Annotated in this window: 48 protein-coding genes (1 of these 48 running past the window's edge); 23 read left to right on the top strand and 25 right to left on the bottom strand. The window is 60.4% G+C overall.

Annotated elements, in window-relative coordinates; genetic code table 11:
• The 3 genes in view from YA0848_RS28265 to YA0848_RS28255 are tightly spaced (at most 53 nt apart) and all read right to left on the bottom strand, a layout consistent with a single transcriptional unit that may run on beyond the window.
• Positions 1–259: the beginning of a hypothetical protein gene (locus YA0848_RS28265; RefSeq protein ID WP_034100866.1), read on the bottom strand. The gene continues 722 nt to the left of window position 1, outside the view; only the first 259 of its 981 coding nucleotides appear in the window; it begins with the start codon at positions 257–259; the stop codon falls past the left edge of the window.
• Positions 260–1,144: a KPN_02809 family neutral zinc metallopeptidase gene (gene ypfJ, locus YA0848_RS28260; RefSeq protein ID WP_198712318.1), complete on the bottom strand. Its 885-nt coding sequence runs from the start codon at positions 1,142–1,144 to the stop codon at positions 260–262.
• 53 nt (positions 1,145–1,197) lie between these two features.
• Positions 1,198–1,614, bottom strand: coding sequence for a lipoprotein (locus YA0848_RS28255; RefSeq protein WP_040265505.1), 417 nt, complete (start codon positions 1,612–1,614; stop codon positions 1,198–1,200).
• Between the two features lie 198 nt (positions 1,615–1,812).
• On the opposite strand from YA0848_RS28255, the gene YA0848_RS28250 reads away from it, so the two are divergent.
• Positions 1,813–2,691 (top strand): DMT family transporter, encoded by an 879-nt coding sequence (locus tag YA0848_RS28250; RefSeq protein WP_169868437.1) that lies wholly within the window; start codon positions 1,813–1,815, stop codon positions 2,689–2,691.
• 1 nt (position 2,692) lies between these two features.
• Here YA0848_RS28250 and YA0848_RS28245 read toward each other — a convergent pair whose 3' ends face one another.
• Entirely contained in the window at positions 2,693–4,027 is a 1,335-nt protein-coding gene (locus tag YA0848_RS28245; RefSeq protein WP_040265504.1) for an MFS transporter, read from the bottom strand.
• Positions 4,028–4,250: 223 nt separating this feature from the next.
• On the opposite strand from YA0848_RS28245, the gene quiC reads away from it, so the two are divergent.
• Both quiC and YA0848_RS28235 read left to right on the top strand, forming a co-directional pair.
• Positions 4,251–6,152 (top strand): 3-dehydroshikimate dehydratase QuiC, encoded by a 1,902-nt coding sequence (quiC, locus tag YA0848_RS28240; protein ID WP_169903490.1) that lies wholly within the window; start codon positions 4,251–4,253, stop codon positions 6,150–6,152.
• A gap of 78 nt (positions 6,153–6,230) precedes the next feature.
• On the top strand, positions 6,231–6,896 hold the full coding sequence (locus YA0848_RS28235) for a TetR/AcrR family transcriptional regulator (RefSeq protein ID WP_034100949.1): 666 nt from the start codon (positions 6,231–6,233) through the stop codon (positions 6,894–6,896).
• Between the two features lie 133 nt (positions 6,897–7,029).
• Here the strand turns inward: YA0848_RS28235 and YA0848_RS28230 are convergent, their stop codons facing one another.
• The 4 genes from YA0848_RS28230 to YA0848_RS28215 all read right to left on the bottom strand — a co-directional run bounded on the left by YA0848_RS28230 (position 7,030) and on the right by YA0848_RS28215 (position 10,880).
• Entirely contained in the window at positions 7,030–7,878 is an 849-nt protein-coding gene (locus YA0848_RS28230) for a shikimate dehydrogenase (RefSeq protein ID WP_376784411.1), read from the bottom strand.
• Positions 7,878–8,324 (bottom strand): type II 3-dehydroquinate dehydratase, encoded by a 447-nt coding sequence (gene aroQ / locus YA0848_RS28225; RefSeq protein WP_169903489.1) that lies wholly within the window; start codon positions 8,322–8,324, stop codon positions 7,878–7,880. The genes YA0848_RS28230 and aroQ overlap by 1 nt, the downstream gene beginning before the upstream one ends.
• Before the next feature lie 184 nt (positions 8,325–8,508).
• Entirely contained in the window at positions 8,509–9,588 is a 1,080-nt protein-coding gene (gene trmA, locus YA0848_RS28220; RefSeq protein ID WP_034100858.1) for a tRNA (uridine(54)-C5)-methyltransferase TrmA, read from the bottom strand.
• Positions 9,585–10,880 (bottom strand): NCS2 family permease, encoded by a 1,296-nt coding sequence (locus YA0848_RS28215; RefSeq protein WP_034100857.1) that lies wholly within the window; start codon positions 10,878–10,880, stop codon positions 9,585–9,587. Before YA0848_RS28215 ends, trmA begins: the two co-directional genes overlap by 4 nt.
• Before the next feature lie 188 nt (positions 10,881–11,068).
• On the opposite strand from YA0848_RS28215, the gene YA0848_RS28210 reads away from it, so the two are divergent.
• The 4 genes from YA0848_RS28210 to YA0848_RS28195 all read left to right on the top strand — a co-directional run bounded on the left by YA0848_RS28210 (position 11,069) and on the right by YA0848_RS28195 (position 15,302).
• The gene (locus tag YA0848_RS28210; protein WP_034100948.1) at positions 11,069–11,515 is read left to right on the top strand and encodes a DUF4879 domain-containing protein; all 447 of its coding nucleotides are present in this window, start codon (positions 11,069–11,071) and stop codon (positions 11,513–11,515) included.
• Between the two features lie 96 nt (positions 11,516–11,611).
• Positions 11,612–12,136 carry a (2Fe-2S)-binding protein gene (locus tag YA0848_RS28205; protein WP_034115179.1) on the top strand — a complete coding sequence of 175 codons (525 nt, stop codon included), beginning with the start codon at positions 11,612–11,614 and terminating at the stop codon, positions 12,134–12,136.
• Positions 12,133–13,122: an FAD binding domain-containing protein gene (locus YA0848_RS28200; RefSeq protein ID WP_169903488.1), complete on the top strand. Its 990-nt coding sequence runs from the start codon at positions 12,133–12,135 to the stop codon at positions 13,120–13,122. Before YA0848_RS28205 ends, YA0848_RS28200 begins: the two co-directional genes overlap by 4 nt.
• Positions 13,119–15,302: a xanthine dehydrogenase family protein molybdopterin-binding subunit gene (locus YA0848_RS28195; RefSeq protein WP_040265499.1), complete on the top strand. Its 2,184-nt coding sequence runs from the start codon at positions 13,119–13,121 to the stop codon at positions 15,300–15,302. Before YA0848_RS28200 ends, YA0848_RS28195 begins: the two co-directional genes overlap by 4 nt.
• Before the next feature lie 109 nt (positions 15,303–15,411).
• On the opposite strand, the gene YA0848_RS28190 is transcribed toward YA0848_RS28195, so the two are convergent.
• Positions 15,412–16,656, bottom strand: coding sequence for an MFS transporter (locus tag YA0848_RS28190; protein ID WP_034100853.1), 1,245 nt, complete (start codon positions 16,654–16,656; stop codon positions 15,412–15,414).
• 319 nt (positions 16,657–16,975) lie between these two features.
• Between YA0848_RS28190 and YA0848_RS28185 the strand changes: the two genes are divergently transcribed.
• From YA0848_RS28185 to YA0848_RS28175, 3 genes are read left to right on the top strand one after another with little or no spacing between them, the layout of a single operon-like run.
• On the top strand, positions 16,976–18,415 hold the full coding sequence (locus tag YA0848_RS28185; protein ID WP_034115175.1) for a cytochrome ubiquinol oxidase subunit I: 1,440 nt from the start codon (positions 16,976–16,978) through the stop codon (positions 18,413–18,415).
• 1 nt (position 18,416) lies between these two features.
• Positions 18,417–19,424, top strand: coding sequence for a cytochrome d ubiquinol oxidase subunit II (gene cydB, locus YA0848_RS28180; protein WP_034100851.1), 1,008 nt, complete (start codon positions 18,417–18,419; stop codon positions 19,422–19,424).
• 12 nt (positions 19,425–19,436) lie between these two features.
• Positions 19,437–19,604: a DUF2474 domain-containing protein gene (locus YA0848_RS28175; protein ID WP_080758794.1), complete on the top strand. Its 168-nt coding sequence runs from the start codon at positions 19,437–19,439 to the stop codon at positions 19,602–19,604.
• Positions 19,605–19,676: 72 nt separating this feature from the next.
• Here the strand turns inward: YA0848_RS28175 and YA0848_RS28170 are convergent, their stop codons facing one another.
• Both YA0848_RS28170 and YA0848_RS28165 read right to left on the bottom strand, forming a co-directional pair.
• The gene (locus tag YA0848_RS28170) at positions 19,677–20,801 is read right to left on the bottom strand and encodes a methyltransferase (protein WP_047882028.1); all 1,125 of its coding nucleotides are present in this window, start codon (positions 20,799–20,801) and stop codon (positions 19,677–19,679) included.
• A gap of 124 nt (positions 20,802–20,925) precedes the next feature.
• The gene (locus YA0848_RS28165; RefSeq protein WP_034100847.1) at positions 20,926–21,636 is read right to left on the bottom strand and encodes a helix-turn-helix transcriptional regulator; all 711 of its coding nucleotides are present in this window, start codon (positions 21,634–21,636) and stop codon (positions 20,926–20,928) included.
• 458 nt (positions 21,637–22,094) lie between these two features.
• On the opposite strand from YA0848_RS28165, the gene YA0848_RS28160 reads away from it, so the two are divergent.
• On the top strand, positions 22,095–22,871 hold the full coding sequence (locus YA0848_RS28160; protein ID WP_034100845.1) for a ferredoxin--NADP reductase: 777 nt from the start codon (positions 22,095–22,097) through the stop codon (positions 22,869–22,871).
• A 46-nt stretch (positions 22,872–22,917) separates the two neighbouring features.
• Here the strand turns inward: YA0848_RS28160 and mscL are convergent, their stop codons facing one another.
• Positions 22,918–23,334, bottom strand: a complete 417-nt coding sequence (gene mscL, locus YA0848_RS28155; protein ID WP_034100843.1) for a large-conductance mechanosensitive channel protein MscL — start codon at positions 23,332–23,334, stop codon at positions 22,918–22,920.
• A 287-nt stretch (positions 23,335–23,621) separates the two neighbouring features.
• Here mscL and katB point away from each other — a divergent pair, with 287 nt between their 5' ends.
• Genes katB through YA0848_RS28135 form a run of 4 tightly spaced genes read left to right on the top strand, consistent with a single transcriptional unit; the run spans position 23,622 to position 27,908 of the window.
• Positions 23,622–25,163 (top strand): catalase KatB, encoded by a 1,542-nt coding sequence (gene katB, locus YA0848_RS28150; RefSeq protein WP_169903487.1) that lies wholly within the window; start codon positions 23,622–23,624, stop codon positions 25,161–25,163.
• 57 nt (positions 25,164–25,220) lie between these two features.
• On the top strand, positions 25,221–25,760 hold the full coding sequence (locus YA0848_RS28145) for an ankyrin repeat domain-containing protein (RefSeq protein ID WP_169903486.1): 540 nt from the start codon (positions 25,221–25,223) through the stop codon (positions 25,758–25,760).
• Between the two features lie 35 nt (positions 25,761–25,795).
• A complete protein-coding gene (gene radA / locus YA0848_RS28140; protein ID WP_017528869.1) occupies positions 25,796–27,163 on the top strand; it encodes a DNA repair protein RadA in 1,368 nt (455 codons plus the stop codon).
• A 16-nt stretch (positions 27,164–27,179) separates the two neighbouring features.
• Complete coding sequence (locus tag YA0848_RS28135) at positions 27,180–27,908, top strand: hypothetical protein (protein ID WP_169903485.1); 729 nt, start codon at positions 27,180–27,182, stop codon at positions 27,906–27,908.
• A 2-nt stretch (positions 27,909–27,910) separates the two neighbouring features.
• On the opposite strand, the gene YA0848_RS28130 is transcribed toward YA0848_RS28135, so the two are convergent.
• Positions 27,911–28,279: a PilZ domain-containing protein gene (locus YA0848_RS28130; RefSeq protein WP_040265486.1), complete on the bottom strand. Its 369-nt coding sequence runs from the start codon at positions 28,277–28,279 to the stop codon at positions 27,911–27,913.
• 174 nt (positions 28,280–28,453) lie between these two features.
• Here YA0848_RS28130 and YA0848_RS28125 point away from each other — a divergent pair, with 174 nt between their 5' ends.
• The 3 genes from YA0848_RS28125 to yjiA all read left to right on the top strand — a co-directional run bounded on the left by YA0848_RS28125 (position 28,454) and on the right by yjiA (position 31,844).
• Positions 28,454–30,520: a carbon starvation CstA family protein gene (locus YA0848_RS28125; RefSeq protein WP_034100834.1), complete on the top strand. Its 2,067-nt coding sequence runs from the start codon at positions 28,454–28,456 to the stop codon at positions 30,518–30,520.
• A gap of 15 nt (positions 30,521–30,535) precedes the next feature.
• Positions 30,536–30,733 (top strand): YbdD/YjiX family protein, encoded by a 198-nt coding sequence (locus YA0848_RS28120; protein ID WP_003194308.1) that lies wholly within the window; start codon positions 30,536–30,538, stop codon positions 30,731–30,733.
• A 151-nt stretch (positions 30,734–30,884) separates the two neighbouring features.
• Complete coding sequence (gene yjiA, locus YA0848_RS28115; RefSeq protein ID WP_034100832.1) at positions 30,885–31,844, top strand: GTPase; 960 nt, start codon at positions 30,885–30,887, stop codon at positions 31,842–31,844.
• A 113-nt stretch (positions 31,845–31,957) separates the two neighbouring features.
• Here yjiA and glyA read toward each other — a convergent pair whose 3' ends face one another.
• Both glyA and YA0848_RS28105 read right to left on the bottom strand, forming a co-directional pair.
• The gene (gene glyA / locus YA0848_RS28110; protein ID WP_034100831.1) at positions 31,958–33,211 is read right to left on the bottom strand and encodes a serine hydroxymethyltransferase; all 1,254 of its coding nucleotides are present in this window, start codon (positions 33,209–33,211) and stop codon (positions 31,958–31,960) included.
• Positions 33,212–33,420: 209 nt separating this feature from the next.
• A complete protein-coding gene (locus YA0848_RS28105; protein ID WP_034100829.1) occupies positions 33,421–37,272 on the bottom strand; it encodes a bifunctional diguanylate cyclase/phosphodiesterase in 3,852 nt (1,283 codons plus the stop codon).
• A gap of 285 nt (positions 37,273–37,557) precedes the next feature.
• Here YA0848_RS28105 and ettA point away from each other — a divergent pair, with 285 nt between their 5' ends.
• Together ettA and gdhA are read left to right on the top strand one after the other, a co-directional pair.
• Complete coding sequence (gene ettA / locus YA0848_RS28100; protein ID WP_034100827.1) at positions 37,558–39,222, top strand: energy-dependent translational throttle protein EttA; 1,665 nt, start codon at positions 37,558–37,560, stop codon at positions 39,220–39,222.
• Positions 39,223–39,520: 298 nt separating this feature from the next.
• Positions 39,521–40,858: an NADP-specific glutamate dehydrogenase gene (gene gdhA, locus YA0848_RS28095; RefSeq protein ID WP_169903484.1), complete on the top strand. Its 1,338-nt coding sequence runs from the start codon at positions 39,521–39,523 to the stop codon at positions 40,856–40,858.
• On the opposite strand, the gene YA0848_RS28090 is transcribed toward gdhA, so the two are convergent.
• The 5 genes from YA0848_RS28090 to YA0848_RS28070 all read right to left on the bottom strand — a co-directional run bounded on the left by YA0848_RS28090 (position 40,855) and on the right by YA0848_RS28070 (position 44,745).
• A complete protein-coding gene (locus YA0848_RS28090; protein ID WP_034100823.1) occupies positions 40,855–41,352 on the bottom strand; it encodes a GreA/GreB family elongation factor in 498 nt (165 codons plus the stop codon). The genes gdhA and YA0848_RS28090 overlap by 4 nt on opposite strands.
• Before the next feature lie 70 nt (positions 41,353–41,422).
• Positions 41,423–41,779, bottom strand: coding sequence for a hypothetical protein (locus YA0848_RS28085; protein ID WP_169903483.1), 357 nt, complete (start codon positions 41,777–41,779; stop codon positions 41,423–41,425).
• Positions 41,780–41,914: 135 nt separating this feature from the next.
• The gene (locus YA0848_RS28080; RefSeq protein ID WP_034100819.1) at positions 41,915–42,220 is read right to left on the bottom strand and encodes a chorismate mutase; all 306 of its coding nucleotides are present in this window, start codon (positions 42,218–42,220) and stop codon (positions 41,915–41,917) included.
• Positions 42,221–42,311: 91 nt separating this feature from the next.
• On the bottom strand, positions 42,312–44,165 hold the full coding sequence (locus YA0848_RS28075) for an Lnb N-terminal periplasmic domain-containing protein (protein ID WP_047882034.1): 1,854 nt from the start codon (positions 44,163–44,165) through the stop codon (positions 42,312–42,314).
• A 91-nt stretch (positions 44,166–44,256) separates the two neighbouring features.
• Positions 44,257–44,745: a DUF3015 domain-containing protein gene (locus YA0848_RS28070; RefSeq protein WP_016973832.1), complete on the bottom strand. Its 489-nt coding sequence runs from the start codon at positions 44,743–44,745 to the stop codon at positions 44,257–44,259.
• Between the two features lie 267 nt (positions 44,746–45,012).
• On the opposite strand from YA0848_RS28070, the gene YA0848_RS28065 reads away from it, so the two are divergent.
• Positions 45,013–47,454 carry a Lon protease family protein gene (locus YA0848_RS28065; RefSeq protein WP_034115167.1) on the top strand — a complete coding sequence of 814 codons (2,442 nt, stop codon included), beginning with the start codon at positions 45,013–45,015 and terminating at the stop codon, positions 47,452–47,454.
• 937 nt (positions 47,455–48,391) lie between these two features.
• Complete coding sequence (locus tag YA0848_RS28060) at positions 48,392–48,709, top strand: PA4575 family protein (RefSeq protein ID WP_034100813.1); 318 nt, start codon at positions 48,392–48,394, stop codon at positions 48,707–48,709.
• A 5-nt stretch (positions 48,710–48,714) separates the two neighbouring features.
• Here YA0848_RS28060 and YA0848_RS28055 read toward each other — a convergent pair whose 3' ends face one another.
• On the bottom strand, positions 48,715–50,538 hold the full coding sequence (locus tag YA0848_RS28055) for a hypothetical protein (RefSeq protein WP_169868429.1): 1,824 nt from the start codon (positions 50,536–50,538) through the stop codon (positions 48,715–48,717).
• A 164-nt stretch (positions 50,539–50,702) separates the two neighbouring features.
• Here YA0848_RS28055 and YA0848_RS28050 point away from each other — a divergent pair, with 164 nt between their 5' ends.
• Positions 50,703–51,191 (top strand): TIGR00645 family protein, encoded by a 489-nt coding sequence (locus YA0848_RS28050; protein ID WP_034100811.1) that lies wholly within the window; start codon positions 50,703–50,705, stop codon positions 51,189–51,191.
• Positions 51,192–51,206: 15 nt separating this feature from the next.
• On the opposite strand, the gene YA0848_RS28045 is transcribed toward YA0848_RS28050, so the two are convergent.
• From YA0848_RS28045 to YA0848_RS28030, 4 genes are all read right to left on the bottom strand, one after another.
• Entirely contained in the window at positions 51,207–52,640 is a 1,434-nt protein-coding gene (locus tag YA0848_RS28045) for an ArnT family glycosyltransferase (RefSeq protein ID WP_198731460.1), read from the bottom strand.
• A gap of 151 nt (positions 52,641–52,791) precedes the next feature.
• Positions 52,792–54,954, bottom strand: coding sequence for a methyl-accepting chemotaxis protein (locus YA0848_RS28040; RefSeq protein WP_034100807.1), 2,163 nt, complete (start codon positions 54,952–54,954; stop codon positions 52,792–52,794).
• 159 nt (positions 54,955–55,113) lie between these two features.
• The gene (locus tag YA0848_RS28035; RefSeq protein ID WP_169903482.1) at positions 55,114–56,217 is read right to left on the bottom strand and encodes an HD-GYP domain-containing protein; all 1,104 of its coding nucleotides are present in this window, start codon (positions 56,215–56,217) and stop codon (positions 55,114–55,116) included.
• A 79-nt stretch (positions 56,218–56,296) separates the two neighbouring features.
• Positions 56,297–57,229 carry a chemotaxis protein CheV gene (locus YA0848_RS28030; RefSeq protein WP_034115155.1) on the bottom strand — a complete coding sequence of 311 codons (933 nt, stop codon included), beginning with the start codon at positions 57,227–57,229 and terminating at the stop codon, positions 56,297–56,299.
• Positions 57,230–57,671: the final 442 nt, after the last annotated feature.

Below are 57,671 nucleotides of genomic sequence, written 5' to 3'. Positions count from 1 at the left end.
CGGCCTGGCCCGCCTGTTCGGCGGCGGCTTCGGCACTGTGCAGGTAGGTCTGCGCATTGCGCAGGCGACCGTGCACGACGATCAGCACGCGGGTGACATGGGGCAGCGGCTGGCCCCAGTCCTGGCTTACACCCAGGCTTAAGGCGCCGGCCTCCAGCTGGAAACGCTCAGGGCTGACTACCTTGACCCCATGCTCGACGGCCCCGGCGGTAGAGCAGGCCAGGTACATACCCAGCAGCAATCCCGAGCGTTTATGCATTTACAGGCTCTTGGCGTTCAAGGTGTCGCACTGGCTGATCTGGCCTTGGGCGAAGCCGGCCTTGAACCAGCGCACCCGCTGCGCGGAGGTGCCATGGGTGAACGAATCCGGCACCACGCGACCCTGGCCTTGCTGCTGCAAACGGTCATCGCCGATGGCGTTGGCTGCGTTCAGGGCTTCTTCGATGTCCCCCGGTTCCAGCCAGTTCAGGCGTTTTTGTGCGCGGTTGGCCCACACGCCGGCAAAGCAGTCGGCTTGCAGTTCCTGACGCACCAACAGCCCTCCGTCGCCCTGCATTTGCAGGCCTTGCTGGCGCGCGGCCTGGATCTTCGCCGAGATGCCGAGCAAGGTCTGCACGTGGTGCCCGACTTCATGGGCGATCACGTAAGCCTGAGCGAAGTCGCCAGCGGCCTGGAAGCGTTGGGACATTTCTCGGAAGAAGTCCAGGTCCAGGTACACCTGCTGGTCAGCCGGGCAATAAAACGGACCGCTCGCCGAAGTGGCGCCACCGCAGGCGGAATTGACCCGGCCACGGAACAGAATCAGCTTGGGGTTCTGGTAGGTTTTGCCGTTCTCCTTGAACACCTGGCCCCAGGTGTCCTCGGTGTCGCCCAGCACTGCGCGGACGAAATCGGCCTGCTCATCGTTGGCCGGTGGCGCCTGGCGCGTCTGGGTGCTGACCGACGGCGCCTGCTCCATCTGACCGGTCAACTGGCCGAGGATCTGCATCGGGTCCTGGCCGGTCAACCAGCCGATACCGACAATCAGCACAATGGCCGTGAGGCTCAGGCCCTTACCGCCACCGAAGCGCATCCCGCCGCCACCGCCACTGTCATTGCGGGCATCCACCACGTTGTCGCTGCGTCGGCCTTTTTTCCATAGCATGGGGCAATCCTCTTGATGAACGGTCCTACAAAATATTGAGATGAGTATGGCCGTTAATCGCGGCAATACCCTTCGCCGGTCACCACAACCAGGCAGTCTTTCTTGTCCGCCAGCCATTTGAGGCCGGTCGCCGCGCCATCACCGGCGCGCAGCAGTTGCGGGCCGTCCGGACGGTTGAAGGCGATCCCGTCTTCGGCCGCTTCACCCTTGAAGGTGCCGCTGTCATCGGCGTCGAGGCCGTATTGCATGGTGAGGATGTAATGACCGCGGCCGATGCTGTCGTCCTTGGCGATGGTCAGGTGCAGGCCTTCGACGCCGACCCATTTGCCCACCCATTGATCGGTCGGTGGGGTTGGCGGAACCAGGGTCGCTTGCACCGACGCGGGCGCGGGTTTCGGCGCTTGCTTGGCCTCCTGGTTACAGGCGGCGAGCAAGGCGAGGGCGGAGAGAACAAAGAGAGTTTTTTTCATAGCGGCAGAGCCTTGATTAAAAAATGTGCAACGGGAAGGCGACGTGCAGGCTTGGACTCGATTCCCATGATTTAGTGCGCTGTTCGCCCGGTGTTTGGTTATGCTCTCGGGGCAGGCTGCGGCCCGCCTGCTAGATTACCGGGTTGAGCGCGGCCTCGTTCAGTGCTCAGCGTTAAGCCCGCCACGCAAGAGAATTCCATGACTGTCAGTACCCCGCTGTCCGGCGTCAACCATCCTTTCAAAGGCATCCTGCTGATTGTGGTGGCGACCTTTCTGTTTTCCAGCCATGACGCGCTGTCCAAATACCTCGCCGGGTTCTACCCGATTGTGATGGTGGTGTGGGCACGCTATGTGGTGCACACGGTGCTGATGGCCGGGATCTTCCTGCCGCAATCGGGGTTGCGCGTGCTGCGCAGCAAACGGCCGGGGATGCAGGTGGTACGCGCGTTGTGTCTGTTGGGTACCAGCCTGTTCTTTACCACTGCGCTGCATTACATCCCGCTGGCCGAAGCCACTGCGGTGAACTTCCTCGCACCGATTCTGGTGACGGCGCTCTCCGTGCCGCTGCTGGGTGAGCATGTGACACGCGGCCAATGGCTGGCGGTGATCTGCGGGTTTATCGGCGTGTTGGTGATCATCCACCCCGGTGGCGAACTGTTCACGCCGGCGGTGCTGCTGCCGTTGGGTTCGGCGATGTTCTTCTGCTTTTACCAGTTGCTAACGCGCATCCTCAGCCAATACGACACCCCCACCACCAGCAACTTTTTCGCCGGGCTGTGCAATACCTTGGTGATGAGTGCGCTGGTGCCGTTCTTCTGGCAGGTGCCGACCCTGTGGCACGGCGTGATGATGCTGGCCTTGGGCACCTGTGGCATGACTGCGCACTTGATGCTGACCCAGGCGTTCCGCTTTGCGGCGCCGGCCTTGCTGGCGCCGTTCGGCTATTGCCAGATCGTCTTCGCGGGTTTACTGGGCTGGCTGGTGTTTGCCCATACCCCCGATATGACCACGGTGGTCGGCATCGGGGTGATCTGCATGAGCGGGTTGGCCGCTGCCTGGCAGCAGCGGCGGCGGTGAGTCAAACGTCGACTTTGGGAATCTTGCGCGGCGCCATGAAGTACATCCAGGTCAGCGCGATGAAGTACATCGCCGGGATCAGGGTGAACAACACGGTGTAGTTGTTGTTAGTCACGGTCAGGATATGGCCGACGATCTGGGTCATGAACATGCCGCCGATGGCCGCGCACATGCCGCCAAAGCCGAACACCGTGCTCATCATGTGCTTGGGCGTGTAGTCCATCACCAGGCTCCAGATATTCGCGGTCCAGGCCTGGTGCGCACCGATGGCCAGGGAGATGGCAAACACCGCCACCCACAGCTGGCTGGAGCCGGCCGCCATGATCACGCCGACGATGCAGCAGGCAAACAGCAGCATCGACAGCAACCGTGCCTTGATCGAGTTCATCCCCCGGCCGATCAAGAACGAGGAGAGAATCCCCCCGCCCACACTGCCGAAGTCGGCTGTCAGATAAATGATGATCAGCGGGATGCCCATCTGCGTCACGTTGATGCCCAGGTTGTATTGCTGGTTCAAAAACGGTGGCAGCCAGTACAGGTAGAACCAGAACACCGGCGCGGTCAGCGAATAGGCCAGGGCAAAGGCCCAGGTGCCACGCATGCGCAGGATACGGCTGAAGGGCACGCGCGGTTGTTCCGGTTCGGCTTCTTGTTGCACGTAGTCCAATTCGGATTGTTTAACCGTCGGATGATCTTCTGGGTTGTAGTACTTCAGGCCCCAGCACACCAGCCAGATGCCGCCCAGTGCCGACATGCACAGGAACGCCGCCTGCCAGCCCCATACGTGCAAGATCAGCGGCAGCAACATCGGCGTCATCATCGCGCCGACGTTGGTGCCGGCGTTGAAGATGCCGGTCGCCACGGCCCGCTCGCCAGCGGGGAACCACAGACGGGTGGTCTTGACGCAGGCAGGATAGTTGGCGGCTTCGGTCAGGCCGAGGATAAAGCGGCAGACCATAAAGCCTACGGCGGAGGTGGCCAGGCCGTGGGCGCCGGTGGCCAGGCTCCACAGCAATACTGCGAAGAAGAACACGCGCTTGACGCCAACTCGGTCGATCAAGCGACCCTGCAGCACAAACCCGATGGCGTAGCCGACTTGGAACCAGAAGTTGATGTTGGCGTAGTCCATCGCCGTCCAGCTCATTTCCTTGGCTAGGATCGGCTGCATCACGCCCAGGGCGGCGCGGTCGATGTAGTTCAGCGTGGTGGCGAAGAACACCAGGGCCAGCATGCCCCAGCGGGTTTTACCCACGGCCAGGGCGCCGCGGATCTTGCTGCCGATGCCGGCATGCGGCATGCCTGGGCGCTCGGCCAGGACGGAGTTTTGCAGAGGCATGAGGTCGTACCCGTTTTTTGAAATTTTTATGGTGTGATCTGGGTCTTTTGTGAACGTTTGTTGCCTGATCGATGGTGCGCAGCGGTTAAAAAATCGTCAATTCGCCAGAAGGGCATAGTGTTCGATAATCGCCCGAAAAACTAACCGGTTCGTACATTTTAATTGCTGCCGTTAGGCTGGGGGCGAATAATTTGCCATAAACAACCATTGCCGGGAGTTTTCCATGCAACGTTCCATCGCCACCGTTTCCTTGAGCGGCACCCTGCCGGAAAAGCTCGAAGCCATTGCCGCCGCCGGGTTCGATGGGGTGGAAATCTTCGAGAATGACCTGTTGTATTACGACGGCAGCCCGCGGGAAGTGCGGCAGATGTGCGCCGACCTGGGCATCGCTATCACCTTGTTCCAGCCGTTTCGCGACTTTGAAGGCTGCCGCCGCGACCGCCTGGCGCGCAATCTGGAGCGGGCCGAGCGCAAGTTCGATCTGATGCAGGAGCTGGGCACCGACCTGGTGCTGGTGTGCAGCAATGCCTCGGCCGATTGCGTGGGCGACGAATCCATTCTGCGGGATGACTTGAGCCTGCTGGCCGAACACGCCGGCAGACGAGGCTTGCGCATCGGCTATGAAGCCCTGGCCTGGGGCAAGCATGTGAGCACCTGGCAGCAGGTATGGAACCTGGTGCGTCAGGTGGATCATCCGAGCCTGGGCGTGTTGCTCGACAGTTTCCACACGTTGTCACTCAAGGGCGACCCGAGCGCCATCGCGCAGATCCCTGGCGACAAGATCTTCTTCGTGCAAATGGCCGATGCGCCGATCCTGGCCATGGATGTGTTGGAGTGGAGCCGCCATTTCCGTTGCTTCCCGGGGCAGGGCGAGTTCGACCTGGCCGGGTTTCTGGCGCCGATTATCAAAAGTGGGTACACCGGGCCGCTGTCCCTGGAAATCTTCAACGATGGTTTCCGTGCCGCGCCGACCCGTGCCAATGCCGCCGACGGGCTGCGCTCGTTGTTGTACCTGGAGGAGAAAACCCGTCAGCGCCTGGCCGAGGAACAGCCGGCCGCACCGCTGGATATCCTGTTCGAAACGCCGCCCGCCAGTGAGTACGACGGCATCGAGTTCCTCGAATTTGCCGTGGATGAAAGCCTCGGCGCCAAGCTCTCCCACTGGTTGGAGCGTCTGGGCTTCGTCAAGGCTGGGCAGCATCGTTCCAAGGCCGTCAGCCTGCTGCGCCAGGGCGATATCAACCTGATCCTCAATTGCGAGCCGTATTCCTTCGCCCACAATTTTTTCGAAGCCCATGGGCCGTCGCTGTGCGCCACGGCGCTGCGGGTAAAGGACAGCGCCAAGGCACTGGAACGCGCGGTGGCTTATAAAGGCCAGCCTTATCGCGGCCTGGTCGGGCCGAACGAGCTGGAGCTGGCGGCGGTGCGTGCGCCGGACGGCAGTCTGATTTACCTGGTGGACCCCAGCGAAGGCGGGCTCTACGACACCGACTTCAACCTGCAACCGACCACGGCTTGCGGCGGCGGCCTGCTGCGCATCGACCATATGGCCATGGCGCTGCCTGCCGACAGCCTCGACAGTTGGGTGCTGTTCTACAAGAGCCTGCTGGATTTTGAAGCCGACGATGAAGTGGTGCTACCCGACCCCTACGGCCTGGTGAAAAGCCGCGCATTGCGTAGCCGCTGCAGTTCGATTCGCTTGCCGCTGAATATCTCCGAAAACCGCAACACTGCCATCTCCCACGCGCTATCGAGCTATCGGGGCTCGGGGGTGCATCACATTGCCTTCGACTGTGCGGATATTTTCGCCGAGGTGCGCAGAGCCAAAGAGGCCGGCGTGCCATTGCTGGATATCCCGCTCAATTATTACGACGACCTGGCGGCGCGCTTTGATTTCGATGACGAGTTCCTCAGCGAGCTGGCGTACTACAACGTGTTGTACGACCGCGACGCTCAGGGCGGTGAGTTGTTTCACGTCTACACCGAGCCCTTCGAAGGACGGTTTTTCTTCGAGATCATCCAGCGCAAAAACGGCTACGCCGGTTACGGCGCGGCCAATGTGGCGGTACGCCTGGCGGCGATGGCCAAGTCGCGCAGTGGCGCGGTGCGCCAGGCGCGGCTGTGAACCCTGGCCGGGTGCTTCCTTCGGGGAGCGCCCCGGCCCATAATCGCGGCCTGCCTAACAACAATGGCCGTGAGCACCATGACGTCGAGTCCCGAACTCCCCGCAGTGTCAGACGCACCGCGCAAGAGTCGTAAGAACAATCCAGAAAAGACCCGCGAAAACATACTGCAAGAAGCCATTGTCGAGTTTGTTCAGCAGGGCTTGGCCGGCGCGCGCGTAGACGCCATCGCCGAACGCATCCACACCTCCAAGCGCATGATCTATTACTACTTCGGCAGCAAGGAGCAGCTGTACGTCGAGGTACTGGAAAAGCTCTACGGCGATATCCGCAATACCGAAACCCGCATGAACCTCACGGCGCTGGAGCCCCGTGAAGCGATCCGTCGGCTGGTGGAATTCACCTTTGATCACCACGATCAGAACGTGGATTTTGTGCGCATCGTCAGCATCGAAAATATCCACAACGCTGAATATGTGAAGCGTTCGGACTCGATCAAGGCCATGAACAGCAACATCCTCGAAGCCCTGGGCGCCACCTTGCGCCGAGGCGCCGAAATGGGCCTGTTCCGCGAAGGCCTGGAGCCGTTGGATGTGCACCTGCTGATCAACTCGTTCAGTTTTTACCGGGTGTCCAACCGCCATACGTTCAGTGAGATCTTTCAGATCGAACTGTCGGATGAGGCGGTTAAACAGCGCCACCGCGATATGCTCTGCGACTCAGTGATGCGCTACCTGCAAGCCTGAGGCCTCAGGTTGGAATGCATACCAAGTGAGAGGGGGCTTGCCCCCGATAGCGATGCGTCAGTGACAGTTGGGCTGACTGAACCACTGCTATCGGGGGCAAGCCCCCTCCCACATGGTGATCTGGTTTCGTCAGTCAGGTATTCATGCTTTTGAAGTGCGTCAGCATGCGTTGCGCATCCGGCACTTTACCGCTGAACAATTCAAATGCTTTCACCGCCTGGAACACTGCCATATTGCCGCCGTCCAGCGTGCGGCAACCCAGGGCGCGAGCATCCCGTAGCAGTTGGGTTTCCAGCGGGAAGTAGACGATTTCCGCTACCCACAGCTGAGCGCGCAACAGCGCCGCCGGCACTGGTGTACCGGGGAGTTTGGCCATGCCCATCGGCGTGGTATTGACCAGGCCATCGGCTTCGGCCATGGCGTTCTCCAGGCCGCCGCCGACTTGAGCGCGGCCGCTGCCGAAACGCTGGGCGAGGTTATCCACAAGGTCGCGGGCGCGGATGGCGTCCACATCGAAAACACTCAACTGCTCCACCCCTTCAGCCAGCAGTGCATGCGCCACTGCCGCGCCTGCACCGCCGGCGCCCATCTGCACCACACGCTGGCGCGGCACGTCATTGAGGTTGCGCCGGAAACCTTCGGCAAACCCCAGGCAATCGGTGTTGTGGCCAATGCGTTTGCCGTCCTTGAACACCACGGTATTCACCGCGCCGATGCCTCGGGCTTCGTCGGACAATTCATCCAGCAGCGGCAGAATCGCCTGCTTGCACGGGTAGGTAATGTTCAGCCCGGTAAAGTGCATCAGCTCGGCGGCGCGTAGGAGGTCGGGCAGGGCCTTGATATCCAGGCCCAAGGGATCAAGGTCGATCAATTGGTACAGGTAGCGTAGGCCCTGGGCATCGCCTTCCTGTTCGTGCAAAGCGGGTGTGCGGGAGGCCTGGATGCCGGCGCCAATCAGCCCGGCAAGAATGCGCGGTTTCATCAGGCACGTCCTTTGAACAGATGGCTGAAATGTTCCAGGGCCAGGTGGTAGCCGTGGCTTCCAAAACCGGCCAATACCGCTTTGGCGATGGGCGACACAAATGAATGATGCCGAAACGCCTCACGGGTATGCACATTGGATAAATGCACTTCGATCACCGGCACTTCGCTGGCTACCAGCGCATCGCGGATTGCCACCGACGTGTGGGTCCAGGCGGCAGGGTTGATCACGATACCGGCGCAGCGCGCGCGGGCGCCGTGGATCCAGTCGAGCAGCTCGCCTTCGTGGTTGGTTTGGCGGAATTCGATTTTAAGCCCCAGTTGCTCGGCGCTGCGGCCGCAGAGGGCCGCCACGTCGGCTAGGGTTTCATGCCCGTAGGTGGCGGGTTCGCGGGTGCCGAGCAGGTTGAGATTGGGGCCATTGAGCACCAGCACGATGGGCGGCATGAGGGGGTATCTCCACAGTTCTTGTTGGTTGTGGAGATAAAATGTACCGGATGGTTAATTTGGTCAATTGCCAGCGCGGCATGTGTTCGATTATCGAACCGTTAATCAAGGAAGGGCAGCTATAGCACGCTGCGCGGCCGCTTAGCCAATGGCTCGGGCGGCCGCGCATGGAGCAATGGAACGTTTAGCGTCGGGTCAGCAACACACCCGATTCCATATGGTGCGTCCACGGAAACTGATCAAACATCGCACACCGGGTAATGCGGTGGGTGTCATGCAGTTGGGCGATGTTGGCCGCCAGAGTCTCCGGGTTGCAAGAGATGTACAGGATGTTGTCGAAACGCCGGGTCAATTCGCAGGTGTCCGGGTCCATGCCGGCACGCGGCGGGTCCACAAACACGCTGCCGAACTCGTAGCTTTTCAGATCGATACCGTGCAGACGGCGGAACGGGCGCACTTCGTTGAGGGCTTCGGTGAGTTCTTCGGCGGACAGGCGCACCAGGGTGACGTTATCCACCGCGTTTTCATCGAGATTGCTCAGTGCCGCGTTTACCGAAGTCTTGCTGATCTCGGTGGCCAGCACTTTGCGCACGCGGGTGGCCAGGGGCAGGGTGAAATTGCCGTTGCCGCAATACAGCTCCAGCAGATCGTCCGGGCGATCGCCCAAAGCCTCGTAGGCCCAGTTGAGCATCTTCTGGTTCACCGTGCCGTTGGGCTGGGTGAACGCGCCTTCGGGTTGGCGATAGCTGAAGGTGCGACCGCCGACTTCGAGTTTCTCCACCACGTAATCGTGGCCGATCACATCGCGTTTGCCCTTGGAGCGGCCGATGATGCTCACGTTCAGGTCAGCGGCGAGCTGGTTGGCCGCCGCGTGCCAGTGCTCGTCCAGCGGGCGGTGATAGCACAGGGTGATCATTGCATCGCCGGCCAGGGTGGTGAGGAACTCTACCTGGAACAGCTTGTGGCTCAGGGCGGCGCTGGCTTGCCAGGCGGCCTTGAGTTGGGGCATCAGTTGGTTGATGCGAGCGCTGGCGATAGGGAAGTCTTCGATCAGGATCGGCGTGCGCTTGTCGTCCTGGGAAAACATCGCGTAGTGGCGCTCACCGCCCTCGCGCCACAGGCGGAATTCCGCGCGCAGGCGGAAGTGCTGCAGCGGCGAGTCGAACACCTGCGGCTCGGGCGCATCGAACGGAGCGAGCAGGTCACGCAGGCGCGTGACCTTGTCTTGCAGTTGAGCGGTGTAGCGTGCGGCGTCAAAAGTCATGCGTTGAACCAGCCCAGCTTGATCACGAACAGAATCGACAGAATCACCAGCGCCGGGTTCAGCTCACGGTAGCGGCCCGAAAGCAGCTTGATGGCGGTCCAAGCGATGAAACCGAAGGCGATGCCGTTGGCGATGGAGTAAGTAAAGGGCATCGCCAGGGCGGTGATCACCACCGGCGCTGCCACAGTGATGTCGTCCCAGTCGATTTCAGCCAGGCCGGAGGTCATCAGTACGGCGACGAACAGCAGCGCCGGCGCGGTGGCGAAAGCCGGAACGCTGGCGGCCAACGGCGAGAAGAACAGTGCGAGCAGGAATAGGATCGCCACTACGATGGCAGTCAAACCGGTACGGCCACCGGCGCTCACGCCTGCGGCGGATTCGATGTAGCTGGTGGTGGTCGAGGTGCCCAGCAGCGAACCGGCCATGGCTGCGGTGCTGTCGGCGATCAGTGCACGGCCCATTTTTGGCATGTGGCCGTCCTTGCCCATCAGGCCGGCGCGCTTGGCTACGCCGATCAGGGTGCCGGAGTTGTCGAACAGGTCGACGAACAGGAAGGCGAAGATCACGCTGACCAGGCCGATATCCAGCGCGCCTTTGATGTCCAACTGCAGGAAGGTCGGCGCCAGGGACGGTGGCATCGAGGTCACGCCGCCGAATGGGGTGAAGCCCATCACAATCGACACGATGGTCACCGCCAGGATGCCGATCAGCACCGCACCGCGCACGGCCAGGGCTTCCAGCGCGACGATCAGCGCAAAGCCCAGGGTGGCGAGGATCGGCGCCGGTTGTTTCAAGTCGCCCAGGCCAACCATGGTGGCCGGGTTGCTGACTACGATACCGGCGTTGTGCAGGGCGATCAGCGCCAGGAACAGGCCGATGCCGGCAGCAATCGCCGAACGCAACGGCAAAGGGATGCTGTTGATGATCCACTCACGGATGCGAAAGATCGACAGCAGAAAGAACAGCACCGCCGAAATGAACACCGCCCCCAGTGCCACTTGCCAGGTATGGCCCATGTGCAGCACCACGGTGTAGGTAAAGAAGGCATTGAGGCCCATGCCCGGTGCCAGCGCGATCGGGTAGTTGGCGATCAGGCCCATCACGGTCGAACCGATGGCGGCCGCCAGGCAGGTCGCGACGAACACTGCGCCTTTGTCCATGCCGGTTTCGCCGAGGATGCTCGGGTTCACGAACAGGATGTAGGCCATGGCCAGGAATGTCGTGATGCCCGCGAGAATCTCGGTGCGCACGTTGGTGTTGTGTGCTTTGAGTTGAAACAGCTTTTCCAGCATGCCGGCTCCCTGTGACGCTATTTTGCGTCGTGATTTGTTGACCTCTAAGTCAAAGCACAAACTGCGCCAAGCGCCTGTGGTTTCAGAGAGGATCGGAAAAAGCGGCGCATCATACCAGCAGCCGAGGCTGTGTGGCGCATGGGCTTGAGGCATACTGCGCCGACGTTCAATTCACGGTCATCGACAGCATGAAAAAAGCCAACGCGTGGAGTCTAGCTCCGATCACCGCTATCAGCCTGTGGCTCGGCGCGGCACCGGTGTGGGGCGCGACTGCACCGGCCTTGAGCGAGGTGCGCGTGTTTCAGGTCGAGTCGGCGCGCTGCAAGGAAAGCATCCCCGAACGCATCACCTCCACGCAGATGTGCACGCACCGTGGGCCCACCCAGGTGTCGGTGATGGAAGTGGGGCTGGGCAACAACCCGGTGGGGCTGTTCAATGGCGCCGTACTGAACGGCCAGCGCACGCCGGTGTGCCAGGTTGGCAGCATCAGCCAGGCGTGCAACGGCGCGGGGACGCTGATGGGCTACATCTATGTATTCGAAATGGATGTGCAGGCCCCAGGCTGGTTCGAATACAGCAACTCCTCGATCAACCCCCCGCGAAACACCTTGAAGACCCAGCTCAATATCCGCTGATCAATCATCTTGAACGCTCAAAACCCCGGGAAGTCGTACCCCTGAGACGGCGATTTTCCTGAACGCCGCGGATGCAGACCAACCCGTGAGGTGTTTATGAGCGCAACCCCCCAAGGCGCGGCGGCCCAGCCGTTTGCCCGCCACTCGATACGCCTGACCCTCAATGGGCAGGCCCGCCAACTGGACGTGTTGCCCTGGACCACGCTGCTGGACCTGCTGCGCGAACAACTGGATCTTGTCGGCAGCAAGAAAGGCTGCGACCACGGCCAATGCGGTGCATGCACCGTATTGCGCGACGGCAAGCGCGTGAACGCGTGCCTGACCCTGGCGGTGATGTGCGACGGTGCCGAGTTGACCACCGTCGAAGGGCTGGCCAGTGGCGACCAGTTACACCCCATGCAACAAGCCTTCATCAAGCACGATGCCTTCCAGTGCGGTTATTGCACCCCTGGCCAGATCTGCTCCGCCGTCGGCCTGGCCAACGAAGGCCGTGCCCACGACAGCGCGCAAATCCAGGAACTGATGAGCGGTAACCTGTGCCGCTGCGGCGCCTACAGCAATATTCGCGATGCGATTGAAGAGGCCCTGCCGGCCTGCCGTACGGCGGGAGGCGAGCAATGAACCCGTTCCAGTACAGCAAACCGTCCGACGTGCACGAGGCCGTGCACTTGAGCAGTGCCGCGTCGCGTTTTATTGCCGGCGGTACCAACCTGCTGGACCTGATGAAAGAAAACATCAGCCGCCCCGAGCACCTGATCGACATCACCGGCCTGCCGCTGCATGGCGTCGAGCCCACCGCCGACGGCGGCGTGCGCATTGGCGCGCTGGTCAGCAACGCTGATCTGGCCTGGCACCCCTTGATCGAACAGCGTTATCCGTTGCTGTCCCAAGCCATCCTCGCCGGTGCCTCGCCGCAACTGCGCAATATGGCCAGCACCGGCGGCAACCTGTTGCAGCGCACCCGTTGCTATTACTTCTACGACGCCAGCGTGCCTTGCAATAAACGCGAACCCGGCAGCGGTTGCCCGGCGCGCACCGGGTTGAATCGCATCCATGCGATCCTCGGCGCCAGCGCGCAGTGCGTGGCGACTCATCCGTCCGACATGTGCGTGGCCCTGGCGGCGCTGGAGGCGCGGGTGCATGTGCAAGGGCGCGGCGGTGCGCGGGTCATCGAGTTCGCCGATTTCCACCGTTTGCCCGGCGATGCGCCGCAACGGGACAACCAGTTGGCCGACGATGAACTGATCACTGCCATTGAATTGCCTGCCGACCACCTAGCGCGGCACAGCCATTATCTGAAGATCCGTGACCGTGCGTCCTACGCCTTCGCGTTGGTGTCGGTGGCTGCCGCTCTGGAGTTGGACGGCGATGTGATCGTCGACGCGCGCCTGGCCCTGGGCGGCGTGGCCCATAAACCCTGGCGCGACCGCGCGGTGGAAGCGGGATTGATCGGGCAGGCCGTCAGCCGCGAAACCTTTAGCCTCGCCGCCGATGCGATGTTGCAGGACGCCGAGCCGCTGGAACACAACGCTTTCAAGGTCAAGCTGGCACGGCGCGCAATTATCCGCGCCTTGAGCGATGCCGCTGTCGCAGGAGAACGCCCATGAGTGCCGTCGGAAAACCCCTGGACCGTGTCGACGGTCTGCTTAAAGTCACCGGCCAGGCGCGCTATGCCGGCGAATTTGCGCAGCAGGGCCTGCTGCATGGCAGCGTGGTGTCCAGCACGATCGCCAAGGGCCGCGTGGTTCGTATTGATGCGTCCAAGGCTCTGGCTCTGCCGGGTGTGGTCATGGTGCTCGATCACAGCAACCGGCCGCGGCTGGCCAGCTATGACGACGCGTTCGCCGATGCCGATGCCGCCGATGGTTCGCCGTTTCGCCCGCTGTACAACGACCGCGTGCTGTACAGCGGCCAGCCCCTGGCCTTGGTGATTGCCGACAACCTGGAGCTGGCGCGACATGCCGGTTCCCTGGTGCGCATCGAGTACGAGCGCGATGAATTCGAGACCGATCTCGTCGCCCAGCAGGCCGAGGCCCATCCCTCGCCACAGACACCGCCCGCGCCGCGCGGGAATTTCCAGGCCGAGTGGACTGCTGCCGCCGTCAGCCTGGACGTGCACTACAGCACCCCCATCGAACATCACAACCCCATGGAACCCCACGCCAGCACCGTGCTGTACCAGGCGGACGGCACGCTGCATATCCATGACAAAACCCAGGGCCCGCAGAACTGTCAGGCCTATGTGCAGAAAGTGTTCGGCCTGGATAAAAGCCAGGTGCGGGTGTTCGCCGCGTTTGTCGGCGGCGCTTTTGGTTCCGGCCTGCGCCCGCAGTACCAATTACCCCTGGCGGTGATGGCGTCGCTGGCGCTCAAACGCTCGGTTCGCGTGACCCTGACCCGTCAACAGATGTTCACCTTCGGCTACCGCCCACGCACCCTGCAGCGCTTGCAAATGGGCGCCGCCGCCAACGGCCGCCTGCTGGCGCTGGGGCACACGGCGATTGGCCAGACCTCGCGTTTCGAGGACTTCAGTGAACACGTGGTGGAGTGGAGCGGCATGCTCTATCACTGCGACAACGTGCAGTTGACCTATAAGTTGGTGCCGCTGGATGTGTTCACGCCGTTGGACATGCGCGCGCCCGGTGCCGCCCTCGGGGTGATCGGCCTGGAATGCGCCATGGACGAACTGGCCTGCGCCCTGGCGATCGACCCGGTGCAACTGCGCCTGATCAACTACGCCGAGCGTAACCAGAACGAAGACAAACCCTGGTCGAGCAAAGCCCTGCGCGAGTGTTACACCGAAGGCGCCGAGCGCTTCGGCTGGAGCCAGCGCAACCCGGAACCGCGCAGCATGCGCGACGGTCGCCAATTAGTGGGCTGGGGCATGGCCGGCGGGGTGTGGGAGGCCATGCAAATGAAGGCCAGCGCCAAGGCGCGAATCGATGCCGAGGGCAAGCTCGTGGTGAGCAGCGCCACCACCGATATCGGCACCGGCACCTACACGGTGATGACCCAGATCGCCGCCCAGGCCAGCGGGGTAGCCGTGGACGACGTGCGTTTCGTGCTCGGCGACTCGTCGCTGCCCACCGCGCCGTTGCAGGGCGGCTCGTTCACTGTTTCCTCGGTGGGCACCGCTGTGCAACAAGCCTGCGAAGCCTTGGCCGCCAAACTGTTGAGCGTGGCGCGGCAGACCTATCCGGTGTTCAAGGACGCTGAGACGGTGCGCTTTGAGGATGGGCAACTGCACGCGCGTGACGTGAGCGTGTCGTTGGCGCAGCTGGTCAAGGACAGCGGTGAGGACGCCCTGGAGGTGCAGGTCGACAGCGAGCCGGACAAAAAACGCGAAGGCTATGCTACCGCCACCCATTCGGCGGTATTCGTTGAAGTGCGCGTGGATGAAGACCTCGGCACTATCAAGGTCAGCCGCGTGGTCAGCGCAATTGCGGCCGGGCGCGTGGTCAACCCGAAGATGGCCCGCAGCCAGATCCTCGGCGGCGTGGTGTGGGGTATCGGCATGGCCCTGCACGAAGAGACCCAGATCGACCATCAACTGGGCCGCTACATGAACCACAGCCTGGCCGAGTACCACATCCCGGTGAATGCCGATATCGGCGACATTGATGTGGTATTCGTCGAAGAACACGACGAGATCGTCAATGCGCTGGGGTCCAAAGGCGTCGGGGAAATCGGCATCGTCGGCGTCGCGGCGGCAGTGGCCAATGCGGTGTACCACGCCACCGGCAAGCGGGTGCGGGACTTCCCGATCACCCTGGATAAGGTGCTTTGAAATGTGGGGGCTTGCCCCCGATGGCGGTGTTTCAGTCAATAGATGCCTCGACAGTTACACCGCTATCGAGGGCAAGTGCTCTCCCACATTGAGCTTGTTGCCATAAAGGTCAGGCGGTGGGTGGGGAAACCGGTTCTGGCACATGCATGCGATCCCGCTTGGCCAGGGTGGGGAATAGTTTGATCCACACCCCGGTCACCACGAGGGTGCCGATCCCGCCCATGACCACGGCGGGCACGGTGCCGAACCAGTGGGCGGTGATGCCGGATTCGAATTCGCCCAGCTGATTCGATGCGCCGATAAACAGGCCGTTGACGGCGCTGACGCGCCCACGCATTTCGTCCGGCGTCTCCAACTGCACGAACGAGGCGCGGATCACCATGCTGATCATGTCCGCCGCGCCCAACACCACCAGCACCGCCAGGGAAAACCAGAATGACGTCGATAGGCCGAAAGCGATGGTCGCCACACCGAATACCCCGACGGCGGTGAACATCACGCGGCCGACATGTCGGTCCACCGAGAAACGCGCCAGCCACAACGACATCAGCAATGCCCCCACCGCCGGCGCCGAGCGCAACAGGCCCAGGCCCCAGGCGCCGGTCAGCAGGATGTCTTTGGCGAACACCGGCAGCAACGCGGTGGCGCCGCCCAGCAGCACGGCGAACAGGTCCAGGGAGATGGCGCCGAGGATGTCCGGGCGGCTGCGGATAAAACGGATGCCGGCCAGCAGTGAATCCAGAGTGGCCTTGCCTTTGTTCAGCGGGGTCTGGCGGGCAGGCAGGTTGAGGGTCAGCGCGCAGGCGATCAGGTACAGCACCACGGTGGGGCCATACACCCACACGCTGCCAAACGCATAGAGCAGACCGCCCAGCGCCGGGGCGACGATGGTGGCCAGTTGCTGAGCCGACTGCGACGACGCCACGGCGCGCGGGAACAGCGTGCTGGGCACGATGCTCGGCAGCAGCGCTTGCGTGGTGGGCAATTCAAAGGAGCGCGCGGCACCGAGCAGGAAGGCGAGGATAAAGATCATCTCGCGGGTCACGGTGCCGGTCAGGCCACCAATGGCCAGGGACAGCGCGATCAACGCCTGTACGGTCTGGCAGATGGCCGCGACTTTACGTCGCTCATAGCGGTCGGCCACATGGCCGGTGTGCAGCATAAACAGCACGCGCGGCACGAACTCCACCAAGCCGACCAAGCCCAGGTCCAGCACGTTGCCGGTCAGTTGATAGAGGTTCCAGCCGATGGCCACGGTGAGCATCTGGAAGCCGCTGGCGGTAAAGATCCGCGCCAGCCAGAACGCGATAAAAGGGCGGTGGTGACGCAACAGCAACGCGGGTTCAGTAGGCATCGGGCATTCAGATCACGGCCGGAGGGAACCGCGAGATTAGCATCAAGCTGTAACAAATAGTTGCGAGAACCGGGGTGAGGCAGCCTGTCACGCGTCAATCGACCACACAACTGGACGCAGAAAATGGGACTACTCTTTGAGCTGTAATTGATCCAGATCAAATTTCTTCCAGGATTTGCTCTGGCGGGCCGTAAGGCCAGACTCCCTACGTGGTTGGTTAAAAAAAGAAACGAATTGAAATTCGCCACACTCCATATCCGTGGGGGCAGTGGGTGCAGGCTCCCGCCAGCAGCCGGTATTACCTGACAGAGGAAGACTTATGTTCGGTTTGGAGGCGCTAGATCTCGCCCGAATTCAGTTCGCGTTCACCATCTCATTCCACATCCTGTTCCCGGCGATCACCATCGGCCTGGCCAGTTACCTTGCAGTGCTGGAAGGGTTGTGGCTCAAGACCCATAACGACACCTACCGTGACCTCTACCATTTCTGGTCGAAGATCTTTGCCGTCAACTTCGGCATGGGGGTGGTCTCGGGCTTGGTTATGGCTTACCAGTTCGGCACCAACTGGAGCCGCTTCTCGGACTTCGCCGGCGCCGTTACCGGGCCGCTGCTGACGTACGAAGTGCTTACGGCCTTCTTCCTGGAAGCCGGTTTCCTCGGCGTGATGCTGTTCGGCTGGAACAAGGTGGGGCGCAAGCTGCATTTCTTCTCCACGGTCATGGTGGCGGTGGGTACGCTGATCTCCACGTTCTGGATCCTGGCTTCCAACAGCTGGATGCAGACGCCTCAGGGCTTTGAAATCATCGACGGCCGTGTGATTCCCACCGACTGGCTGGCGGTAATTTTCAACCCATCGTTCCCGTATCGCCTGATGCACATGGCCACGGCGGCCTTCGTGGCGACGGCGTTCTTCGTCGGCTCCTCGGCGGCCTGGCACTTGCTGCGCGGCAAGGACAACCCGGCGATCCGCAAAATGCTCTCCATGGCCATGTGGATGGCATTGATCGTGGCGCCTATCCAAGCGGTAATCGGTGACTTCCATGGTCTCAACACGCTGGAGCACCAGCCGGCGAAAATCGCCGCGATCGAAGGCCACTGGGAAAACAAAGGCAATGAGCCTACGCCGCTGATCCTGTTCGGCTGGCCCGATATGCAGGCGGAAAAAACCAAGTACGCCGTAGAGATTCCATACCTGGGCAGCCTGATCCTGACTCACTCGCTGGATAAACAGGTGCCGGCGCTCAAGGAGTTCCCACCTGAGGACCGGCCGAATTCGACCATTGTGTTCTGGTCGTTCCGAGTCATGGTCGGGCTGGGTTTCCTGATGATTTTTACCGGTCTGTTCAGCCTGTGGCTGCGCCGGGGCGACAAGATGTACACCTCCAGACCGTTCCTGTATTTGGCGCTGTGGATGGGCCCCTCGGGGTTGATCGCGATCCTCGCCGGCTGGTTCACCACCGAAATCGGGCGTCAGCCGTGGGTGGTCTACGGGCTGATGCGCACGGCGGATGCGTCGTCTGGGCATAGCCTGGCGCAGATGACCATCACCCTGGTGTTGTTCGTGGTGGTGTACTTCGCGCTGTTCGGTGCGGGCTTGGGCTACATGATGCGCCTGGTGCGCAAAGGCCCCGTGACCCACGAAGGTACCGAACCGACCCACGGCGGCCCCGGCCAGAAACGCACACCGGCGCGTCCGTTGTCGGCAGCCGACGATGGCACCGACGACCACCACGACCACATCCAGCATAAGGGGAATTGAGATGGGTATTGATCTTCCGCTGATCTGGGCCGTGATCATCATCTTCGGCATCATGATGTACGTGGTGATGGACGGCTTCGACCTGGGTATCGGCATCCTCTTTCCGTTTATTCCGGGCAAGGTCGACCGCGACGTGATGATGAACACCGTCGCGCCGGTCTGGGACGGCAACGAAACCTGGCTGGTGCTGGGCGGCGCGGCGTTGTTCGGCGCGTTTCCGCTGGCGTATTCGGTGGTGCTGTCGGCGCTGTACCTGCCGCTGATCCTGATGCTGGTGGGGCTGATCTTCCGCGGCGTGGCCTTTGAGTTCCGCTTCAAGGCCAAAGACGCCAAGCGCCACCTGTGGGACAAGGCCTTCATCGGCGGTTCGCTGGCGGCGACGTTCTTTCAGGGCGTGGCGCTGGGGGCATTTATCGACGGCATTCCGGTGGTCAATCGCCAGTTCGCCGGCGGTTCGCTGGACTGGCTCACGCCGTTCACCGTGTTCTGCGGCGTGGCGCTGATCGTCGCTTATGCGTTGCTCGGCTGCACTTGGCTGATCATGAAGACCGAAGGCAAGTTGCAGGAACAGATGCACAACCTGGCGCGGCCGCTGGCGTTCGTGGTGCTGGCGGTGATCGGCATCGTCAGCCTGTGGACCCCGCTATCGCACCCGGAAATCGCCTCGCGCTGGTTCACCCTGCCAAATCTGTTCTGGTTCCTGCCGGTGCCGCTGCTGGTGCTGGTGACCATGTACGGGCTGATCCGCGCGGTGGCTCGCAATGCGCACTACACGCCGTTCTTGCTGACGTTGGTGCTGATTTTCCTCGGCTATAGCGGTTTGGGGATCAGCCTGTGGCCGAACATCGTGCCGCCGTCCGTATCGATCTGGGATGCCGCCGCGCCGCCGCAGAGCCAAGGCTTCATGCTGGTGGGCACCTTGTTCATCATCCCGTTCATCCTGGGCTACACCTTCTGGAGCTACTACGTGTTCCGCGGCAAGGTCACCCACGAAGACGGTTATCACTAGGAGGGGCGTGACATGTCCGGCAAACCTTCGTTGCACGAGATCGAACAGGCGGAAAAGCAGCCGCTGTGGCGGCGCCTGGGGTGGTTGGCAATGATCTGGACCGGCAGTGTGCTGGTGCTGTTTGTTGTCGCTAGCCTGATGCGCATGTTTATGAATGCGGCCGGCCTGACCACTCACTGACATCCCATCCCGTTGCCTTGCGGCACGGTTTTTTGACCCTGCTCCTACATCTTGTAGGGGCGGGGTCTTTTTTTATTTGCGCGCTTTGAGAATCACGAACTTGGGCGTGGCCGCCACTTGCTCGACGCCGCGGAACAACCGCGCCAGTTTGCTGTGATAACCCAAGTGACGGTTGCCGACGATATACAGCGCACCGCCCACCACCAAGGCCTCGCGGGCCTGCTGGAACATGCGCCAGGCGAGGAAGTCGCCCACCACCTGCTGCTGGTGGAACGGTGGATTGCACAGCACCACGTCCAGGGACTGCGGCTCTTGGCCGGCCAGGCCATCGGCGGCGCGCACGCTCACGTCACGTTCACCCAGCGCGGCCTGCCAGTTCTCACGGGCCGATTGCACGGCCATGTAGGACTCGTCCACCAGGGTGTAGTGGGCGTCGGGGTTGTGCAGTGCGCTGGCAATCGCCAATACGCCGTTGCCGCAGCCGAGGTCGGCAACGCGGGCGTTACCCAGGCCGGTGGGCAAGTGCGGCAGGAAGGCGCGGGTGCCGATGTCCAGGCCTTCACGGCAGAACACGTTGGCGTGGTTCAGCAGCTCGATGGCGGGTGTATCCAGGCGGTAGCGGGTCGGGTAGGGCGAGGCGGCGGCGGGGCGCTCGGCAACGGTGGCGATCAACAGGCGAGCTTTCTTCGCCGCCAGTGAGGCGTGCATCGGCCCGATGTAACGCTCCAGCAGGTCACCGGCTGCGCGTGGCAGGTGTTTGACCATCGCCCCGGCAATCACTTCGGCGCCCGGGGCCAGTTGGCCTTGTAAGCGGATCAACTGTTCCTCAAGCAGCGCCAGGGTTTTCGGCACGCGGATCAGCACGCGGTCGAACGGCCCGGTTGGGGTTTCGCTGGCGGGAATGAACGGCACTGCATCGAACGCCTTGGCGTTGCGCACCAGGTTTTTTTCCAGGCCCTGGGCCGCCAGAAACGAGTCGCCGCTGGAAATCACCTGCACCTGGCCTTGCAGACTGGCCGCCAAAGCGCCAAAGCTGTCATTGAGCACCAACACGCGGGTGTCGACGCTCGGCCGCTGGGCGGCCAAGTGGTTGAGCAGGTATTCGTCGGCGGCGTCGAAGGCTTGCAGCGGGTCGTTGTGCTGCTCGGGTTGGCGGATCAGATCGAGCTGAGCGAAGGGGCTGTCGAGCAGGGGCATGGGGGGAGAAAACTCTGGGTAATCGAACCATTGGGGTGAACGACGACGCGCCGGCGCGCGCCGCGTCATCACCCGGAACTGGTCGTAAATGTTACGGTTTTTTCATGCGGATTACATGCGATGTTTAAAGAAACCCAGCCTTTGCGGCCACCATCACGGCCGCGATTTTATTGTTGACCCCCAGTTTTCGCATCGAGCTGCAATTGTGAAAGCCGACTGTACGTTCGGACAAACACAGGATCTGTGCAATCTCGGCAGCGGTCTTGCCCAGTGCAGACCAGCGCAATACTTCGATCTCGCGGGGCGTCAGCTTGCTGCATGGTTTCGCGGCTGGCCCATCGGCGTACTTATTCGCCACCACGGTATGCATTGCATGACACAGCCAGAGCGCATTGCCGGCTTTTTCATACAGCTCCTCCGGTGTGATCTCACCTCTGCCACGACTTAGAGTTAGCATGCTGAAGACGCCCTGAGGCCCATGCAGTGGTTGAGTCCAGCCCAGATGAACGCCATAGGAGGTGGCCAGTTCCCACAAGTGAGGTGCGCTGTTAAATGCACTTTCTTTCCAGACAAAGGGCAGGACAGAGCGTTGGCAATGAGACATGACAGGATCAGTGCTGGAGAAATGCGCTTCTCGGTATAACGTGTTCCATTCGTTTGGATAGCTGTTCTTCTCGAAGATGACATTTTGACTGTTTTGATGTTGTGCACTCATCTTGAATGAGCAGAATTGGAAGCCGAGTGAATATGTTTCATTGATAACCATCTCGAAGACACTGGTGATCTCGTCCTCTTCTTCCAGTTTGGGGACCCGTGTATTGCGCCAGTTGACCATCGATAACTCTCCATGGGTGTATATGTGACTTGGGTACGTCCTGAATCCCAACGCTGCACGGAAAAGAGTGTAGGACATGGGCTACTTAGTTGTGTGAAAAAATCAGTATGTTAGGTAGCTATTTAAGGGGTTGGACTTATACAAGAATCGGAATTCTGTGTAATTAATTTCGCCTTGCTTATGGCCTTCCCATTGGATTCAAGGGGGCTGCGCATAATATCAATTTGATATCTTTTGATTGGATGATAGGGAATGGTTTTAGTTTGGTAGTGGATTAATAGCCAAATAATTAGTGCGCGTTCATACAGGCTTGCGGCGCCAATAACCTTAATTAGTTAGTGGTCTTTACAGCGTTAGAACATCACTTGCTCGCATATTGGGTCAGGAGATTTCAATCATCGGTGTTAGCCGGCGCCGCTTTGAGGGACACTAGCGCCTTCTGCAGAACGGAGTTCCCCATGACGGCCAGTGCTGAAAAATACACCTGTCAGACCTTGCTCGATGTGCAATCGCTGACCCCCAGCCTGTTCACCCTGCGTACCACCCGTGACCCCGGCTTTCGTTTTACCGCCGGCCAGTTTGTGCGCCTGGGCGTCACCAAAGCCGATGGCAGCACGGTCTGGCGTGCGTATTCGGTGGTGTCGGCGCCCTTCGATGAATATTTGGATTTTTTCTCGATTGTCGTCCCCGGCGGGGAGTTCACCAGTGAACTGAGCCGCCTGCGCGTCGGCGATACGTTGATGGTGGAGCGCCAGGCCACGGGTTACTTGACGTTGAACCGCTTCGTCGATGGTCGTGACCTATGGCTGCTGGGCACGGGCACCGGGGTGGCGCCGTTTCTGTCGATCCTGCAGGACTTCGAAGCCTGGGAGAAATTCGAGCGCATCATCCTGGTGTACAGCGCCCGCGAAGCCAAGGAACTGGCCTATCAGGCGTTGATTAAGGAGCTGGGCGAGCGCGAGTACCTGGCCGAGTACGCGCATAAGCTTACCTACTTGCCCATCGTCACCCGCGAGCAGCACCCTGGCGCGCTGAATGGGCGTATCACCACGCTGATCGAAAACGGCGAACTGGAGCGCGCGGCCGGCGTAGAGTTGAGCCCCGAACACTCACGCGTGCTGATTTGCGGTAACCCGCAAATGGTCGATGACACCCGTCAGTTGCTGAAAAAACGCGACATGAATCTGTCGCTATCCCGGCGCCCTGGCCAGGTGGCGGTGGAAAACTACTGGTAAACAAAAGGCGCCTGCTGGAGGCGCCTTTTTTCCAAACCGCTGCGGTTTAAAGCGGTTTGTCGTGCTGTGCCTTGAGCAGATCGCGGATCTCGCCCAACAACACTTCTTCCTTGGTCGGCGTCGGCGGCAGGGTCGGCGCCTTGGCCTCTTCGCGCTTGAGACGGTTGATCACCTTCACGCCCATGAAGATCGCAAACGCCACAATCAGGAAGTCGACCACGCTCTGGATGAACTTGCCGTAGGCCAGCACCACAGCCGGTGCGTCGCCTTGGGCTGCCTTGAGGGTGATCGCCAGATCACCGAAGTCCACCCCGCCGATCAACAGACCGAGAGGCGGCATCACCACGTCGCCTACAAACGAGGAAACAATTTTGCCGAAGGCGGCGCCGATGATGATACCGACGGCCATGTCGACCACATTACCTTTGACCGCGAAGGCCTTGAACTCACTGATCACGCCCATAGGTTATTCCTTGTTACAGATGAGAAGGGTGGGGCTCAGTGTAAGTCAGTCGTTGCGGGCTTGCGCGAAACAACTCTTAACACTGTTGGTTTTTATCGACACATTAAAACGCAAATAGTTTGCAAAGTGCCATCAATCGCGCGCGAAATACCCGGCATTTCAGTGGCTTACCACATTATTTTATTAATCGGGCTGGTACGGCTTTTCTATTTATCTTCTGACTCTTGGGTCACTAGCCTCTGGCAAGCACAACTGAATGTGCATCAAAAAAACCAGAGGACACCTTGATGAACAACTCACTCAGCCGCGGCCCGGCTTTGACGCGACACGCGTTGATCCTGGCCACCGCCAGCCTGCTTTCCCTGTCTGTACACGCCGCCACCCTCACGCGTGACAACGGTGCCGCCGTTGGCGACAACCAGAACTCCCAGACCGCCGGCGCCACCGGCCCGGTGCTGTTACAAGACGTGCAACTGATTCAGAAACTGCAACGCTTCGACCGCGAACGCATCCCCGAGCGCGTGGTGCACGCGCGCGGCACCGGTGCCCACGGCACCTTCACCGTCACCGATGGTCTCAGCGATCTGACCAAGGCCAAAGTATTTGCTCCCGGCGAAACAACCCCGGTGTTCGTGCGCTTCTCCGCCGTGGTGCATGGCAACCATTCCCCGGAAACCCTGCGTGATCCGCGCGGCTTCGCCACCAAGTTCTACACGGCCGACGGCAACTGGGACCTGGTCGGGAATAACTTCCCGACGTTCTTTATCCGCGACGCCATCAAGTTCCCAGATATGGTGCACGCATTCAAACCCGACCCGCGCACTAACCTGGACGACGACTCCCGCCGTTTCGACTTCTTCTCCCATGTTCCCGAAGCAACCCGCACCCTCACCGAGTTGTACTCGGACTACGGCACGCCTGACAGTTACCGGGAGATGGACGGTAATGGCGTACATGCTTACAAGTTGATTAACGCCAAAGGGGAAGTGCACTACGTCAAGTTCCATTGGAAGAGCCTGCAAGGCATCAAGAACTTGGATCCGAAACAAGTGGTCGATGTGCAAGGGCGTGATTACAGCCACATGACTAACGACTTGGTCACCCATATCAACAAGGGCGACTTCCCTAAGTGGGACTTGTATGTGCAGGTGCTCAAACCGGAAGACTTGGCCAAGTTCGACTTCGATCCACTGGACGCTACTAAGATCTGGCCGAATGTGCCCGAGCGCAAAGTGGGGCAGATGGTACTGAACCGCAATCCGGCTAACGTATTCCAGGAGACCGAACAAGTCGCCATGGCGCCGGCCAATCTGGTGCCGGGCATCGAGCCGTCTGAAGACCGTCTGCTGCAAGGTCGGGTGTTCTCCTACGCCGATACCCAGATGTACCGCCTGGGCGCCAATGCCCTGCAACTGCCGATCAACGCCCCACGCGTGACCGTCAACAACGGCAACCAGGACGGCGCGATGAACAGCGGTAAAACCAGCAGCGGCGTGAACTATCAGCCAAGCCGCCTGGAGCCGCGGGAAGAGCCACAAGCCGCGCGCTACAGCCAGTTGCCGCTGACCGGCAGCACCCAGCAGGCGAAGATCCAGCGTGAGCAGAACTTCAAGCAGGCCGGTGATCTGTACCGTTCGTACAGCCAGAAAGAGCGTCAGAACCTAATCGAAAACTTCGGTGGTTCCCTGGCTACAACGGACGACGTGAGCAAGCACATCATCCTGTCCTTCCTTTACAAGGCTGATCCGGAATACGGCACCGGTGTGGCCAAGGTCGCCAAGGGTGACCTGGCCCGCGTGAAGGCGTCGGCCGACAAACTGACCGACTGATCCGTTGGTTCCGATCGGCGCCGGCCAGCGGCGCCGATCCCTGGCAGGAGAAAACCCATGCGTTTAACTATCGGTTTGCTGATCGCCCTGCTGGCGTTCACCGCCCAGGCTGAATCCCCCGATCCCGCCGCGCTCAAAGCGCAGTTGCAGGACTATTACTTCGACGCCGCCCGCCGTGGCGACCTCGATATGCTCAATACCTTGATCGAGTCCGGCTACAGCCTCAATACCCAGGACGACAAGGGCTACACCGCCCTGATCCTGGCCGCCTACCACGGCCAGGCTCCGTTCGTGGATCGTTTGCTCGCCGCCGGTGCCGATGCCTGTGTGCAGGACAAACGCGGCAATACCGCGCTGATGGGCGCAATCTTCAAGGGTGAGCTGAAAATCGCCCAGCGCTTGCTGGCCACCGACTGCAACCCCGACCAGCGCAACGGCGCCGGGCAGACCGCCGCCATGTACGCCGGGCTGTTCAAGCGCGTCGAACTGCTGGATGAACTGAAGGCCAAGGGCGCCGACCTCAACGCCGAAGACCCGGTGGGCAATAGCGCCTCGCGATTGGCCAGTGGTGAAATCCGGACCCCAGCGTCGCGCTGAGCTATCATCGCGGTTTTTCGGTTGGAGGTTCTCGAATGGCAAAGGCCAAGCGCATGTACGGCTGCACGGAGTGCGGCGCGACCTTTCCCAAGTGGGCCGGCCAGTGCGGCGAATGCGGGGCGTGGAACACCCTGACGGAAACCATGATCGAGAGCGGCGGGGCGGCGGCGCCTACCGGTCGCGCCGGCTGGACCGGGCAACAGGCGCAGATCAAAACCCTGGCTGAAGTCAGCGTCGAAGAAATCCCGCGTTTTTCCACGGCATCCGGCGAACTTGACCGGGTGCTGGGCGGCGGCTTGGTGGATGGCTCAGTGGTGCTGATCGGCGGCGACCCAGGCATCGGCAAGTCGACCATCCTGTTGCAGACCTTGTGCAGCATCGCCAGCCGCATGCCGGCGCTGTACGTCACCGGTGAAGAATCCCAGCAACAAGTGGCCATGCGCGCCCGTCGTCTGGGCCTGCCCCAGGACCAGTTGCGGGTGATGACCGAGACCTGCATCGAAAGCATCATCGCCACGGCGCGGATCGAAAAGCCGAAAGTCATGGTGATCGACTCGATCCAGACGATTTTCACCGAGCAATTGCAGTCGGCGCCGGGCGGCGTGTCCCAGGTGCGTGAGAGCGCGGCGCTGCTGGTGCGTTATGCCAAGCAGAGCGGCACGGCGATTTTCCTGGTCGGCCATGTGACCAAAGAAGGCGCCTTGGCCGGGCCTCGGGTGCTGGAACATATGGTCGACACGGTTTTGTATTTCGAGGGCGAGTCCGACGGCCGTCTGCGCTTGTTGCGGGCAGTGAAAAACCGCTTCGGCGCGGTCAACGAGCTGGGCGTATTCGCCATGACCGACCGTGGGTTGAAAGAAGTCTCCAACCCTTCGGCGATTTTCCTGACTCGCGCCCAAGAAGAAGTCCCCGGTAGCGTGGTAATGGCAACGTGGGAAGGCACCCGGCCAATGTTGGTGGAAGTGCAGGCGCTGGTGGATGACAGCCACTTGGCCAACCCGCGCCGCGTCACCCTTGGTTTGGATCAGAACCGTCTGGCGATGCTGCTCGCGGTGCTGCACCGCCATGGCGGCATTCCGACCCACGATCAAGACGTGTTCCTTAACGTGGTCGGCGGGGTCAAGGTGCTGGAAACCGCGTCGGACCTGGCGTTGATGGCGGCGGTGATGTCCAGCCTGCGCAATCGGCCATTGCCCCACGACCTGTTGGTATTTGGTGAGGTCGGCCTGTCCGGCGAAGTGCGCCCGGTGCCGAGCGGTCAGGAACGTCTCAAGGAAGCCGCCAAGCACGGCTTCAAGCGCGCGATCGTGCCCAAGGGCAACGCGCCGAAGGAAGCGCCGGCGGGGTTGCAGATCATTGCGGTGACGCGACTGGAGCAGGCGCTGGATGCACTTTTCGAATAAATCAGGACGGGCCGCTATGCAACGATCCAAGCACTGGGGCATTGCCGCCCTATTTGTCACCCTGACCGCCGCCTCCGCCATGACCTGGGCGGCGGCGCCGCCGGCGGGCTATCGCCTGGCGCAAACCCTGGCAACCGAGCAGGGCAGCCAGTTGCAGATCCTGGAAGACCAGCGCATCAGCGCGCAGATGCACAAGGACAGCTGGGGCAGCGGGCTGGATGAGGACTCGTTCGACGAGCCCGGCGATCTGGTCGACAACCCGTTGCTTGAGGCTCAAGTGCGCCTGGTGTCGGCTGCCGATCAGGTGATCGCGCAACAGGACCTCGGCTACCCACTGGCCGAGGTCAGCGAGGCCCCGCTCAAGGGGTTGCCCGAACCTGTGTATTTTTTGAGCATCGACATGACTGCGCCAATGGGCACTTACAGCGGCCCAGCCACCCAAATGCTGCTACCGGCCAAGCAGCAACTCACACCGCTGAGCTTCACCGGCGCGGACGGCAAATCCCAGCCGCTGACCCTGGCGCACACGGGAAAGGCTGACTGGCAGGTGGCGACGCCGGACAATGGCGGGCCGGATGAACTGTTGCAGGTATCGTCTTTTATGGACGGCGACGGTGAGGACGATTTCACCACGCGCTACCAGACGTATCGCTATGTCGACGGGCAATGGCAAGTCGCGTCGAGTCAGAAAAAGGGCTACTGGGACATGGAGGACGAGTTTCCCAGCCGCGAAGCGTTTCCCTGAGCCTATACCTCCAATAACGCGCCCAACTCTCGCTCAAGTTCCGCTTGATCGCCGAGGTTCAACTCGATCAGCCGCCGCAAGTGGCTGATCGAATCCAGGTCGATTTCCCTGCACACAAAGCCCAGTTGGCCGTGATCGTCGTGGGTCAGCTTGACCTGCATTTTGATATGCGCCTTCGGGTCCAGACGGATATCGACGTCGAATGGCAGGGCTTTATTGCCCTTCCAGGACTCCGGCCGTTTTACCGCCAGGCCCTTTAGCGACAAGTCCACCAACTTTACCGGCCATTCCTCGCCGTTTTGTCGAAGTTCAGTTTTCGCATCCAGGGCGATGCGGCGGAAACAGCGGCGGTCGGACGGGTGATTGGTCATGGTGAAACCCTCTGGAGATGGATGGAGTGTAGCCCTGCGCCATCATTGGGCGGTTTTTTCTGCTTTTTTCCGCGTTGCAAGGCTCTAGACCAATGGAGGGGGGTGGCCTTTGAGGCCAACAGCGCTAAACTCCGGGTGGTTGTCCTTTCTGTCCACCCTGGCTGGAATATAAAAATGAAAAATAATAATAGCCTGCTACGCCACTTACCCTGGCTGGTGCTGGCAATCGTAGGAGCGTGCGCCCTGGGCGTAGTGGCCTTGCGCCGCGGCGAGGCGATCAACGCCTTGTGGATTGTGGTGGCCGCAGTGGCCATTTACCTGGTTGCTTACCGGTACTACAGCCTGTTCATCGCTAACAATGTGATGCAGCTTGACCCACGGCGGGCCACCCCCGCAGTGCTCAATAACGACGGTCTGGACTATGTGCCGACCAACAAACACATCCTGTTCGGTCACCACTTTGCGGCAATTGCCGGCGCAGGCCCGCTGGTCGGCCCAGTACTGGCAGCGCAAATGGGTTACCTGCCCGGCACGCTGTGGCTGATTGCCGGTGTAGTGCTGGCCGGTGCGGTACAGGACTTTATGGTGCTGTTCCTGTCCACCCGTCGCAATGGCCGTTCCCTGGGGGATATGGTGCGCGAAGAGATGGGGCGCATTCCGGGGACCATCGCGCTGTTTGGCTGCTTCCTGATCATGATCATCATCCTCGCGGTGCTGGCACTGATCGTGGTCAAGGCCCTGGCCGAGAGCCCATGGGGCATCTTCACCGTGATGGCGACCATCCCGATCGCGATGTTCATGGGCATCTACATGCGCTACATCCGCCCAGGCCGTATCGGTGAAATCTCCATCATCGGCGTGCTGTTGCTGCTCGGTTCGATCTGGCTGGGCGGGCAGATTGCCGCCGATCCGGTTTGGGCCAAGGCGTTCAGCTTTACCGGCGTGCAGATCACCTGGATGCTGATCGGCTACGGCTTCGTAGCGGCGGTACTGCCGGTGTGGCTGATCCTGGCCCCACGGGACTACCTGTCCACCTTCCTCAAGATCGGCACCATCATTGCCCTGGCAATCGGCATCCTGGTCACCATGCCCGAGCTGAAAATGCCGGCGTTGACCCAGTTTATCGATGGCACCGGCCCGGTGTGGAAAGGCGGGCTGTTCCCGTTCCTGTTCATCACCATCGCTTGCGGTGCGGTCTCGGGTTTCCACGCGCTGATCTCCTCGGGCACCACGCCCAAGCTGCTGGATAATGAGACCAACGCCCGCTACATCGGTTACGGCGGCATGTTGATGGAGTCGTTCGTGGCCATTATGGCGATGGTGGCGGCCTCGGTGATTGAGCCGGGTGTGTACTTCGCCATGAACAGCCCGGCCGCCGTAGTTGGCGGGGATGTGATGGCTGTGGCGCAGACCGTCAGCAGTTGGGGTTTTGCTATCACCCCGGAAGCGCTGCAGGCGGTGGCCCATGACATCGGCGAAACCACCATCCTGGCCCGTGCCGGCGGTGCGCCGACCCTGGCGGTGGGGATCGCGCAGATCCTGCACAGTGTGCTGCCGGGTGAAAACACCATGGCGTTCTGGTACCACTTTGCGATTCTGTTCGAAGCCTTGTTCATCCTCACCGCTGTCGACGCCGGTACCCGTGCCGGTCGCTTCATGCTGCAGGATCTGCTGGGTTCGTTCGTGCCGGCGCTCAAGCGTACCGAGTCGTGGACTGCCAACCTGATCGCGACCGCCGGTTGCGTAGCGATGTGGGGTTACCTGCTGTATCAAGGGGTGATCGACCCACTGGGCGGCATCAACACCTTGTGGCCGCTGTTCGGTATCTCCAACCAGATGCTGGCGGGTATCGCGCTGATGCTGGCCACCGTGGTGCTGATCAAAATGAAACGCCAGCGCTACATCTGGGTGACCATGCTGCCGGCGGTCTGGCTGCTGATCTGCACCACCACCGCAGGCTTCATCAAGCTGTTCGACGCCAACCCGGCAATCGGCTTCCTGTCCCTGGCCAAGAAGTACAGCGATGCCCTGGCCGGTGGCCAGATCCTCGCGCCGGCCAAGAGCATCGACCAGATGCAGCATGTGATCTGGAATGCCTACACCAACGCGACGCTGACGGCGCTGTTTCTGTTCGTGGTGTTCAGCATCCTGTTCTATGCGCTCAAGGTCGGCGTCGCCGCCTGGGGCAACAAAGAACGCACGGATAAAGAAGCCCCGTTCCAGGCCATACCGGACGCATGATCGAGGATTGCAGCCATGTTCAATGACATCAGTCGCCTGGGTAAATACCTCGGTCAGGCCGCACGCCTGATGGTCGGCATGCCCGACTACGACACCTACGTCGAGCATATGCAAACCAAGCACCCGGATAAACCAGTGATGGACTACAAGGCGTTCTTCCGCGAACGCCAGGAAGCCCGTTACGGTGGCAAGGGTGGGCCCAAGTGCTGTTGACCGGGTAATCCGGCTGACAGTGTTCCTTGTGGGAGGGGGCTTGCTCCCGACAGCAGTGTGTCAGGCACTTATCTGCCACTGACACGCCGCTATCGGGGGCAAGCCCCCTCCCACATTGTTTTGTGTTTCTTCAGCTATAAGGAGAATTGTTGTGTCCTCTCCCATTCCCGTTACCGTTCTCAGCGGCTTCCTTGGCGCCGGTAAAACCACCTTGCTGCGCCACCTGCTCAAAGCCGAACACGGCCTGAAAATCGCCGTGATCGAAAACGAATTCAGTGACGCCGGTATCGACACCCAGCTGTTGGGTGAGGAGCCGGTGCAAGTCATGACGCTGTCCAACGGCTGCGTGTGCTGCACCATCCACACGGACCTGACCAAAGCCCTGTACCTGCTGCTTGAACGCCTGGACAGTGGCGAAATCGCCTTCGACCGCCTGGTGATCGAATGCACCGGCCTGGCCGACCCCGCTCCCGTGGCCCAGACTTTTTTCATCGACGAGGAATTGCGCGAGCGCTACATCCTCGACGGCATCATCACTCTGGTGGACGCAGCCCACGCCGAGCACCACCTGACCCAGACCATCGCCCAGGCGCAGATTGGCTTTGCCGACCGCCTGCTGGTGAGCAAGCGTGATTTGGTGGATGACGCCACATTCGACGCCCTCAGCGAACGCCTGACCCGCATCAACCGTCGCGCGCCGATTCGTGTGGTCGACCATGGGCAGATCGATCTGGGCGAATTGCTCGACGTGCGCGGTTTCAATCTCAACGCCGGCATGAGCCTGCGCCCGGTGAGCGCCGCGCCTTCCGTGGACCGTATCTCCAGCCTGGTGCTGCGCACCGACCAACCGCTGGATATCGACCGCCTCAGCGAGTTTATGAACGAACTGTTGGAAGACCACGGCAAACAATTGCTGCGCTACAAAGGCGTGCTGAACATTGCCGGGGAAGATCGGCGCATGGTGTTTCAGGGCGTGCTGAAACTCTACGGCTTCGACTGGGACACCGAGTGGGCCGAGGGTGAAGCGCGGGAAAGTGTGATTGTGTTTATTGCCGATGAGTTGCCGGAAGACAAAATCCGCGAAGGCTTTGCCAAGGTCTACCAACCCTGAAAACAATGTGGGAGGGGGGCTTGCCCCACCCACAGTTGATCTCATTTCAAGTTGCAGAGCAGGCATAAAAAAGCCCGGCTCAAGAGCCGGGCTTCTTGTTCAAGCTACTGCGATCAAGCGCCGTATACCGGCAGCTTCTTGCAGATCGCCTTGACCTTCTCGCGCACTGCGTCGATCACGGCTTCGTTGTTCAGGTCAGCCAGGATGTCGCAGATCCAGCCGGCCAGTTCCTTGCACTCGGCTTCCTTGAAGCCACGAGTGGTCACCGCCGGGGTGCCGAAGCGCAGGCCGGAAGTGACGAACGGCGAACGTGGGTCGTTCGGTACCGAGTTTTTGTTCACGGTGATGAAGGCTTTGCCCAGGGCAGCGTCCGCATCTTTACCGGAGATGTCCTGTTTGATCAGCGACAGCAGGAACAGGTGGTTCTCAGTACCGCCGGAGACCACGTCAAAGCCGCGCTCGATAAAGACGTTGGCCATGGCCTGGGCGTTTTTCACCACTTGTTGCTGGTAGGTCTTGAACTCAGGCTGCAGTGCTTCCTTGAAGCAGATCGCTTTAGCGGCGATGACATGCTCCAGCGGGCCACCCTGGGCGCCTGGGAACACGGCGGAGTTCAGCTTTTTCTCGATCTCGGCATTGGCGCGCGCCAGGATCAAGCCACCACGCGGACCGCGCAGGGTTTTGTGGGTGGTGGTGGTGACCACGTCAGCGTAAGGCACCGGGTTCGGGTAGACGCCAGCGGCGACCAGACCGGCCACGTGGGCCATGTCCACGAACAGGTACGCGCCCACTTTGTCGGCGATGGCGCGGAAGCGTGGGAAATCCAGGATCTGCGAGTAGGCAGAGAAACCGGCCACGATCATTTTTGGTTTGTGCTCGACTGCCAGGCGCTCGACTTCGTCGTAGTCGATCAGGCCATTGGCATCGATACCGTATTGAACGGCGTTGTACAGCTTGCCGGAGGAGGACACGCTTGCACCGTGGGTCAGGTGACCGCCGTGGGCCAGGCTCATGCCCAGGATGGTGTCGCCGCCTTGCAGCAGGGCCAGGTACACGGCGCTGTTGGCTTGGGAGCCGGCATGTGGCTGGACGTTGGCGTAATCGGCGCCGAACAGCTCCTTGGCGCGGTCGATGGCCAGTTGCTCAACCACGTCGACGTACTCGCAACCACCGTAGTAGCGCTTGCCTGGGTAGCCTTCGGCGTACTTGTTGGTCAGAACCGAACCTTGAGCCTCCATGACCGCGGGGCTGGTGTAGTTTTCCGAAGCGATCAGCTCAATGTGCTCTTCCTGGCGCACGGCTTCTTGCTCCATGGCGGCGAAGAGATCGGCGTCGAACTTGGCAATAGTCAAATCACGGCTGAACATGGCGGTCCTCAAGGATCGGGGGCAGAAAAGGAGGGCATTCTAACCCAATGGGTTTTAGATGGCATATGAAAGGACGTCATGTCGCGGACAAGCGGGATTCACTTCGGGATGGGTGGTGGCTGTGCCGGCCTCATCGGGGGCANNTGTGAATACATTCAAATGTGGGAGGGGGCTTGCCCCCGATGAGGCCAGTGGCCGCGCCACACCCTTCAATCGAACATGAACAGCGCATCATTGCTGAACTGCGCTTCGAACCGATGCGCCGGCATTGGCCGCCCGAACAGGTAGCCCTGTACCTCGTCGCAACCATGCTCGCGCAGGAAGTCCAACTGCTCGTGGGTTTCCACGCCCTCGGCGATCACCGCCAGGTTCAGGCTGTGAGCCATGGCGATAATGGCGCGGGCGATCTGGGCATCCTGCTCGCCGGACGGCAGGCCGTCGACGAAGGTGCGGTCGATCTTCAGGACATCGATGGGGAACTGCTTGAGGTAGTTGAGCGACGAGTAACCAGTGCCGAAGTCGTCCACCGCAATGCTCAGGCCCAGGTTTTTCAGGCTGTCGAGGATGTGCATGGCTTCGTTGACTTCGCGCATCAGGATACTTTCCGTCAGCTCAAGCTCCAGGCATGCCGGCGGCAGGCCAGTGTCCTTCAGAATGGTGGCGATGCGCGTGCCCAGTTGGCCATCGGAAAATTGCCGCGCGGAGATGTTCACCGAGACTTTCGGCACGCGGACTTTGTTCTGGTGCCAGGTCTTGAGCTGGCGACATGCCTCGGCGATAACCCAATCGCCCACGTCTACTACCAGGCCCAACTCTTCCAGCACTGGGATAAAGTCCCCCGGCGGCACCAGCCCGCGACGCGGATGGCGCCAGCGCAGCAGCGCCTCGGCGCCGGTCAGGCGTTTGCCGTCGCCGCTGAATTGCGGCTGGTAATAGAGCACGAATTCGTTCTGGTCGAGGGCGTGGCGCAGGTCGCTTTCCAGTTCCAGGCGCTCCAGAGCGCTGGCGTTCATGTCGGCCTGGTAGAACTGGAAGTTGTTCTTGCCGCGTTCCTTGGCGTGGTACATCGCGGTGTCGGCGTTTTTCATGAGCTGGCTCAGCTCGTTGCCATCCTGCGGGCTCAAGGCGATACCGATACTGGCGGTCACAAAGAACTCGCGGCCCTCCAGCACGAACGGCCTCACCAGGCTCGCCAGGATTTGCTCGGCCACATGAATGGCGCGGTTGAGCGCCATTTCACGGTTGACCCGCGGTTGCAGCAACAGGGTGAACTCGTCGCCGCCCATGCGCGCCACGGTGTCGTCTTCGGCGACGCAACCTAGCAGACGGGTCGCCATTTCCTTGAGCATGCGGTCGCCGGCGGCATGGCCCAGGGAGTCGTTGATCGGTTTGAAACGGTCCAGGTCAAGGAACATCAGCACCACCCACGACTTCTGCCGTTCGGCCGACTGCAACGCGGTGTGCAGGCGGTCCTGGAACAATGTGCGGTTGGGCAGGTGGGTCAGGGCGTCGTAATAGGCCAGGCGGTGGATGCGCTGCTCGCTGGCCTTGCGCTCGCTGATATCGCTGAAAAAACACACGTAGCTGGCCAAATCGCCTTCATCGTCGAACACGGCGGTAATACCCACCCAGGCCGGGTAATGCTCGCCGTTGCGGCGCTTGAGCCACACTTCGCCCTCCCAGGTGCTGTGCTGATGCAATTGCTTGAGCACATAGCGCAGGTGGGCTTCCTGCTGCTCGTCGACGGTGAGCATGTTGGGTAACTGATCCAGCACATCCGCCACTTCATAACCGCTGACCCGGCTGAACGCTTCGTTGGCCTGCACGATATAGCCTGCCGGGTCGGTGATCAGGATCGCCGACGTGGAGTGCTCGAATACCGTGGCCGCCATGCGCAGGTCTTTTTCCGCGCGGCGTTGCTGGCTGATGTCCCGACCGACACCGAGGATGCCCTCGAACGTGCCGTGCTCGTCCCACACCAGCACCACCCGCAATTCGATCGGCACTTTACGACCGTCGGCGCGCAGGCAGTCGAACAGAAACAGTTGGGTCTGCACCTGATCGCGCAGCTTGCTCAGGGCCTCCTGGTCGCCCAGGGCGCGGCTGACCTGTTCCACCAGGCTGTAAATGCCGGCCAGTTGCTGCGGGTTGGCGATGATCGATTGCCAGCCGTTCTTGAACACCCAGTCCACGTCATAGCCCAACACGGCGTTGACCGAGGGGCTGATGTAATTGAGGGCCAAATTGCTGTCGGTGGAGCAGATCACGTCGCTGATGCTCTCGGCCAACATGCGGTAGCGCTGCTCGCTGTCGCGCAGAGATTCGCTGGCTTCGATCTGGTCGGTAATGTCCTTGGCCACCCCGATAATGCGGGTGACTTGAGAGGTTTTGTCCCGGGCCAGGGCCTGTTCACGGATATCGAAACGTCGCCACTGGTTGTTGCGATGGCGAAAGCGCAGTTGGCAGTGCAGTTGCGTGGCATAACCGGTCTGGCGTTGCTGCTGGCGCAAGTCGTGATAATGCTCGGCGTCTTCGGGATGCAGCAGGATTTCCCAGAAGTACTCACCCATTTGCTGCAGTTCGACGCGGTTATAGCCTAGGGTCTGGCCCAAGTGGTGGTTGCTGAAAATCATGCGCTGGCTGATCACGTCCTGTACATACAGGTGGTCCGGCACTGTGCGGACCACGTCCGACCAGAAACTTTCGCGCTCCACCAGGGACAGTTCGATCAGCTTGCGACTGGTGATATCGCTGATACTGAGAATCACCGCCTTGAAATCGTCCTGCTGCTCTGGCAAGCGCATCACCAGCCACAGGTATTGATCGTTGCCGGCCACATCGTTGAGCTGGATTTCCAGCTCTAACTGGTCCTGTTGGGTCAGGACCGCTTCGAGGATCTGGTAACCGATGGAGGTAACGTTGTTCGGGCAATCGCTGATCAAGCGTTCCCAGGCGTCTTCGCACGAACCCACGTTGAGCAGGCGTACCGCGACCTGGTTGACTTCGGTGATGCGCAGCTCATCGAGCAGTTGGCGATAGTCGTCCGGGTTGGCATGCCGCCAGGCGTTCAATTGTTCGCGGCTGCGCAGGTGCGCGCGTTCAAAGAACGTGGTGAGGCCGGATAGGTCAAGCACGCACAGGGCCACGCCGGTGCCTTCGAAAATGTCCTGGTAACGGCGGCGTCCCTCATGCACCTGGCGCTGACGACGGCGCATGTTAAACAGAACGATCACGGGGACCAGCGAGAAGGCCAGGCCCAGGAGGCATTTGCCGATGAACGCCGGTAGCAGTTCCTCAAGCACGGCGCTGCGGTCGAACAGGCCGCGCAGTTGCCAATCGCTTTTGCTCAGAGGCGTGACCAGTACACTTTTGTTCAATTCGTCCGGGGTCAGGGCGCTGGTCCATTGGGCCGGCATGCCGCTGTCACGGCTGATCACGCGGTGGTTGAGGCGGTTCTCGATGGCCCACGCCGGGCGCTGGCCCGGGTTGTCCTGGCGGGTGAGGTTGGTCAGGTACTCCGGTGCCAGCCGCAACGCCCAGTACACCCTGGAACCGCCGCTTGGCTGGTGCAGCAACAGATAGATGAGCGAACCGTCGTCGTTGTTGCTCAGGTAATAGGCTTGGCCGTGGCTGCGCTGTACCAGATCTTCGAGCCAGGCGGCGTCCTGGCTATCGGGCGCGCTGTCGCTGATCATCGCGCCGCTGGGGGCGAGCAGGGCCACGCTGCGTAATTCCGGCAAGGAGCGTTGCAAGGTCAGCATCAGTGCCTGTTGCTGTTCGCGGTCGCGCGGTGCTTCGACCATCGGCAGCAGGTTCAGGGCGATCTTGGCGCTCAGGGCCATGTTCAGGCTGATCTGTTCGGCCAGGTCGGCGCTGTAGTCGATGGTGTATTGCTGCTGGTTTTTCTGGTTTTGCTGCAGTTGATCCAGCAACTGCCAGAACAATAAAGCGAGCAGCAGCAAGACGAGCGTCGCCAGTGCGCCTTTAAGAGGACCGTGCAGGGGCGCTCCCGGCGCTAAATGAGCGGCGCGCAAGGGAGTTGGCGGCGTGACTTTGGACAAGCTGTAATCCTGCGGTTTGGCTGGACTGGCGCGCGACGTGCACTATAAGCCGGACGCCCGGAGGGCGGCTAGCATGCCTTGTGTTGTGGCAAAGTGCCAGTCCCGCCTGGCTGGACTGACCAAGCGCATTCAGGTAGCTTTGCCGGTTACGCGGGGGCGTTCCAGCCCCAGATATTCAGGCTTTTTCCGCTCGCTGGCATTGATGATAGTCAAAGGCTCGCGCGGCGCATGGCCTGGCACGGGCTTCGCCCGCTCAATTCATCAGTCACTGACGCTAGGTTCACCATGGCTCAATACGTCTTCACCATGCATCGGCTGGGCAAAGTTGTCCCTCCGAAGCGGGAAATCCTGAAAAACATTTCGTTGTCCTTCTTCCCCGGCGCCAAGATCGGCGTGCTCGGCCTCAACGGCTCGGGTAAATCCACCCTGTTGAAAATCATGGCTGGCGTCGACACCGAGTTCGAAGGCGAAGCACGCCCGATGCCCGAACTGAACATCGGCTATCTGCCGCAGGAGCCGCAGCTGGACCCGGCCAAGACCGTGCGTGAAGTGGTCGAAGAGGCCGTCAGCGTAATCAAGGACGCCCAGGCGCGCCTGGATGAAGTCTATGCCGCCTATGCCGAGCCGGACGCCGACTTCGACAAACTGGCCGCCGAACAGGCCAAGCTCGAAGCCATCCTGCAGGCCGGCGACGGTCACAACCTGGAGCGTCAGCTGGAAGTCGCCGCCGACGCGCTGCGCCTGCCGGCGTGGGATGCCAAGGTCGAACACCTGTCCGGTGGTGAAAAGCGTCGCGTGGCCTTGTGCCGTCTGCTGCTGTCGGCCCCCGACATGCTGCTGCTCGACGAACCGACCAACCACTTGGACGCCGATTCCGTCGCCTGGTTGGAGCATTTCCTCCACGATTTCCCGGGCACCGTGGTTGCGATTACGCACGACCGGTACTTCCTGGACAACGTGGCGGGTTGGATCCTCGAACTCGACCGTGGCGCCGGCATCCCTTACGAGGGCAACTACTCCGGTTGGCTGGAAGCCAAGTCCGAGCGTCTGGCCGCCGAATCCAAGCAGCAATCGGCTCACGAAAAGGCCATGAAGGAAGAACTGGAATGGGTGCGCAAAGGCGCCAAGGCCCGCCAGTCCAAATCCAAGGCGCGTCTGCAACGCTTTGAAGAGATGCAGTCGCAGGAATTCCAGAAGCGCAGCGAAACCAACGAGATCTACATCCCGGCCGGCCCGCGCCTGGGTGACAAGGTCATCGAATTCAAGAACGTCACTAAAGGCTATGGCGACCGCGTGCTGATCGACAACCTGTCGTTCTCCATGCCAAAAGGCGCGATCGTCGGCGTTATCGGCGGTAACGGTGCGGGTAAATCCACACTGTTCCGCATGCTGATGGGCAAGGAAACCCCGGATTCGGGCAGCATCGAAATCGGCGAAACCGTGCAACTGGCCTGTGTCGACCAGAGCCGTGACGACCTGGACGGCAGCAAGACGGTGTTCCAGCAGATTTCCGACGGTTCCGACCAGATCCGCATCGGCAACTATGAAATCCCGTCGCGCACCTACGTCGGCCGTTTCAACTTCAAGGGCGGCGACCAGCAGAAGTTCGTCAAGGACCTCTCCGGTGGTGAGCGCGGCCGCTTGCACCTGGCCCTGACCCTGAAAGAGGGCGGCAACGTCCTGCTGCTCGACGAACCGTCCAACGACCTCGACGTCGAAACCCTGCGTTCCCTGGAAGAAGCCCTGCTGGACTTCCCAGGCGCCGCCATTGTGATCTCTCACGATCGGTGGTTCCTTGACCGCGTCGCGACCCACATCCTGGCGTACGAAGATGACTCCCAAGCGGTGTTCTTCGAAGGCAACTACACCGAGTACGAAGCCGATCGCAAGAAGCGCCTGGGCGATGCCGCTGCCCAGCCACACCGTGTACGTCACAAAAAACTGGCCTGATCCCGGGCCGGTTAAAAAAACGGTGCCTTCGGGCACCGTTTTTTTTGCACATTCCCCTGACCCACACCGATCAAATGTGGGAGGTGGCTTGACCTCGATAGCAGTTCCCTCGACGGTGCACACCCCTAGCCTGGCAATCCCCTTTAAAGTGCAGAAAACTCCCGTTTCCCCGGTTTATTTACATCCAATGCACCATTTAAATTCACAAAAGCGACATTTTGCCCTGTCGCGGTGCGACATGAATTGTTAAAGTCCGGCCCAATCTCATTTAAAAACAATCAATTTGCCGAGACTTTTCATGATCGAATCCGTCGAATCCTTCCTCGCTCGCCTAAAGAAACGTGACCCTGATCAGCCGGAATTTCACCAGGCCGTAGAAGAAGTCCTGCGCAGCCTGTGGCCATTTCTCGAAGCCAATCCGCACTATCTGAATTCGGGCATTCTGGAGCGGATGTGCGAGCCCGAGCGTGCGATTACGTTCCGGGTGTCGTGGGTGGATGATCACGGCAAGGTCCAAGTCAATCGCGGGTTCCGCATTCAGATGAACAGCGCCATCGGCCCGTACAAGGGCGGGCTGCGTTTCCACCCGTCGGTGAACCTGGGGGTTTTGAAGTTTCTCGCCTTCGAGCAGACCTTCAAGAATTCCCTGACCTCGTTGCCCATGGGCGGCGGCAAAGGGGGTTCGGACTTCGATCCCAAGGGCAAGAGCGACGCCGAGGTGATGCGTTTCTGCCAGGCGTTTATGAGCGAGCTGTATCGGCATATCGGTGCGGACGTCGATGTGCCGGCCGGTGATATCGGCGTGGGTGCCCGGGAGATCGGCTTCCTGTTTGGTCAATACAAGCGCCTGAGCAACCAATTCACCTCGGTGCTGACCGGTAAGGGCATGACCTACGGCGGTAGCCTGATCCGTCCCGAAGCCACCGGTTTTGGCTGTGTGTACTTTGCCGAAGAAATGCTCAAGCGCGAAGGCCAGCGCGTGGAAGGCAAGCGCGTCGCGGTATCCGGGTCCGGCAACGTGGCGCAATACGCGGCGCGTAAGGTCATGGACTTGGGCGGCAAGGTGATTTCCCTGTCTGACTCCGAAGGCACCCTGTACGCCGAAAGTGGTTTGACCGAGGAGCAATGGTCGGCGCTGCTGGAACTGAAAAACGTACAGCGCGGCCGTATCAGCGAACTGGCCGAGCGCTTTGGCCTGGAGTTCCGCAAAGGCCAAACGCCGTGGGCGCTGGCCTGTGACATCGCGTTGCCCTGTGCGACCCAGAACGAACTGGACGCCGACGCCGCCCGCACCTTGCTGCTTAACGGCTGCCTCTGCGTGGCCGAAGGCGCCAACATGCCGACCACGCTGGAGGCTGTGGATATCTTTATCGAGGCGGGCATTCTGTTCGCACCGGGCAAGGCATCCAATGCCGGTGGCGTGGCGGTGAGCGGCCTGGAAATGTCGCAGAACGCCATGCGCTTGCTGTGGACCGCCGGGGAGGTGGACAGCAAGCTGCACGCCATCATGCAATCGATCCATCACGCGTGTGTGCACTACGGCGAAGAAAACGGCCGGGTTAACTACGTCAAAGGCGCGAATATCGCCGGTTTCGTCAAAGTGGCCGACGCAATGCTGGCCCAAGGCATCGTCTAGGCCTCGGTGTCGATGCGCAGCACTTCGATCAACTGATCGCCGACGGGGCGCTTCCAGAGCACCTCGTCACCGACCCGCGCACCGAGCAACGCGCGGCCAAGGGGCGAGCCCCAGTTGATCAACCCTGCACTGGCGTCGGCCTGGTCTTCACCCACCAATTGGATGCGTTGCTGCTCATCCTGCTCGTTGGCGAAGGTGACCCAGCTGCCGATCTGCGCCTGATCGGTGGACGTGGCAGGCGCTACCACCTGGGCGCTTTGCACCCGCTGGTTGAAATAGCGCAAATCCCGCTCAAGGTCGGCCTGGCGCTGTTTATCGGCCTGCTCGCCCTTGGCGGATTCGGCGCCATGTTCCTGCTGCAACTGCGCGACTTTGGCGTGCAACTGCGCCAGACCTTGCGCGGTCAGGCGGTTGGGTTGCTCACTGACTTGACGCTCCACCGGCTGATCGGCCTGGGCGGCGGCGTTGTCTTCATTTACAAAAGCACGGCTCATGATGATCTCCCTCTATGGAGCTTGGGCCATGTTCGCTGTGCTTTAGTTTCGATGGATGTCTGAAAGCGACCTATTGCGAGCGATAGGCCCGGGCTGCATCGCGATCCTTCTCCTGCTGCCACTCGCGTTCGCGCTCATCCCAATGGCGCTCTTTGTAATCGCGCAGTTCTTCGTTCTCCCGCATCGCCTTGCACTGACGAAAACCGTCCTCCCAGCCCTCGGCGTACTCCCGCTCTTGCAGATAGCGCGGCACATTCTTGCGAAACTCCCCACTGATCACCCCAGCCGCCTGGCGACCGCTGCTGCAGCCATCGTCAAAGCCATCGGCGAAGGCCGGTGGATAACCCTTGGCCAACAATTCCTGATGGGTCGTCTGGCAACCCGCCAACCCCATTACCGCCGACAACATGACCGCATACCGCCACATGGCGTACTCCCTGGCCGTTTTACGGCTGATAGGGAAAGTCTAGAAGGGGTTTCGTCGGACGGATGTGAAGGGGGTGTGAGAAATGTGTTGGCCTTAACGGTAGAGGCCAAATCTTTGCTCAGCCCGCTTTAGGGGTTAGGTCGCCTGCTGCGTGGTCAGCGCTGCGTGCTCAGCCAATTCCTGCTGGATAAACGCCGCAATCATGGCGCGATAAACCTGTTCGGTGACTTGCGGATTGGCGCCCGCCACCTCCGCCAGGTTGCGCACTTTGGCGATCACTTGTTCGACCCGCTGTGGGGCCTTGACGCCATCGGCATCTTTTTTGAAGTGGGCGGCCTGGGAGACGTAGCGGCCGCGTTCGGCCAGAAGAGTGACGATTTGTTGGTCGAGGCGGTCGATATTGTTTCGAACTTCTTCAAGGGTGGTGCAGGTAACGGCCATGTCGAGTGAACTCCTGATGGTGCGGGCAATGCTAACAAATGGGGGAGGGTGCTTGCCCCTTCCCGCATTTTTGATTTTCGCCAGGCGTTGGTCAGTAGTGGTACCACTTCACTTCAAGCATCACTTCATTGACCGGTGAGGATAGATGGCTGTATTCGCGCTGGGCGCTCAGGCGCAGGCCCAGGTTGCGGGACAGTTCCCACTGTTGGTTGAGGCTGAGGCTGCGCCGCACTTCGCCATTGGTGAAGAAATCGCCTTTGGCTTCCAGGCTCAGGTTGCCCAGCGGGTTTTTCCACAGTACGCCGGTGTTAAAGCCAGCGGCCGGGGAGATGGCTTCGTTGAAGTCGTTGTTGTGTTCCACACGCACGGTGCCGAGGGCGAAGCCGAGCATGTCGTCGCGCAGTTGCCAGGTGCTGCCGGCGCCGCCGTTGACATGGGCGACCAGGGTTTCGTCGTCGTGTTTGCCCGGTACGCGTTCCAGGCCGCCGGTGACTTGCCAGGACCAGGGCTGCAGCAACGCGTTGCGCGGGGTCAGGGAGCGGATGGTGGCCAGGTCCAGTTGTTGCAACTGCCAGTGGTTGCCTTCGTACTGGCGCAGTTTCATTTGCAGGATTTCGATCTGCGCGCCGAGGGGGAAGCCTTCAGCGTTGTCGTTGAGGTCGTGGTAAGCCATGCGCAGGCCGTATTCGCCGAAAGCCTTGTCGCCACGGGTGCCGATACCGGCTTGCCAGGTGCGGGATTCATGGCCGTCTTCCGGCAGGCCGGGCGGCTGGATCTTGAGGTCGGGCGCAGGGTTCTGGTTGATCGCGCGCAGCAGCTCGAAGCTGCGTTGGGAGCGGGCGGTGTCGCGTTCCAGGCCATTGGCGCGGTAGCGGCCCAGGCGATAAGCCGCGTCGATAATCAGGGCCTGACGCTCGCGGGGCAGGGCCTTGAAGGCCGGCTCCTGCAATTGCTTCTGGTCGTCGCTGATCTTGAGCACCCATTGCTGCTCGTCGCCATCCAAGGGTTTGGCGCGTTCAAGCAATTCGCGCTCGCGGGACGGGCGATAGTCGATTTTCTCTACAAGACCCGCCTCTTTCACGGCTTTGACTGTATCGGTGGGGATGGCGGTCAGCGGGAATTGCTCGGTCAAACGCAGGCCGGGGCGGGCGACTTGCAGCAGTTCCAACAGGCGATAAGAGCAGTTTTCGTCGAAGAAAAAGTAATCGAACTGGATCTGCTTGAGTTCCCACACATGCTCGACCATGCGCTCGGTCTCGACCTGGGTGAGGTTGAGGCGGTATTCCCACAGGTCGCGGTTCTCCAGGCTACGGTACTCGGAGAGTTTTTCCTGGTAGGGCACCAGCGCGAACAGGCCGGGGTAGCCGCCCATCAGGCCCTTCCAGGCGTAGAGAATGCTGTTGTCCGAGCCTTCGATATACGCGCCGAAATTAATCGCGTAGCTAAGCAGTGCGGTGTTGTTGCTTTGCACGTCGGCCTGGTCGATACGCAACAACGTGTGGCCGAACATCGACGACGGACTGTTGAGGTAGGCCGCCGGGAAGATCATCACCGCACTGTGGGGGGCGACGTCCTTGAACCATTGCTTGAATTCGGCGCAGTCCACGGCGGGCAGGTCGGTCAGGTGCAACTGATCCTTGAGCCAGCGGGTACGTGCGGGGTAGACGCATTGGGCGTGTTTTTCACCCAGGCCGGCGGGCGCATAGAGTGCGTCGACGGTGGCCTTGAGTTCCGCGTCCGGATGGTGAGCACCATCGGCCGCCAGGAAAAATTTCTTATCGCTGACATAACTGCGCCAGCCTTTGAGCTTGCCGGCTTCGTAATGGCCCAGGGAAAGCCAGAACGGATCGTTGGCCAATTGCTGCAAACGCTGATCATCAAGGTGCGGGGCCGCATACAGCGGGGCGCAGGCGAAGAGTGCCAGACAGGCAATTCGTTTGAGCATAGAGGCAACTTAAGTCGGAAATAGAAAGACCCAAAGGGGAGGCGGGCCCAAAAATAAAACCCGCGCCTGGAGAGGCGCGGGCCGGTCGAGCTTAAGCCTGGGTCGCGTATTTCGCCAGACGGGCATCGCTTTTCAGTACAGCGAGGGTGTTGTTGTGCACGTCGTCAGCAGTGACGTCAGCTTTGCTGAAGATTTGCTGGAAGTGCTCGTGAGTCACGGCAGCGAAGTGCTCGCGATCTTCGGGCGCAACACCCAGTACCACGGCGTAGGTGGTCAGTGCTTCGCCATTACCCTTGGCCATGTCTTCGGACAGCTCGTTCATCATGCCATTCATGGCAATCCAAGACTTGCCGCCGTAGGTCAGCGCGCTGTTGGTGCTGCAACCGTTGGTGCCCGAGGTCATGCCGAAGGTGGCGTTACCCGAGGTGCCGTTAGTGGTGGAAGCCAGGAAGTGAGCCGGAGTGCCGCGCTGGCCTTCGAACAACATGTTGCCCCAACCGCAGTTCGGGCCACCTGGTGCTTCTGCCATTGCATTGAGGGAGACGACGGTGAAGAGAGTACCGAGAAGGATCCGTTTCATAGCTTTGTTCTCTTTGTGTGCAAACCAATGGACAAGGGTTCAGGCACTTCATAGCGCCCTAGGGATCGGTTATTAGTCCAACCCGCGCAGTTTGGAGTTTAGGCACGTTCGAAGGGTTCCGTGGGTTTTTATAAAACCGTTGGCGATTTGATGAAATATTTGCCGGCCGCCTCCCGCGTCTATGCTTTCCCAGAGACCCGCCTTGCCAGAGCGCGCAAGGGGGAGCCAGAATGCCGCTATCTGCCCCGCCTGATGTAAGGAAGCCCGATGCCTGATCCTGTTGCTGCCAGCCTGCGTCTAGCGCCCGATGCGCTGACTCGCCCTTTCTCCGCTGAACAGTTCAGCTTCTCGACCACCAATGATTTGGAGCCCTTTCGCGGTGTGCTTGGCCAGGAACGCGCGGTTGAAGCCTTGCAGTTCGGTGTGGCCATGCCACGCCCCGGTTACAACGTTTTTGTCATGGGCGAGCCGGGCACCGGTCGCTTTTCGTTCGTCAAACGCTACCTGAAGGCCGAAGGCAAGCGCCTGCAAACCCCGTCGGACTGGGTTTACGTCAATAACTTCGATGAACCTCGCGAGCCGCGCGCCCTTGAGTTGCCCGCCGGGGGAGGCGCAGCGTTCATTACCGATATCAATGCGCTGATCGACAACCTGGTGGCCACGTTCCCGGCCGTGTTCGAACACCCTACCTACCAGCAGCGCAAGAGCGCTATCGACCGCGCCTTCAACCAGCGTTACGACAAAGCGCTGGACGTAATCGAACGCCTGGCCCTGGAAAAAGACGTGGCGCTGTACCGCGACAGCTCCAATATCGCGTTCACGCCGATGCTCGACGGCAAGGCTCTGGACGAGGCCGAGTTCTCGCAGTTGCCGGAAGCCGACCGCGAGCGCTTTCACACCGATATTTCCGAGCTGGAAGAACGCCTCAACGAAGAGCTGGCCAGCCTGCCGCAGTGGAAACGCGAGTCGAATAACCAACTGCGCCAGTTCAACGAAGAAACCATCACCCTGGCCCTTCAGCCATTGCTGGCGCCGCTGTCGGAAAAGTACGCGGAAAACGCGGCCGTCTGCGGTTACCTGCAAGCCATGCAGGTGTACCTGCTCAAGACCGTGGTCGAGCAATTGGTGGATGATGCCAAGACCGATGCCCAGGCCCGCAAGCTGCTGGAAGAGCAGTACTGCCCGAGCCTGGTGGTGGGCCATCCGGTCAACGGCGGCGCACCGGTGGTGTTCGAGCCGCACCCGACCTACGACAACCTGTTCGGGCGTATCGAATACAGCACCGATCAGGGCGCGCTCTACACCACCTATCGCCAACTGCGCGCAGGCGCGTTGCACCGCGCCAATGGCGGGTTTCTGATCCTTGAAGCGGAAAAAATGCTCAGCGAGCCGTTCGTGTGGGACGCCCTCAAGCGGTCCCTGCAGTCGCGCAAGCTGAAAATGGAGTCGCCGCTGGGCGAATTGGGGCGTCTGGCCACCGTGACCCTCAACCCGCAGATGATCCCGCTGCAGGTCAAAGTCATCATTATCGGTTCGCGTCAGTTGTACTACGCGTTGCAGGACGCCGATCCGGACTTCCAGGAAATGTTCCGGGTGCTGGTGGACTTCGACGAAGACATCCCGATGGTCGACGAAAGCCTGGAGCAGTTCGCGCAGTTGCTCAAAACCCGCACCTCGGAAGAGGGCATGGCGCCGCTGACATCCGACGCCGTGGCGCGCCTGGCCACTTACAGCGCGCGGCTGGCGGAGCATCAGGGGCGGTTGTCGGCGCGTATTGGTGATCTGTTCCAATTGGTCAGCGAGGCGGATTTCATTCGTCACCTGGCGGGCGACGAGATGACCGACGCCGGCCATATCGAACGCGCACTCAAGGCTAAGGCCACGCGCACCGGGCGGGTGTCGGCGCGGATTCTCGACGATATGCTCGCCGGGGTGATCCTGATCGACACCGCCGGTGCGGCGGTCGGCAAGTGCAACGGCCTGACGGTGCTGGAAGTGGGCGACTCGGCGTTCGGCGTGCCGGCGCGGATTTCTGCCACGGTGTACCCCGGCGGCAGCGGGATTGTCGACATCGAGCGTGAGGTCAACCTCGGCCAGCCGATCCACTCCAAGGGCGTGATGATCCTCACCGGTTACCTGGGCAGCCGCTATGCCCAGGAATTCCCGCTGGCGATTTCGGCCAGCATCGCTTTGGAACAGTCCTACGGCTACGTGGACGGTGACAGTGCGTCCCTCGGCGAAGCGTGCACGTTGATCTCGGCGCTGTCGAAAACCCCGCTCAAGCAGTGCTTTGCCATCACCGGCTCCATCAACCAGTTTGGTGAAGTGCAGGCGGTGGGTGGGGTTAACGAGAAGATCGAAGGTTTCTTCCGTCTCTGCGAAGCCCGTGGGCTGACCGGCGAGCAGGGGGCGATCATTCCCCAGGCCAACGTTGCCACACTGATGCTCGATGAAAAGGTGCTGCAGGCCGTGCGGGCTGGGCAGTTCCACATCTACGCGGTACGCCAGGCCGATGAAGCCTTGAGCCTGCTGGTGGGCGAGGATGCCGGCGAGCCGGATGCCGAAGGGCAATTCCCGGAAGGCACCGTCAACGCCCGGGTGGTCGAGCGTTTGCGCGCGATTGCCGAAATGATCAGTGAAGACGACCTCAAAGAAGCAGAGAAGGAACTGGCGCAACAGGCGCTGGCCGAGGCCAAACCCGCTTCATAACAGCCGATGTCACTGAATGCACCGATTTGTGTGGTGAGCGAGCCGGCCTCGCGCGGGGCAAGCCCGCTCACCACAGGGGTTGGTGTGTTGCCACAAAACCTTAGTTGTCTGCCGCTTCTCGCAAACGAAATGGCGCTGAAAATCCAAGCCTCTACCCCGATCCTTGTGGTGAGCGAGCTTGTCTCGCGCGGGGCAAGCCCGTTCACCACATGGGTTGGGGTGTTGCCACAGAACCTGAGTTGACTCCCGCTTTTCTCAAGCGAAATGGCGCTGGAAATCCAAGCCTGTGCCCCGATCCCTGTGGTGAGCGAGCTGGCCTCGCGCGGGGCAAGCCCGCTCACCACAGGGGTTGGGGTGTTGCCACAGAACGTGAGTTGACTGCCGCTTTTCTCAAGCGAAATGGCGCTGGAAATCCAAGCCTCTGCCCCTATCCCTGTGGTGTGCGAGTTGGCCTCGCGCGGGGCAAGCCCGCTCACCACAGGGGTTGGGGGGGTGCCGCAGAACGTGAGTTGACCTGCCGCTTCTCTCAAACGAAATGGCGCTAAAAAATCCAAGCCTCTGCCCCTATCCCTGTGGTGAGCGAGCTGGCCTCGCGCGGGGCAAGCCCGTTCACCACAGGGGTTGGGGTGTTGCCACAGAACCTGAGTTGACTGCCGCTTTTCTCAAGCGAAATGGCGCTGGAAATCCAAGCCTGTGCCCCGATCCCTGTGGTGAGCGAGCTTGTCTCGCGCGGCGCCAGTTCGCTCGCCGCAAGGTTGGCAGAAATGACAATAATTTGACTGGTGACTACAGGGGCCTACACCGTTGGTCTCTACGGCCTTGGTTTGTCGTGTTTTTCTTCTATCCTGAGGATTAGGGATATCCACAGGAGTCGCTGGACAGCAACAGCCTCGCCCACGCGCAGGGGCTGAACACCGAACTACCGAGGGTCGCCGCCATGTCGCGCAACCTCTGTCTTACCCGCCAGTACTTCGGACTGGCTACCCGTATCGAATGCGCCATTCGCCCTCTCGCTGGGGATAACGGGCTGTGGACGGTGCTGTTTGCCGCCGGGATGACCGGCGAGCAGCCGTCCGCGGTGAAGTCCCAGGGCCCATTTCGCGGCCCCTTCGAGGCAGCCCATCTGCTGGAGTCGATCGTCGAAAACCTGACCCGGCAGGGCTACGAAATGGTCGAGGACCCGCCGATCTGGTGCCTGCACTTGCAGGCTCATCTTCGACTGCTCAACCGCAACCACGAGCAGCTCGCTCTGTAATCCGCTTATTTGCTCTCGGGCTTATCCAGTTTGACCTCAAAGCCGTATTGCACGGTATTCAGCTCGGTACGCTGGTAGCTTTCCAGCGCGCTCGGCTGGCCGTAGAAGTAATGCACGTCGAATAACGCCGTGCCGTATTCCGCGGCGCGATGGCTGACGGCGAGGATTTCCTTGAGGTAGTGGCCGCTGGCGTCCTTGGCATAGAAACGCCAGCTGTCGGAGGGGAAGGCTTTCTGGTCGACAACCAGCGCGTTGTCCTTGAGCGACAGGCCCTTAGGCAACGTGCCCACGTCGATCTGGTTTTTCTCGATGGTCGCCAGGAACAACGGGATCGAGCCCACCACATAAGCGGGGTTTTCCGGAAACAGCGTGAGGTCGTAGGTGAGGGTGCCGCGTGCCGGGTTCAGCTCAAAAGCCTCGGTGGGCAATTCAATCGGTTCGCCGCGCTCGCCTTTTTCATCGGCAGTAAAGAAGGTCACCGGCGACTCAGTGCTATTACGCTCGGCGCCCACCAGATCGTCATTGAACGTGAAGGGGTGGTCGAACACGATAGTCGCGGCGCTGGCGTCTTCGACGGACTGGCTGATGGTGACGCTGTTTTTCAGCTGGTCTTCGGTCAGTGTGGCGTCCTTGAGCCAATCGGCGGCGCTGTCGTCATACACGGTGACCGGCATGGGCAAGGCTTGCACGGTTTTTTCCAGGTTGTTTTTGTCGAAGCGAAGCACCGGCAGGTCGAGGTCCTTGCGGGTCACCGTGGCCTTGGAAAAATCCAGCACGTTGACTTGCAGGGTGTCGATCAGCCCATTGAAGTACACCTTGGCGTAATGGCTGTTCTGCTGGTGTTCGAAGGCTTTTTGCTCATCGCTGAGCTGTTTTTCCAAGGCGTCGGACCAGACTTTTTGCTTTTGCATCTCGGCCAATTGTTTCTGGTAGAACGCTACCTGAGCCGCGCTTTCATTGATGGATCCCGAGCGAGTAAGGAATTGCCCGGTGCTGTCGCGCGCCTGTACCAGCAGCGGGTTGGGGGACTCATCGCCGACTTGGGGCGCCAGGGGCTGACTATTGGTCAGTTCGATTTCGGCGTAGTTCTTCTCCAGACGCAGCAGATTGACGCTGATCGCGCCTTCAGTGCGCGGGTGGCCTACGTCCTTGGTCGACAAGTCAAACGTCAGCACATTGCCCGGCGCGATCACCTCCACCGTGCCCTTGAGGCTCACCGGTTGCGGCTGGCTTTTGTTTTCGGTCTCGATGCCGTCGATGAACGGGTAGGTCACCGTCAGATCATCGGGGTTGGTCAGGTTGGAGCTGCTGGGGCTCAGTTGGATGCCCGGATCGGTTTCCGACCATTCCGGCTGGAACGGAATGACTTTGTGGTTGCTCAGGGTGACCGACTGCCATTCTAGGCCGTGGGGAAACGGGAATTGGTCGGGCAGGTTGAAATTGAATGGGAAGACCGGCTGCAGATCGGTCAGGTAATCGGAGTGGGAGGTCTTGCGCAGCACGAACAGGCCATTGATGTAGGTGTCCACCAACGCCTGGGGCGTGGGGTAGTGCTTGAGCAGGGCCAGGGAGTCTTCACCGTACTCGGGCTCGATGGGCTTGTTGGCGAGCTTGAGTTGCGCGCGCTCCAGCAACAGCAGCGAGCCGCCGAGGTCAGCGATGGCGTCGCGCAGTTTGGGATCTTGGATGCTGTCCAAGGATTGTTCGAATTGCGCGGTTTTCTCTTCGAGGGTGGCCTGTTTTTTTTCATCGCTGGGGGAGCAGCCGCCCGCCAGCAGCAATGCTGCGCACAGGCCGAAACCGGCCAAAGGGGATCGCACATCCATCATCTGAGTTTCTTCCTGTCCGACATCATCGAGCCGAGTTGATGGGCTCGACACTAGCAGAAAAATTCTCTTACAGAAGCCGCCCAGGTCAGTTTTCTCGCGGTTACAGCGCGCTGATGGCGGCTGGTATACTCGCCGCCATTTCTAACCACGCTGTGTGAGATCCAATGGAACGCTTTATCGAAAATGCGATGTACGCCTCGCGCTGGTTGCTGGCGCCGATCTACCTGGGGCTGTCCCTGGGCTTGCTGATCCTGGCGTTGAAATTCTTCCAGGAAATCATTCACGTCATTCCCAACATCTTCACCATGTTGGAAGCCGAAGTGATCCTGCTGCTGTTGTCGTTGATCGACATGGCCCTGGTCGGCGGCCTGTTGGTGATGGTGATGATTTCCGGCTACGAGAACTTCGTCTCGCAGTTGGATATCGACGACAACAAGGAAAAGCTCAACTGGCTGGGCACCATGGACTCTTCGTCGCTGAAGATGAAAGTGGCGGCCTCCATCGTAGCGATTTCCTCCATCCACTTGCTGCGCATTTTTATGGACGCCAAGAACGTCGATCCTCAGCACCTGATGTGGTACGTGATCATCCACATGACCTTCGTGGTCTCGGCATTCGCCATGGGTTACCTGGACAAACTCACCAAACACTAACCTGCCGCGCCGGCCCTACTGCTCGACGAAGTAGTAGGGCTGGCGATTGATCGCCATTTCCTTGATCACCTTGACCGGCGTGCTCAGGCCGTCGGTACGGTCCAGCAACGCAACGTTGCCAGGCCTGGCGGCGAGATAACTGTGCAGTTGCGCGTCTGTCTGCAAGATCTTCAAGTAGCTCTGCAAATAAAACACGCTGGCCCCGGCGATACGTTCGTTGGGTTGAAACAACACCACTTCCTTGCCTTCGGCTTGCAGTGCCTGAACCTGGCGGATCACCGGCACGAACGACTGACGCACATCGGCTTTGGGCGCAAACCAGAACGCGGCCGTCAGGTAACACGCCACCGCTAGCGTGAACACGCCGCCGACCAGACGCCTGTGGTACTTGTAGAGTGACGGCTTATGCGCCTTCAGCCACTCCAGGATGACCCGCCCATACTCGGCGGCCAGCACCGCGGCGGCGGGTGTCAGGGCCATCAGGTACACCGTGCGTTTGCTTGAGGCCAACGTCAGCAACGTGAACTGCGCCACCAGCCAAACGCTGAAAAATAACCGGTAACGATTACGTACCAGGCTTTTGCGGAAATGCCACAGCCCCAGGTACACGAGGATGTTCCACGGTAAAAACGCTTGCGGCAGCTTCAGCAGGTAGTAATAGAACGGCTCGTAATGCCCAGCCTCGACGAATTCGCCGCTGAAGCGTCCGACGCTATTGGTCCACAGCACTTCGCCCACGGCCTGCAGGCCGCCGCGTTGGAATAGGAATGTCAGCCAGATCAGCAATGGAATCAGGGCCAGCAGGGTAAACGCCGCCGGCTTGAGCCAGTCCCCGAGGCGCAGGCGTTTATCCATCAAGCTGGTGCTGACCAAGTACACAAAAATCACCACGCCGGGCATCGCCAGGCCTAGCACGCCTTTGCTCAACGTGGCGATCACCATCCCGGCGGTAAACAACGCCCAGGCGCCGGTTGCCGAACCTTGACGATCCGGCCGCACCGCCTGGTAGAACGCCAACAGGGCGGTGGTCACGCCCAGGCTGAGCAACGCATCTTCGCCGACACCCCGCACATTGCTCCAGTAACTGGCCATGGTCGCCAGGATCAATGCCGCGCTGAACGCCAGGGTTTGCGGGCGTCCGAACTTGCGCAGCATCCCGTACAGCAGCATCACGCTGAACAACCCAGCAAGGGCCGACGCCAGGCGCACCGCCCAGGTGGTGCCGCCGAACACGCGAATCGCGCCGGCGTCCAGCCACAGGCTCAGGGGTGGTTTTTCCAGGAACGGCTCGCGAAACAACTGCGGCACCACCCAGTCGTTGTCCAGGTGCATCGCCATGGCGATCCCGGCGACGCGGGCTTCGGTGGAGCCTTGCAGTTCGTGGTTATCCAAAGCAAAGAAAAACAACAGGCCAGCAAGCAGGAGCAGCAGAGAGGCGGGGCGCGTCATGGGTTGTGGATACCGGGGCAGGGGGCCGCTCGGGGGAGCGGCTCGCAGTCGGTCAGTATAGGGAGGCGATTCTTAACATTTCGTGAATGAACCTGCGGTTGATGAAAGGGACCGAGGGCAGCGGTTGACCGCCCCCGGCCGGGCCGCCGCGCTAACTGGTTTTGACCTTGAAACGGCTCAGCCCTTGCTGCATGGCGTTAGCCCGTTCCGACAAGTTCTTGGCCGCCACCGCGCATTGCTGGGAGTTGTGCTGATTTTGCTGAGTCACTTCATCGATCTGCTCCAAGCCGATACTGGCCTGCTGCAACCCGGAGGCTTGTTCGCTCGAAGCCTGGTAGATCAGGGACACCAAGCTCGAAACCGCCGTGGTGCCATTAACGATATTGCGCAGCGAATCGGCGGTGCGTCCGGCGATGACCATGCCGCGCTGGGTCTTGGTCGACGAGTCGGCGATCAGCGCCGCGGTTTGCTGGGCGGCTTCGGCACTGCGTGCGGCGAGGCTACGCACTTCGTCGGCCACCACGGCAAAACCACGGCCGAGTTCGCCGGCACGCGCCGCTTCAATGGCGGCGTTCAAGGCCAGCAGGTTGGTCTGGGCAGCAATATTGTCGATGGTGGTGATGATGGCCGTGATGTCTTTGCCCGAGTTGTCGATCTCGGCCATGGCGGCGATCAGCTCGCTCATCAGCTGGTCACTTTCCCCCGCGTCCGCGCGTGATGCCTGTGACTGCTCATCGGCCTTCTTAGCGTTGGCCGCGTTGTCGGTGGTTTGCGCGGCCATTTGCGTCATGACCGCACTGATCTCGGTGATGGACGACGCGGAGTTGGCCGCACCCTCGGACAACGACTGACTCAACTCTGTGACCTGGCCCGAACTGCCGGTGATCTCGGTGGCGCTGACCTGAACCTGGGAGATCAGGTTGTTCAAGTTGCCGACCATTTTTTCCAGCGCCTTGCCCAAGGTGTCGTTGGGGGACGACAGACGAACCTCAAGGTCCAGGTCGCCTTCGGAGATGCGTTCGGCGACTTTGACCTGACGTTGCAGGCTGTCCGACATTTCGTTCAGGGCAAAAGACAACTGCCCGACTTCATCTTCGGATTTCTGAACCAGACGCTGGGAAAAATCCCCAAGACTGATGGTCGCGGCCAGGGTCGCGGCCTCACGGATCGGGCCGACGATTTTCGCGGTGGCAAACCACAACACCATCAAGGCCAGCACAGAAATACTGAGCCCGACGCCCACCTGCCAGATGCTGCTGCTCAGCCCGCGGGACTTCAGCTCCTGCTCCAGCGCAATCGCCTGGCTCATCACCACGGCCTTGGGCAAATGGATCAGGATCGCCCAGGGTTTGCCGGTGCGGCCCAGGGTGATCGGCATTTGCACCTCGATCTCCTCAGCTTCCTGGTTCATCCGACTGTCACCCTGGCCTTTCTGCACGTTGGCCAACACTTTTTCCCAGGTGTCGGGCAGCAATGCCTTCAATGGCTGGCCGATTAGTTCGGGGCGTTTACTGTTGGCCACCACCAAGCCTTGATGGCTCAATATCGTCACCGAACCTTTGCCGTCATACAGGGCGGCGGACATTTGCTCACTGAGTTTCTGAATAAACGAAATATCGAAGTCAGCACCGACCACACCGTAGAACTTGCCATTGGCGGTGATGGGCACCGAGAGCGTCGTCAGCCATACGTTTTTGCCTTGAACCACGTAGGGGATCGGGTCCAACACGCTCTCTTTCTGAGTGTCGCGGGGGCCGGAGTACCAGCCGCCTTTAAGGACACCATTGGGGTGACGCGCGTCGGAGTCGTATTCCACCAGCGGTTGCACGGCGATATGGCCGTCCGAGCTGCGGGTCCAATAGGGGGTAAAGCGACCCGTCAGCGGGTTGTTACCGCCCTCATTGTTACGAGAGGCTTGATCCTGAGCGTCGAGGGCATCCGGCTCCCAGCACGAGTAGGTGCCGTTGAAATCCGGGTTGTCCTTGAGCACGCTGAGCAACATTGTGTTGATTTGCTCCCGGCCCAGAGCGAGCGGGCTTTGCGCACTTTTACTGGCGCTCATGGTGTTGGCCATTGTGCGAGCTGAGTCCAGGGCGTTCTGCAATTTGGCTTGGATGGCATTTGCGCGCGATTCGGCAAGGTTCTGCACTTCGCGGATGGTCGAATTTTCGATCAGCGTAGAAACTTCGCGGCCCACATAAGTTTGATTCGCATTTGAAGAGTACAGCCCATATAAAACCAGGCTGGCGCAAGAGATGAATAAGCAGAGTCCTGCAGTAAAGCAAATTCGAGTCTGCAATGAGTTGAATTTCATGATGATTCCTGCCCGCGCTGATAGTTACCAATACCGCCGGATACTGGCATTCCAATGTTTTTGTGCACACAAGACTTAAGGCTTAATCATGGGCTGCTTAGGCAGTAGCGCCGATGCTTATCGTTTCATCGGTCAATACTGCATGACAGTTATCGCTGCTCAGTTGGACTCATTATCATCGAGCCACAAGTGCTCGGTGTTTTTAAAGCCATAACGTTGCGGCGGCACCCGTGCGATGATGCGATCGGTTTGAGCGGGGTCACTCAAATCGATAACTTTCGGGGTGATATAAATATTAAGAACCGGTAAGAAGAATAACTTGACCTTGGGCGTCAACAGCGAATCGGTATGTTGTTCAATGACCACGCCGATCGTGCCACTTTTCATTTGAACAATAGAGCCCACTGGGTAAATGCCTACCGATTTTAGGAAAGCCCGAAATACTTCATCGTCAAAATGCCCCTGCCATGTGGACATTTGCTGAATGGCCACGGCGGGGTCCCAGCCTTGGTTGTAGGAGCGGTCGGAAGTCACCGCGTCATAGACGTCGCACACTGCGGCCATGCGTGAAAAAACACTGATTTGCTCACCCGCCAGCCCGTGAGGGTAGCCAGTGCCGTCAACTCTTTCGTGGTGATGCAGGCATACGTCCACCACCATGTCGCACATCTGGGCGGTGCCCATCAGGGTTTTTTCGCCTTCCAGGGGATGGCGGCGGACCACTTGCAATTCATCGCTGCTCAAACGCCCGGGTTTATTAAGGATGGCGTTTGGAATAGCCATCTTGCCGATGTCGTGCAGCAGGCCGGCCAGCCCCGCGCGACGAATGAGCGCGGGCGGCAGCTTGAGTTGTACGCCCAGCGCGATCATCAGTGCACACACCGCCACCGAGTGCATATAGGTGTAATCGTCGATGCTTTTAAGGCGTGCCAGGCTGATAAAAGCGTCTGGGTGGCGGGCGATCGAGCTGGAAATGTCATCCACTAGCGAGCTGATGGGCTCAAGCTCCAGCGCACGGCCCATGCGCGCATGGCTGAACATTTCGACGACTGCGGCTTTGGCTCGGGTGCACACCGCCTGGGCGGCGATCAGCTCGTCTTTCATTGAGGTAGGGGAGATGGGCGTGGTTGTGGTGCCGGGTTCGCATGCGGAATTAGGCGACGTGGTTGCGCAGCCCGATGTGCAGGTATCAAGCGTACCCTTCCAGAAAGGCCTTGCTTCGCCGTCTGGAGCCTGATGATAGAGCTCATTACACTTGGTCATGATATGGCCTCTACTGTTTCTTCTTTTTATGTATTGCCGCTCAGCCTCCCTGGCGTGAATGGTGTGGTGGTTGAATGGATCAGTTGGCGTTGGCCGCCTTGATGCGAGTGACGACCCGACCGGCCAAGTCATCCGGGCGGAACTTCGCCAGGAAGTCATCGGCCCCGACTTTCTTCACCATGGCCTGGTTAAACCCGCCCGACAGCGAGGTGTGCAACACAATATGCAACTTCGCCAGGCGCGGATCGCTGCGTACTTCAGCGGTCAGGGTGTAGCCATCCATCTCGGGCATCTCAATGTCCGAGATCATCATCAAAAACTCTTCCTGCGGATCGCGCCCTTCATCGAGCATGGCGCGAAGATAATCCAGAGCCTGACGCCCATCGTTCAGCGCAACCACCTCCACCCCGACGGTTTCCAGGCAACGCGTCACCTGCTTGCGGGCGACCATCGAGTCATCGACCGTGAGCACGCGCAGGTGCCGCGCCCACTGAGTCACCTGTTGATCCACCACACCGTTGGAAATCTCCTCCGACGTCGGAGAAATTTCCGTCAGCACCTTTTCCACATCGATGATCTCCACCAACCGATCATCCGCATGGGTCACAGCAGTCAGATAATTATTATCGCCACTGCCCTTGGGCGGAGGATGGATGTCCTCCCAATTCAAATTGACGATGTGCTCAACTGCATAAACCAGAAAGCCCTGAACGCGATTGTTGTACTCCGTAAGTATGATAAAAGCGCTCTCCTTATCGGTAATGCCCGGCAGCCCAGTGGCCATCGCAAGGTCTAGAACGGGGATAGAAGAGCCTCTGATGTTCGCTACGCCACAAATGTTGTTATTAGACTTTGGTAGTACAGATAACTTGGGGCAGCGAATAACCTCCCGCACTTTGAACACATTGATGCCGTACAACTGATGATCGTTGAACCGGAATAAAAGCAGCTCCAGGCGGTTTTGCCCGACCAGTTGCGTACGGCTGTTAACGGAAGCCAGAAGACCTGTCATACACACTCCCGATCCGGGTTTGATAGCGGTGATGTCGTAATGACATTAGCATAAGTAAGGGTATGTGAAATACCTGTGAAATAAAAAACAGGGCGGTGTGGTTGGTTAAAGAGAGGTGTTATCAGATGGGGTTGAGTTCAGACGGTTGTTTTAAATTAGATAGGTGGCTAGCTTATTAAGTGTGTGGTGAGAATAAATGTGATTGGTAAGTTTGAGGGTGTAGACGGGGAGTTTTTTAGAATGATGAAGTCGCGTTGAGTGCGGCTTTATGGGTCTTGATCCTACGCCAAGGCTAGTCATCGTCAGTGAGGATGACGTCGTTTTCTGCTGTCTTCGTTGCCTTGGTTTGGCAGAAGGGAGTGGTGGGAAGCATTGGTGGGCATGCGGGCCACCTCTGACATCGTTTTGGTATTCCCAAAGCTTGGGATACCAAAACGCCTGG

Source organism: Pseudomonas sp. S4_EA_1b (assembly GCF_016307435.1).
Lineage (GTDB): Bacteria > Pseudomonadota > Gammaproteobacteria > Pseudomonadales > Pseudomonadaceae > Aquipseudomonas > Aquipseudomonas rhodesiae.
This window is presented reverse-complemented; position numbering and strand designations above follow the sequence as displayed.

Coding starts and splice junctions, on each gene's coding strand:
- ypfJ (WP_198712318.1), bottom strand. CDS start 1,144: ATGCTATGGAAAAAAGGCCGACGCAGCGACAACGTGGTGGATGCCCGC.
- YA0848_RS28255 (WP_040265505.1), bottom strand. CDS start 1,614: ATGAAAAAAACTCTCTTTGTTCTCTCCGCCCTCGCCTTGCTCGCCGCC.
- YA0848_RS28250 (WP_169868437.1), top strand. CDS start 1,813: ATGACTGTCAGTACCCCGCTGTCCGGCGTCAACCATCCTTTCAAAGGC.
- YA0848_RS28245 (WP_040265504.1), bottom strand. CDS start 4,027: ATGCCTCTGCAAAACTCCGTCCTGGCCGAGCGCCCAGGCATGCCGCAT.
- quiC (WP_169903490.1), top strand. CDS start 4,251: ATGCAACGTTCCATCGCCACCGTTTCCTTGAGCGGCACCCTGCCGGAA.
- YA0848_RS28235 (WP_034100949.1), top strand. CDS start 6,231: ATGACGTCGAGTCCCGAACTCCCCGCAGTGTCAGACGCACCGCGCAAG.
- YA0848_RS28230 (WP_376784411.1), bottom strand. CDS start 7,878: ATGAAACCGCGCATTCTTGCCGGGCTGATTGGCGCCGGCATCCAGGCC.
- aroQ (WP_169903489.1), bottom strand. CDS start 8,324: ATGCCGCCCATCGTGCTGGTGCTCAATGGCCCCAATCTCAACCTGCTC.
- trmA (WP_034100858.1), bottom strand. CDS start 9,588: ATGACTTTTGACGCCGCACGCTACACCGCTCAACTGCAAGACAAGGTC.
- YA0848_RS28215 (WP_034100857.1), bottom strand. CDS start 10,880: ATGCTGGAAAAGCTGTTTCAACTCAAAGCACACAACACCAACGTGCGC.
- YA0848_RS28210 (WP_034100948.1), top strand. CDS start 11,069: ATGAAAAAAGCCAACGCGTGGAGTCTAGCTCCGATCACCGCTATCAGC.
- YA0848_RS28205 (WP_034115179.1), top strand. CDS start 11,612: ATGAGCGCAACCCCCCAAGGCGCGGCGGCCCAGCCGTTTGCCCGCCAC.
- YA0848_RS28200 (WP_169903488.1), top strand. CDS start 12,133: ATGAACCCGTTCCAGTACAGCAAACCGTCCGACGTGCACGAGGCCGTG.
- YA0848_RS28195 (WP_040265499.1), top strand. CDS start 13,119: ATGAGTGCCGTCGGAAAACCCCTGGACCGTGTCGACGGTCTGCTTAAA.
- YA0848_RS28190 (WP_034100853.1), bottom strand. CDS start 16,656: ATGCCTACTGAACCCGCGTTGCTGTTGCGTCACCACCGCCCTTTTATC.
- YA0848_RS28185 (WP_034115175.1), top strand. CDS start 16,976: ATGTTCGGTTTGGAGGCGCTAGATCTCGCCCGAATTCAGTTCGCGTTC.
- cydB (WP_034100851.1), top strand. CDS start 18,417: ATGGGTATTGATCTTCCGCTGATCTGGGCCGTGATCATCATCTTCGGC.
- YA0848_RS28175 (WP_080758794.1), top strand. CDS start 19,437: ATGTCCGGCAAACCTTCGTTGCACGAGATCGAACAGGCGGAAAAGCAG.
- YA0848_RS28170 (WP_047882028.1), bottom strand. CDS start 20,801: ATGCCCCTGCTCGACAGCCCCTTCGCTCAGCTCGATCTGATCCGCCAA.
- YA0848_RS28165 (WP_034100847.1), bottom strand. CDS start 21,636: ATGGTCAACTGGCGCAATACACGGGTCCCCAAACTGGAAGAAGAGGAC.
- YA0848_RS28160 (WP_034100845.1), top strand. CDS start 22,095: ATGACGGCCAGTGCTGAAAAATACACCTGTCAGACCTTGCTCGATGTG.
- mscL (WP_034100843.1), bottom strand. CDS start 23,334: ATGGGCGTGATCAGTGAGTTCAAGGCCTTCGCGGTCAAAGGTAATGTG.
- katB (WP_169903487.1), top strand. CDS start 23,622: ATGAACAACTCACTCAGCCGCGGCCCGGCTTTGACGCGACACGCGTTG.
- YA0848_RS28145 (WP_169903486.1), top strand. CDS start 25,221: ATGCGTTTAACTATCGGTTTGCTGATCGCCCTGCTGGCGTTCACCGCC.
- radA (WP_017528869.1), top strand. CDS start 25,796: ATGGCAAAGGCCAAGCGCATGTACGGCTGCACGGAGTGCGGCGCGACC.
- YA0848_RS28135 (WP_169903485.1), top strand. CDS start 27,180: ATGCAACGATCCAAGCACTGGGGCATTGCCGCCCTATTTGTCACCCTG.
- YA0848_RS28130 (WP_040265486.1), bottom strand. CDS start 28,279: ATGACCAATCACCCGTCCGACCGCCGCTGTTTCCGCCGCATCGCCCTG.
- YA0848_RS28125 (WP_034100834.1), top strand. CDS start 28,454: ATGAAAAATAATAATAGCCTGCTACGCCACTTACCCTGGCTGGTGCTG.
- YA0848_RS28120 (WP_003194308.1), top strand. CDS start 30,536: ATGTTCAATGACATCAGTCGCCTGGGTAAATACCTCGGTCAGGCCGCA.
- glyA (WP_034100831.1), bottom strand. CDS start 33,211: ATGTTCAGCCGTGATTTGACTATTGCCAAGTTCGACGCCGATCTCTTC.
- ettA (WP_034100827.1), top strand. CDS start 37,558: ATGGCTCAATACGTCTTCACCATGCATCGGCTGGGCAAAGTTGTCCCT.
- gdhA (WP_169903484.1), top strand. CDS start 39,521: ATGATCGAATCCGTCGAATCCTTCCTCGCTCGCCTAAAGAAACGTGAC.
- YA0848_RS28090 (WP_034100823.1), bottom strand. CDS start 41,352: ATGAGCCGTGCTTTTGTAAATGAAGACAACGCCGCCGCCCAGGCCGAT.
- YA0848_RS28085 (WP_169903483.1), bottom strand. CDS start 41,779: ATGTGGCGGTATGCGGTCATGTTGTCGGCGGTAATGGGGTTGGCGGGT.
- YA0848_RS28080 (WP_034100819.1), bottom strand. CDS start 42,220: ATGGCCGTTACCTGCACCACCCTTGAAGAAGTTCGAAACAATATCGAC.
- YA0848_RS28075 (WP_047882034.1), bottom strand. CDS start 44,165: ATGCTCAAACGAATTGCCTGTCTGGCACTCTTCGCCTGCGCCCCGCTG.
- YA0848_RS28070 (WP_016973832.1), bottom strand. CDS start 44,745: ATGAAACGGATCCTTCTCGGTACTCTCTTCACCGTCGTCTCCCTCAAT.
- YA0848_RS28065 (WP_034115167.1), top strand. CDS start 45,013: ATGCCTGATCCTGTTGCTGCCAGCCTGCGTCTAGCGCCCGATGCGCTG.
- YA0848_RS28060 (WP_034100813.1), top strand. CDS start 48,392: ATGTCGCGCAACCTCTGTCTTACCCGCCAGTACTTCGGACTGGCTACC.
- YA0848_RS28055 (WP_169868429.1), bottom strand. CDS start 50,538: ATGATGGATGTGCGATCCCCTTTGGCCGGTTTCGGCCTGTGCGCAGCA.
- YA0848_RS28050 (WP_034100811.1), top strand. CDS start 50,703: ATGGAACGCTTTATCGAAAATGCGATGTACGCCTCGCGCTGGTTGCTG.
- YA0848_RS28045 (WP_198731460.1), bottom strand. CDS start 52,640: ATGACGCGCCCCGCCTCTCTGCTGCTCCTGCTTGCTGGCCTGTTGTTT.
- YA0848_RS28040 (WP_034100807.1), bottom strand. CDS start 54,954: ATGAAATTCAACTCATTGCAGACTCGAATTTGCTTTACTGCAGGACTC.
- YA0848_RS28035 (WP_169903482.1), bottom strand. CDS start 56,217: ATGACCAAGTGTAATGAGCTCTATCATCAGGCTCCAGACGGCGAAGCA.
- YA0848_RS28030 (WP_034115155.1), bottom strand. CDS start 57,229: ATGACAGGTCTTCTGGCTTCCGTTAACAGCCGTACGCAACTGGTCGGG.